At 70.8% G+C, this 56753-nt stretch carries 49 protein-coding genes (1 of these 49 only partly in view); 26 read left to right on the top strand and 23 right to left on the bottom strand.

The features are described from left to right. The first annotated feature begins 150 nt into the window (after nt 1-150). The gene (locus tag ACLQ3F_RS25125) at nt 151-582 is read left to right on the top strand and encodes a hypothetical protein (RefSeq protein ID WP_355008410.1); all 432 of its coding nucleotides are present in this window, start codon (nt 151-153) and stop codon (nt 580-582) included. A 47-nt stretch (nt 583-629) separates the two neighbouring features. After that, on the top strand, nt 630-905 hold the full coding sequence (locus ACLQ3F_RS25120) for a hypothetical protein (RefSeq protein ID WP_210781930.1): 276 nt from the start codon (nt 630-632) through the stop codon (nt 903-905). Nucleotides 906-918: 13 nt separating this feature from the next. Here the strand turns inward: ACLQ3F_RS25120 and ACLQ3F_RS25115 are convergent, their stop codons facing one another. Then, nucleotides 919-1704, bottom strand: coding sequence for a L,D-transpeptidase family protein (locus tag ACLQ3F_RS25115; protein ID WP_425851768.1), 786 nt, complete (start codon nt 1702-1704; stop codon nt 919-921). A 400-nt stretch (nt 1705-2104) separates the two neighbouring features. Next, entirely contained in the window at nt 2105-2815 is a 711-nt protein-coding gene (locus tag ACLQ3F_RS25110) for an HAD family hydrolase (RefSeq protein ID WP_357263123.1), read from the bottom strand. A gap of 171 nt (nt 2816-2986) precedes the next feature. On the opposite strand from ACLQ3F_RS25110, the gene ACLQ3F_RS25105 reads away from it, so the two are divergent. After that, a complete protein-coding gene (locus ACLQ3F_RS25105; RefSeq protein WP_425851766.1) occupies nt 2987-3631 on the top strand; it encodes a hypothetical protein in 645 nt (214 codons plus the stop codon). 28 nt (nt 3632-3659) lie between these two features. Here the strand turns inward: ACLQ3F_RS25105 and ACLQ3F_RS25100 are convergent, their stop codons facing one another. Next, the gene (locus tag ACLQ3F_RS25100; RefSeq protein WP_354944538.1) at nt 3660-4238 is read right to left on the bottom strand and encodes a TetR/AcrR family transcriptional regulator; all 579 of its coding nucleotides are present in this window, start codon (nt 4236-4238) and stop codon (nt 3660-3662) included. A gap of 177 nt (nt 4239-4415) precedes the next feature. On the opposite strand from ACLQ3F_RS25100, the gene ACLQ3F_RS25095 reads away from it, so the two are divergent. Continuing rightward, the gene (locus ACLQ3F_RS25095) at nt 4416-5618 is read left to right on the top strand and encodes a low temperature requirement protein A (protein WP_425851764.1); all 1203 of its coding nucleotides are present in this window, start codon (nt 4416-4418) and stop codon (nt 5616-5618) included. Between the two features lie 6 nt (nt 5619-5624). Here the strand turns inward: ACLQ3F_RS25095 and ACLQ3F_RS25090 are convergent, their stop codons facing one another. After that, nucleotides 5625-6518 (bottom strand): RNA polymerase sigma-70 factor, encoded by an 894-nt coding sequence (locus ACLQ3F_RS25090; protein ID WP_425851763.1) that lies wholly within the window; start codon nt 6516-6518, stop codon nt 5625-5627. A gap of 179 nt (nt 6519-6697) precedes the next feature. Between ACLQ3F_RS25090 and ACLQ3F_RS25085 the strand changes: the two genes are divergently transcribed. Further along, nucleotides 6698-7081 carry a DoxX family protein gene (locus ACLQ3F_RS25085; protein WP_396795328.1) on the top strand — a complete coding sequence of 128 codons (384 nt, stop codon included), beginning with the start codon at nt 6698-6700 and terminating at the stop codon, nt 7079-7081. A gap of 116 nt (nt 7082-7197) precedes the next feature. Here ACLQ3F_RS25085 and ACLQ3F_RS25080 read toward each other — a convergent pair whose 3' ends face one another. Continuing rightward, the gene (locus ACLQ3F_RS25080) at nt 7198-7797 is read right to left on the bottom strand and encodes a TetR/AcrR family transcriptional regulator (protein WP_425851760.1); all 600 of its coding nucleotides are present in this window, start codon (nt 7795-7797) and stop codon (nt 7198-7200) included. A 99-nt stretch (nt 7798-7896) separates the two neighbouring features. On the opposite strand from ACLQ3F_RS25080, the gene ACLQ3F_RS25075 reads away from it, so the two are divergent. Then, nucleotides 7897-9054, top strand: a complete 1158-nt coding sequence (locus tag ACLQ3F_RS25075; protein WP_425851758.1) for an FAD-dependent oxidoreductase — start codon at nt 7897-7899, stop codon at nt 9052-9054. 107 nt (nt 9055-9161) lie between these two features. On the opposite strand, the gene ACLQ3F_RS25070 is transcribed toward ACLQ3F_RS25075, so the two are convergent. Both ACLQ3F_RS25070 and ACLQ3F_RS25065 read right to left on the bottom strand, forming a co-directional pair. Next, nucleotides 9162-9629: a hypothetical protein gene (locus ACLQ3F_RS25070; RefSeq protein WP_425851756.1), complete on the bottom strand. Its 468-nt coding sequence runs from the start codon at nt 9627-9629 to the stop codon at nt 9162-9164. Nucleotides 9630-9768: 139 nt separating this feature from the next. Continuing rightward, on the bottom strand, nt 9769-12474 hold the full coding sequence (locus ACLQ3F_RS25065) for an MGH1-like glycoside hydrolase domain-containing protein (RefSeq protein ID WP_357201597.1): 2706 nt from the start codon (nt 12472-12474) through the stop codon (nt 9769-9771). 42 nt (nt 12475-12516) lie between these two features. Here ACLQ3F_RS25065 and ACLQ3F_RS25060 point away from each other — a divergent pair, with 42 nt between their 5' ends. The 12 genes from ACLQ3F_RS25060 (at nt 12517) to ACLQ3F_RS25005 (ending at nt 29821) form a co-directional block, all read left to right on the top strand. Next, nucleotides 12517-14460: an amylo-alpha-1,6-glucosidase gene (locus ACLQ3F_RS25060; RefSeq protein ID WP_425851753.1), complete on the top strand. Its 1944-nt coding sequence runs from the start codon at nt 12517-12519 to the stop codon at nt 14458-14460. Nucleotides 14461-14596: 136 nt separating this feature from the next. Then, nucleotides 14597-15931, top strand: coding sequence for a glycosyltransferase family 4 protein (locus ACLQ3F_RS25055; RefSeq protein WP_425851751.1), 1335 nt, complete (start codon nt 14597-14599; stop codon nt 15929-15931). An 83-nt stretch (nt 15932-16014) separates the two neighbouring features. Continuing rightward, nucleotides 16015-17751, top strand: coding sequence for a protein kinase domain-containing protein (locus ACLQ3F_RS25050; RefSeq protein ID WP_425851749.1), 1737 nt, complete (start codon nt 16015-16017; stop codon nt 17749-17751). 119 nt (nt 17752-17870) lie between these two features. Next, on the top strand, nt 17871-19487 hold the full coding sequence (locus ACLQ3F_RS25045) for a serine/threonine-protein kinase (RefSeq protein WP_425851748.1): 1617 nt from the start codon (nt 17871-17873) through the stop codon (nt 19485-19487). A gap of 103 nt (nt 19488-19590) precedes the next feature. After that, the gene (locus tag ACLQ3F_RS25040) at nt 19591-20400 is read left to right on the top strand and encodes a metal-dependent hydrolase (protein WP_238672615.1); all 810 of its coding nucleotides are present in this window, start codon (nt 19591-19593) and stop codon (nt 20398-20400) included. A gap of 71 nt (nt 20401-20471) precedes the next feature. Next, a complete protein-coding gene (locus tag ACLQ3F_RS25035; RefSeq protein WP_425851908.1) occupies nt 20472-21365 on the top strand; it encodes an amidohydrolase family protein in 894 nt (297 codons plus the stop codon). A 482-nt stretch (nt 21366-21847) separates the two neighbouring features. Continuing rightward, a complete protein-coding gene (locus tag ACLQ3F_RS25030; RefSeq protein WP_357207158.1) occupies nt 21848-22879 on the top strand; it encodes a LacI family DNA-binding transcriptional regulator in 1032 nt (343 codons plus the stop codon). A gap of 76 nt (nt 22880-22955) precedes the next feature. Continuing rightward, a complete protein-coding gene (locus ACLQ3F_RS25025; protein ID WP_425851746.1) occupies nt 22956-24260 on the top strand; it encodes an ABC transporter substrate-binding protein in 1305 nt (434 codons plus the stop codon). 69 nt (nt 24261-24329) lie between these two features. Then, nucleotides 24330-25298, top strand: a complete 969-nt coding sequence (locus ACLQ3F_RS25020; RefSeq protein ID WP_357260446.1) for a carbohydrate ABC transporter permease — start codon at nt 24330-24332, stop codon at nt 25296-25298. A gap of 1 nt (nt 25299) precedes the next feature. Further along, on the top strand, nt 25300-26187 hold the full coding sequence (locus ACLQ3F_RS25015; protein ID WP_357194323.1) for a carbohydrate ABC transporter permease: 888 nt from the start codon (nt 25300-25302) through the stop codon (nt 26185-26187). Then, the gene (gene yicI, locus ACLQ3F_RS25010; protein WP_425851743.1) at nt 26184-28415 is read left to right on the top strand and encodes an alpha-xylosidase; all 2232 of its coding nucleotides are present in this window, start codon (nt 26184-26186) and stop codon (nt 28413-28415) included. Before ACLQ3F_RS25015 ends, yicI begins: the two co-directional genes overlap by 4 nt. Continuing rightward, nucleotides 28412-29821, top strand: a complete 1410-nt coding sequence (locus tag ACLQ3F_RS25005; protein WP_425851741.1) for a GH1 family beta-glucosidase — start codon at nt 28412-28414, stop codon at nt 29819-29821. The genes yicI and ACLQ3F_RS25005 overlap by 4 nt, the downstream gene beginning before the upstream one ends. A gap of 131 nt (nt 29822-29952) precedes the next feature. Here the strand turns inward: ACLQ3F_RS25005 and ACLQ3F_RS25000 are convergent, their stop codons facing one another. Together ACLQ3F_RS25000 and ACLQ3F_RS24995 are read right to left on the bottom strand one after the other, a co-directional pair. Next, nucleotides 29953-30546: a nucleotidyltransferase family protein gene (locus ACLQ3F_RS25000; protein WP_425851739.1), complete on the bottom strand. Its 594-nt coding sequence runs from the start codon at nt 30544-30546 to the stop codon at nt 29953-29955. 239 nt (nt 30547-30785) lie between these two features. Then, nucleotides 30786-32465 carry a bifunctional 3'-5' exonuclease/DNA polymerase gene (locus ACLQ3F_RS24995; RefSeq protein WP_425851737.1) on the bottom strand — a complete coding sequence of 560 codons (1680 nt, stop codon included), beginning with the start codon at nt 32463-32465 and terminating at the stop codon, nt 30786-30788. A gap of 150 nt (nt 32466-32615) precedes the next feature. Between ACLQ3F_RS24995 and ACLQ3F_RS24990 the strand changes: the two genes are divergently transcribed. Together ACLQ3F_RS24990 and ACLQ3F_RS24985 are read left to right on the top strand one after the other, a co-directional pair. Further along, complete coding sequence (locus ACLQ3F_RS24990) at nt 32616-34322, top strand: ABC transporter ATP-binding protein (RefSeq protein WP_425851906.1); 1707 nt, start codon at nt 32616-32618, stop codon at nt 34320-34322. 50 nt (nt 34323-34372) lie between these two features. Further along, nucleotides 34373-36064 (top strand): ABC transporter ATP-binding protein, encoded by a 1692-nt coding sequence (locus ACLQ3F_RS24985; protein WP_425851905.1) that lies wholly within the window; start codon nt 34373-34375, stop codon nt 36062-36064. A 6-nt stretch (nt 36065-36070) separates the two neighbouring features. Here ACLQ3F_RS24985 and ACLQ3F_RS24980 read toward each other — a convergent pair whose 3' ends face one another. Genes ACLQ3F_RS24980 through ACLQ3F_RS24960 form a run of 5 tightly spaced genes read right to left on the bottom strand, consistent with a single transcriptional unit; the run spans nt 36071 to nt 41098 of the window. Then, nucleotides 36071-37000, bottom strand: a complete 930-nt coding sequence (locus ACLQ3F_RS24980) for a carbohydrate ABC transporter permease (protein WP_354878666.1) — start codon at nt 36998-37000, stop codon at nt 36071-36073. Next, nucleotides 37000-37908: a carbohydrate ABC transporter permease gene (locus ACLQ3F_RS24975; RefSeq protein ID WP_354878663.1), complete on the bottom strand. Its 909-nt coding sequence runs from the start codon at nt 37906-37908 to the stop codon at nt 37000-37002. Before ACLQ3F_RS24975 ends, ACLQ3F_RS24980 begins: the two co-directional genes overlap by 1 nt. Before the next feature lie 18 nt (nt 37909-37926). Then, on the bottom strand, nt 37927-39363 hold the full coding sequence (ngcE, locus tag ACLQ3F_RS24970; RefSeq protein WP_357260452.1) for an N-acetylglucosamine/diacetylchitobiose ABC transporter substrate-binding protein: 1437 nt from the start codon (nt 39361-39363) through the stop codon (nt 37927-37929). A gap of 26 nt (nt 39364-39389) precedes the next feature. Then, on the bottom strand, nt 39390-40139 hold the full coding sequence (locus ACLQ3F_RS24965; protein WP_091403970.1) for a sugar isomerase domain-containing protein: 750 nt from the start codon (nt 40137-40139) through the stop codon (nt 39390-39392). Further along, nucleotides 40136-41098, bottom strand: a complete 963-nt coding sequence (locus tag ACLQ3F_RS24960; RefSeq protein WP_425851734.1) for a MurR/RpiR family transcriptional regulator — start codon at nt 41096-41098, stop codon at nt 40136-40138. The genes ACLQ3F_RS24965 and ACLQ3F_RS24960 overlap by 4 nt, the downstream gene beginning before the upstream one ends. Before the next feature lie 204 nt (nt 41099-41302). Between ACLQ3F_RS24960 and ACLQ3F_RS24955 the strand changes: the two genes are divergently transcribed. Continuing rightward, nucleotides 41303-42289 carry an N-acetylglucosamine kinase gene (locus tag ACLQ3F_RS24955; protein WP_425851732.1) on the top strand — a complete coding sequence of 329 codons (987 nt, stop codon included), beginning with the start codon at nt 41303-41305 and terminating at the stop codon, nt 42287-42289. 543 nt (nt 42290-42832) lie between these two features. Here ACLQ3F_RS24955 and ACLQ3F_RS24950 read toward each other — a convergent pair. The 3 genes from ACLQ3F_RS24950 to ngcE (ACLQ3F_RS24940) all read right to left on the bottom strand — a co-directional run bounded on the left by ACLQ3F_RS24950 (nt 42833) and on the right by ngcE (ACLQ3F_RS24940) (nt 46117). Continuing rightward, the gene (locus ACLQ3F_RS24950; RefSeq protein ID WP_357194346.1) at nt 42833-43732 is read right to left on the bottom strand and encodes a carbohydrate ABC transporter permease; all 900 of its coding nucleotides are present in this window, start codon (nt 43730-43732) and stop codon (nt 42833-42835) included. Continuing rightward, the gene (locus ACLQ3F_RS24945) at nt 43729-44637 is read right to left on the bottom strand and encodes a carbohydrate ABC transporter permease (protein ID WP_425851730.1); all 909 of its coding nucleotides are present in this window, start codon (nt 44635-44637) and stop codon (nt 43729-43731) included. Before ACLQ3F_RS24945 ends, ACLQ3F_RS24950 begins: the two co-directional genes overlap by 4 nt. Nucleotides 44638-44701: 64 nt before the next feature. Continuing rightward, a complete protein-coding gene (ngcE, locus tag ACLQ3F_RS24940) occupies nt 44702-46117 on the bottom strand; it encodes an N-acetylglucosamine/diacetylchitobiose ABC transporter substrate-binding protein (protein WP_357194352.1) in 1416 nt (471 codons plus the stop codon). A gap of 194 nt (nt 46118-46311) precedes the next feature. Between ngcE (ACLQ3F_RS24940) and ACLQ3F_RS24935 the strand changes: the two genes are divergently transcribed. Beyond that, nucleotides 46312-47760 carry an acyltransferase family protein gene (locus tag ACLQ3F_RS24935; protein ID WP_425851729.1) on the top strand — a complete coding sequence of 483 codons (1449 nt, stop codon included), beginning with the start codon at nt 46312-46314 and terminating at the stop codon, nt 47758-47760. Here the strand turns inward: ACLQ3F_RS24935 and ACLQ3F_RS24930 are convergent. The 4 genes from ACLQ3F_RS24930 to ACLQ3F_RS24915 form a co-directional block, all read right to left on the bottom strand. Beyond that, nucleotides 47732-49219: a CoA-acylating methylmalonate-semialdehyde dehydrogenase gene (locus ACLQ3F_RS24930; RefSeq protein ID WP_425851728.1), complete on the bottom strand. Its 1488-nt coding sequence runs from the start codon at nt 49217-49219 to the stop codon at nt 47732-47734. The genes ACLQ3F_RS24935 and ACLQ3F_RS24930 overlap by 29 nt on opposite strands. After that, nucleotides 49216-50514 (bottom strand): aspartate aminotransferase family protein, encoded by a 1299-nt coding sequence (locus ACLQ3F_RS24925; RefSeq protein ID WP_425851727.1) that lies wholly within the window; start codon nt 50512-50514, stop codon nt 49216-49218. The genes ACLQ3F_RS24930 and ACLQ3F_RS24925 overlap by 4 nt, the downstream gene beginning before the upstream one ends. 165 nt (nt 50515-50679) lie before the next feature. Beyond that, entirely contained in the window at nt 50680-51510 is an 831-nt protein-coding gene (locus tag ACLQ3F_RS24920) for a hypothetical protein (protein ID WP_425851726.1), read from the bottom strand. 31 nt (nt 51511-51541) lie between these two features. Then, nucleotides 51542-52414 carry a hypothetical protein gene (locus tag ACLQ3F_RS24915; RefSeq protein WP_425851725.1) on the bottom strand — a complete coding sequence of 291 codons (873 nt, stop codon included), beginning with the start codon at nt 52412-52414 and terminating at the stop codon, nt 51542-51544. Between the two features lie 87 nt (nt 52415-52501). On the opposite strand from ACLQ3F_RS24915, the gene ACLQ3F_RS24910 reads away from it, so the two are divergent. Beyond that, on the top strand, nt 52502-53470 hold the full coding sequence (locus ACLQ3F_RS24910; RefSeq protein ID WP_425851724.1) for a hypothetical protein: 969 nt from the start codon (nt 52502-52504) through the stop codon (nt 53468-53470). A gap of 62 nt (nt 53471-53532) precedes the next feature. On the opposite strand, the gene ACLQ3F_RS24905 is transcribed toward ACLQ3F_RS24910, so the two are convergent. After that, nucleotides 53533-54216: a Tat pathway signal sequence domain protein gene (locus ACLQ3F_RS24905; protein ID WP_425851722.1), complete on the bottom strand. Its 684-nt coding sequence runs from the start codon at nt 54214-54216 to the stop codon at nt 53533-53535. 409 nt (nt 54217-54625) lie between these two features. Here ACLQ3F_RS24905 and ACLQ3F_RS24900 point away from each other — a divergent pair, with 409 nt between their 5' ends. The 3 genes from ACLQ3F_RS24900 to ACLQ3F_RS24890 all read left to right on the top strand — a co-directional run bounded on the left by ACLQ3F_RS24900 (nt 54626) and on the right by ACLQ3F_RS24890 (nt 56687). Further along, nucleotides 54626-55363: a TetR/AcrR family transcriptional regulator gene (locus ACLQ3F_RS24900; RefSeq protein WP_425851721.1), complete on the top strand. Its 738-nt coding sequence runs from the start codon at nt 54626-54628 to the stop codon at nt 55361-55363. A gap of 183 nt (nt 55364-55546) precedes the next feature. Continuing rightward, nucleotides 55547-56176, top strand: coding sequence for a DUF6230 family protein (locus tag ACLQ3F_RS24895; protein ID WP_425851720.1), 630 nt, complete (start codon nt 55547-55549; stop codon nt 56174-56176). Nucleotide 56177: 1 nt separating this feature from the next. Continuing rightward, nucleotides 56178-56687 carry a DUF6114 domain-containing protein gene (locus ACLQ3F_RS24890; RefSeq protein WP_425851719.1) on the top strand — a complete coding sequence of 170 codons (510 nt, stop codon included), beginning with the start codon at nt 56178-56180 and terminating at the stop codon, nt 56685-56687. A 1-nt stretch (nt 56688) separates the two neighbouring features. Here the strand turns inward: ACLQ3F_RS24890 and murD are convergent, their stop codons facing one another. Beyond that, nucleotides 56689-56753 carry the end of a UDP-N-acetylmuramoyl-L-alanine--D-glutamate ligase gene (gene murD / locus ACLQ3F_RS24885; protein WP_357194381.1) on the bottom strand. 1282 nt of this gene lie beyond the right edge of the window, so only the last 65 of its 1347 coding nucleotides appear in the window; its start codon lies off the right edge, out of view; the stop codon is at nt 56689-56691.

The raw sequence follows: 56753 nt of genomic DNA, 5'->3' as shown, positions 1-56753 counted from the left end.
CGTTTTCCTAGCGCCGTAGCTGGCGCGTTCGCCGCCGTCGTCGACACGCCTCCGGCCGACCCATGCCTGCCCGATCGGTTGGTAATCGCGGGAACGTCCCACCGCCGCTCCCCCGTTTCGGCAGGATCGTCCCAACGAGGAGGTGCCGTCGTGCAGGACACCCGCGCTCTCGCCCTGACGTTCGAGGTGAGCGGCCTGCCACCGGTCAAGACCGAAGCGTTGTCCATCTTCGCCGCCGGGCACCGGCAGGCGACGAGGGTCCGCACTCTGCTCCAGGCCGCCCTCGCCGCGGCCCAGCGCACCGGCTGGACGCCGTTGCCCGGGCCGATCGAGGTGGACCTGGTGTTGCGCTGCCCGCCCGGGCACCGTACGTCCGACGCCAGCACCCTTCTCGGCGGCGTCTGCGCGGTGTTGCAGGACAAGAAGCGGGTGTCCAGCATCGGCCTCACCCATCTCGGTGTGCTGGTGGATGTCGCCCTCTACGACGACGACCGGCAGATCCGCCGGCTGTCGTACCACGAGGAACCGGCTGAGGAGTTCTCGTACCAGGTGCGGGTCGCCGCCGTACCGACAGGGGTTTGACCGACGTCCGCGGTGGGGTATCGCGGACGCCGACGAAGGGAGCACCGATGTCGGAGCCACATGTCACGCTCGACCCCCGCGGGCTCGATCCTGTGCAGCAGAAGCTGCGCGGGCCGCTGGAGGAGCAGCTGACCTCGGCGCTTCAGGCGGCCACCGAGCGGGTCCGCTCCGGCTATGCCGGCGAACCGGTCGAGCAGGTCTGCCAGCGGCTGTTGGAGGAGACCCGCTCCGGGTTGCATCCCGACATCGCTGCCGGCTTCAACCCGGACATGGACGAGTTCTGCCGGGTGGCGGTGGCGATCGTCCGGCGCGAGGCGGGCTGAGCCGCAGCGGCTCTCAGTATCGGCTGAGCTGGGCGTACGGGCTGAGCACGATGCGTGGTGACAGCGCCGGGTCCAGCCAGTTGAGCACGTCGACCAGGTGATCGTGGGCGAGGGAGACGCAACCGGCGGTGGCGTTGCCGGCGCTGGTGCTGAACTGGTGCAGGAAGATCCCGCTGCCCGCGTTCGGCACCGGCTTCGGCACGTTCGGCGGCATGTTGTAGGTGATCACCGCGAAGTGCGTGTACGCGGGGACCTCCTTCCACAGTGCCTCGCTGGCCCCACCCGGGTTGGTCGCACTGTGCTGGAAGGTGTTGTAGAGCGCCGACGACGGGTTCTCGTTCCACCAGTCACCGTCGACCAGCCGGTGGTAGGGGAACCGCACGCCCGGGTCGGCGGCGATGCCGTACATGGTGGGGCCGATCGAGTAGACGCCGGTCGGCGTGGTCGGCACACCCTCCACGTGGTTGTCGCTGAAGCCCTTCGAGCCGATCCGGGCGGGCAACGACGCCGAGGCCGGCTGCCAGGTGCTCCGCACCCGCACGAACGCTTCCAGCGTGGCGTAGGTCGTGGTGTAGCTGCTGGCGCCGACGATGATCACCTGCTTCGTCCCCGCCGGCAGCGTGGTCAGTGCGCTCGCCCGGTTCTGGGGCTGCCACTTCGGCAAGGGTCGCTGTGGCGGTGCCGTGGCTGCGCCCGTCCGCAGCGAGCCGCTCGCCGCTAGTGCGGGCGCGGCCGGGGCGAGCACGGCCGGGGTGACCAGACCCGCCGCCGCGCCGAGGAGGAGAGATCTGCGCTTCATGCCGCCATCCTGACAGTCGAACCGGCGCGCGGTCTGCCCCGCTCGCCCGTTTCGCGGGCCGGGTCAGGACCGGGTCCGCAACTACCCGGCCCTGACCCTCGGCCGTCCGGCAGGGAAGCGGACAGCTCCAGCACCCCGCCGCGCGGGCGTGACACGACGCCACGCGCCGGAACGGGGTGAGCCAGCCACTTCGCACTCAGCTCCACGGTGCTCACCCGCCGAACGCCGACGCGCCCCGACACACCCCGAAGGGCCGGGAGCGCCGGACCAGGTTAGGCGCGCTCCGACCGGCCGGACAAGCCGCGTCGGACGACCGGCGGCAGGACTGATCCCACGCTGAAAATCGGGCAGATTCGCGTAACGCGGCCATGATCGCCGACGCTGTTGGGCTTCAGTGCGGTCAGAAGTGGCGCAGCAGATCCCGGAACGCGGCGAGCCGCAGCACCCCGCCGTCGGTCGGATCCAGCTCGTCGTCCTCCAGGACCCAGGTGTTCTCGTTCGGAATGAACACCGCGTTCAACCCGGCGGCCCGTGCCGGCAGGATGTCGGACTTCGGGGAGTTCCCGATCATCCACGCGCCGTCCGGCGCGAAGCCGTGCTCCCGAGTGAGCCACCGGTACGTGTCGACGTTCTTCTCGGCGACGATGTGCGCCGCCCCGAAGTGGTGCAGCAGACCGCAGGCGTCCAGCTTGCGCTGCTGCTCCTCGCGGTCGCCCTTGGTGAGCAGCAGCAACTCGTGCCGGCGGGCCAACTCGTCGAGCGCGTCGGCCACCCCGGGCATCAGTTCCACCTGGTGCTCGACGAGGGCCACCGCCAGCCGGTCGATCTCCTGACGTTCGGAGTCGGTGGCCGGCCGTTCGCGCAGCCGCTCCAGGCACTCCGCCAGGCTGCGCAGGAAGACCTTGCTGCCGTACCCGTGCGCCACCGCGTTGGCCCGCTCGATGTCGTCGAGGACGGCCCGCAGCGCGGCCCGGTCCAGGGTGGGGTGGTCCAGCCAGCCCAGGAAGTCGTCGATCACCCGCTCGAAGACGACGTTGTTCTCCCACAAGGTGTCGTCCGCATCGAAGATCAACACCTGCGCCTGTCGTCGCGCCGCCACGTCGACCGTCATGCCATGCCCTCCCCGTGCCACCGCCCGCAAGGCCGAGAGACAGGATAGGCGGGAGATCGATGTGAGATCTTCCGGATTTTCGTGAACCGTCGCGGCGCTGCCGCCGTCATGCGGACGCGACATCCATGATGATTCCCGCCCAGGTTCGGGACGGCTGTTGAGGAGTACGGCATGGTCACCATGAAGTGGGTCACCGGCGCGGCGATGCTGGCCTGCGCCAGCGCGCTGGTGGCGTGCCAGGGCGGTGCGGACCCGACGCCGGGCGCCACGGCGGGCGCGCCGACGCCGTCGGGTGCCGTGACAGGCACGCCGACGCCCACGGCAGCGACGCCGACCACGTCGTCGGCGGCGGCGACCGACCCGCTGCTGTCCGGCAAGCGGGAGATCACGATCACCCGGGTGCGGGGTTCGGGGGAACCGTTGGAGATCAGCGGGCGGCTCGAGGAGGGCGGCGACACCGGCGGTCGCATCCTGTTCGTACCGACTCCGATCGGCGGCGACCGGTACGTGATCAGGGCATTCGGCACCAGGGACGGCCACCCCGCGAACGACGATCCGTCCTGCTGGCAGGTCAACGGCCTGGACATCGAGCCCGAACTGACCATCGGGGTCGCCGTCTGCGACCAGGACGACCCGATCCAGCGGTTCACCATCATCGCCAAGGGCGACGGCACGTACGCGATCGGCAGCGAGACCCGGTTCCTCCAGCACCTCCCCGGCAACGGCCTCATCCTCAAGGAGTTGGGCAACGCCAAGCTGAACACCACGTTCCGGTTCGCCGACAAGGGCCCGGCCGACCGCGAGCCCCTCAACTGACCACGATCGACTGTGGGCCGTGCCGTGGTCACGGCCACCGCAGCAACCGCTGCGCGATCAGTGCCTCGCGGTCCTCCTGCCCCTCGGGTCGCAGCCGACCGCCGCGGGTGAGCATCACCACGCCGTGCAGCAGGCTCCAACCCACCTCGGCGAGGGTGTCCGGGTCCCGCCCCTCGGCCAGCGGGGTCAGGGCCGCCCGCAGTTCGGCGAAGACCGCCCTCGGCGCGGCCGGCACCCCGTCCACGCCGAGGGCCAGGTCGGGGGTCAGCGCGAGCATCGCGTCATAGACCTCGGGATTCGTGTACGCGAAGTCGAGGTACGCGGTCGCGACCGCCGGCCATACCCCCTCCGGGCTGCCGGTGGTCTCCGCGTGCGCCTCGGCGAGGTCGGCCGCCAGATCGGCGAAGGCGCACACCGCGACCGCGGCGATCAGCGCCTCCAGATCGGCGAAGTGCCGATAGATGTCGCCCATGTCGATCTCGGTTCGTTCGGCGAGCCGCCGGGTGGTCACACCCGCCCAGCCCTCCGTCTCGGCCAGCTCTCGCGCGACAGTGACGATGAGGTCACGCCGGTCCTGTTCAGTGGCCTTCTCGGCAGGTCCGGGCACGCCCACGAGCGTAAGCGCGCACACCTGCCGTAGCGGTCGGGTGACAGATTGGCGACTGTTGTGGTGGGGCGGCACCTTCGCTCCACGTGCCACAGCCGCCCCTGACTCGTTAGGCGAGGAGATCACCGCGACGGGAGGGCACGTGATCGCTCGGCGACATCGGCGCGCGGCGAGCCGATGAGGAACACCCCCGACGGGTTGTTGCGCAGCGAGACCACCCGCCAGCGGGCCACCTTCCTGGAGCTCTTCCTCGACCTGGTCTTCGTCTTCGCCCTGACCAGGATCTCCGCGCGGCTGATCACCGACTTCACCGACGGCCAACGCGGCGTGTACGCGGGCCTCGGCCAGGCTCTGCTGCTGTTCCTGGCGCTGTGGGCGGTCTGGTCGGTGACGGTGTGGTCGACCAGTTGGCTGGACCCGGACGCCCCGATCGTCCAGACCGTCATCATCATGACGTTGGTCGGTTCCATGACGATGGCCGTCGCCGTGCCGGACGGTTTCGGCGCACGGGCCTCCCTCTTCGCCATCACCCTGGTGACCCTCCAGATCGGCCGGGTGGTGTTCTTCCGCGTCGTCGGGCACGGCCGGCCGGACCCGCAACAGTCCATCCGGATCCTGTTCTGGTTCGGCTTGAGCGCACCGTTCTGGGTCGTCGGCGGGCTGGTCGACGACGGCAGGGCTCGCGGGGCGCTCTGGACCCTCGCCGTCCTGATCGACTACACCGGACTGTTCCTCGGCTGGCCGACCCCCCGACTCGGCGCACGACGGCTCGGCGTCCAGACGATCGCGGCCGAGCACCTGGCCGAGCGGTACCAACAGTTCCTCCTCATCGCTCTCGGCGAGGCGATCTTCGTCATCGGCCTCGCCTTCAGCGGCAGCGAGTTCCACACCGACCAGACGGGTGGTTTCGTCCTGGCGCTGGCGAGCACCGTCCTGCTCTGGCGGATCTACTTCCACGTGGCCGGGGGGATGCTGGGCACTGCTGTCGACCGTTCCCGTAACCCGGCCCGGCTCGCGACCGACATGGCGTTCGCTCACATGGCCATGATCGCGGGGATCGTGCTCACCGGCGTCGGCTTCGAACTGTTCATCACCGAGCCGCGCGGTCACCTCCCGGCGACCTGGCTCATCGCCATCTTCGGGGGCCCCGCGCTCTTCCTCGCCGGGCGATCGACGCTCGAATACCAGGTATTCGGCCGGGTCTCCCGAAGCCGGATCGCCGGCCTGCTGACCCTCGGCCTGCTGATCCCGGCGGCACCGCACCTCCGGCCGCTCACCGCCGGCGCGGTTGCCGCCGTGGTGCTGCTCGGCATCGTCGCAGCGGACACGCGACGTTCCCGTCAACGACGACCACCGGAGACACCCACTCCCCCGTACTAGGTGCTCTCATCGGCGCAGGGTGGTCGCCCGCCGCATGTGCGACAGCTTCTCCGGGTTACGCACGGCGTAGACCCCGCTGATCAGACCGTCGTCGATCCGCAGCGCAAGGACCGTGTCGACCGCACCGTCGAGCCGCAGAACCAGCGCCGGGTGACCGTTGACCTGGGTGGGGTGCAGCGACATGGTCGCGGTCCTGGCGTGTGTGCTGCACAGCAGACGGGCCACCTTGTCGGCACCGGCGACAGGCCGCAGCACGGCCTGCTTGATGCCCCCGCCGTCGCCGAGGAGCACGACATCCGGCGCGAGGACGTCGAGCAGGCCCTGCACGTCGCCAGTTTCGACGGCCCGCCGGAACGCGTCCAACGCCCGCCGCGTGTCCGCCGCCGAGACCATCCCCCGGGGCCGGCGCGCGGCCACGTGCGCCCGCGCCCGATGCGCGATCTGGCGAACGGCGGCCGGACTCTTGTCGACCGCCTCGGCGATCTCGTCGTACCCGATGTCGAAGACCTCACGGAGGACGAACACCGCCCGCTCGGTCGGCGCGAGTGTCTCCAGCACCAGCAGCATGGCCATCGAGACGCTCTCGGCGAGTTCGACGTCGTCGGCGACGTCGGGTGCGGTCAGCAGCGGTTCCGGTAACCAGGAGCCGACATAGGACTCTCTGCGCCGACCGACCGCCTGCAGCCGGTTGAGCGACAGTCGGGTGGTGATCCGGACCAGGTAGGCGCGCTGGTCGCGCACCGCCGCGAGATCCGCATCCGCCCACCGCAGCCAGGTCTCCTGGAGTACGTCCTCCGCGTCCGCAGCCGAGCCGAGCATCTCGTACGCGACGGTGAAGAGCAGGTTCCGGTGGGTGACGAACGCGTCGACGGCCCGGTCCCCCCGACCGTCCGCGCTCATGATTCCGCCTCCCGCGTCCATGCGCCCTCCAGTCTCACCGAACTCGACCGCGTCGCCCACCAGACACCGGCCTCGCGACTTCTGTGACATCGAGCGTCCGTGCTCCTCGTCACGTCACGAGCTGTCACAGCGCACCGGCCGGCGGTGTCTCCTGTGCGACTCGTTACGGAAGGAAGCTCATGAACCTGGCACTGTGGATCGCGGCCGGACTGTTGGCCGCAGTCGCCCTGGCCGGCGGCATCACCAAGACGTTCGTACCCAAGCAGAAGTTGGCAGCACACAACGGCGGCGGATGGACCGGCGACGCCAGCGTGGGCTTCGTCAAGACCCTCGGGGTCCTCGAACTCCTGGCCGCGATCGGCCTCATCCTGCCCGCCGTGCTCGACATCGCACCGGTGCTGGTGCCGGTGACCGCCATCTGCTGGGTCCTGCTGATGATCGGCGCGATGATCACCCACCTGCGCTACGGCGAGGCGAGGTTCATCGTGCTGAATCTGGTCTACCTCGCGATCGCCGCGTTCGTGGCCTGGGGCCGCCTCGGACCCGAGCCCTTCAGCGGCTGACCTGAGCCCGCTCCTGCCCCGGCTGGCCGACGGCGCCCCGCTGGCCTCGCGCGATGAGGTCGCGGACCGCGCTGCGGAGACGCACAGGGCGCGGAACTGCCGGGGCGGCGCGGCGCTCAGGAGGGCGCGGCAGCCGGGAAGCCGTCGGTGAGCGCGCCGATCACCCGCTGGATCCGGTGGTCCGCCGCCGGGTCGGTGGGGCCGGTCAACGCGACGTGGTGCAGCACGCCGACCACCGCCAGGGCCAGTGCCTCGGTGTCGGCGTCGGCCGGCACGCGCCCGCGCGTCTGCTCGGCGGCCAGGTAGTCGGCGACAGCGCGTTCGATCCCCCGCAGCCCTGACATCCCACTGCCCAGGACCGCCTCGACGTTCGCCGTCAACTCCGGCCGGAACGCGGTCAGCCGGGTCAACGCCGTCAGCGTGCCCAGCGGTGTCGCCAGGACGGCCTGGCGCAGGTTGTCGGCGACAGTGCCGGACCCGGCGCGCTGCGGCAGGCCGGCCACCTCGCCGGTGATGTGGAAGACGCGGTCGACCGCGAACCCGGTCAGGAAGTCGTCGAAGGTCGCGAAGTGCGCGTAGAGCAGGCCGGTCGCGACGCCGGCCTCGCGCGTCACGGCCCGGCCGGTGAGCCGGCTCGGCCCCTCTTCAACGACCAACCGCTCGACGGCAGCGAAGAGCTGCTGTCTGAGCGCTGGGATGGCGACTCCGCGCGGCATGGCTGAAGTCTAGGCGGTTCCGCCGCCGTCGTTTGCGCCGGTATGAACAGTCGCTCATACTGGTTTGAGCAGATGCTCATTCTAGCGGCGAGGTGCTCGATGCGACGTGCGGTGATCGTGGGTGCGGGGATAGCCGGGCTGGCCACAGCCCTCCGACTCCACCAGGACGGGTGGCAGGTCATCGTGGCCGAGCGAGCCCTGGCCCGTCGCAGCAGCGGGTACATGGTGAATCTGATCGGGCCGGGCTACGACGCCGCCGAGCGCCTCGGCCTGCTCCCCGCGCTCTCCGCCGCCGACCTGGGCCCGTTCACCACAGTGCTGGTCCACGCCGACGGTCGGCCCAAGTTCACAGTGCCGTCCGCCATCGCCGAGGCCGCACTCGGCAAGCGGGCCCTCTCGGTGTTCCGCGGCGACCTGGAAGCCAGCCTCTTCGAAGCGGTGCGGGACCGGGTCGACATCCGCTTCGGCACCACCGTCACGTCCGTCGAACAGGACACCGACCACGTACGCGTGGAGTTGAGCGACGGCACCACCGAGCAGGCAGACCTGCTGGTGGGTGCCGACGGGGTGCACTCCGCCACCCGTACCGCAGTGTTCGGCCCCGACTTCCGGGTGGACCTCCCGTACCTCGTGGCCGCCTTCCCGCTGCCCCACCCGGTGCCCGGCGTGCCCGAGTCGTCCGCTACCACCCACATCGGTCCCGGGCGCACCGCGGCGATGGTCAACCTGGGCCCGCAGCGGTCGTCGGCGTTCTTCACCTATCGCAGCGCGGAGCCCGCCACCGACCTGCGACAAGGTCCGGTCGACGCGCTGCGGGCCGCATTCGGAGATCTGGCGGGTGGCGTGCCCGACGCGATCGACCATCTTGCGCAGGACCCGGCCAGCGCCTACTTCGACGCCGTCAGCCAGGTGGTCATGCCACGCTGGAGCACCGGCCGCGTCGTCCTGCTCGGAGACGCGGCCTGGTGCGTGACGCTCTTCGCCGGACACGGCGCGGCCCTCGCCCTCGCCGGCGCCGACCACCTCGGCGCCGCCCTGCGACGGCACGCCGACGACCTCCCGGCAGCACTAGCCGAGTGGGAGGCCGGACTACGCCCCGAGGTCGGCAAACGACAGGCACTCGCCCGCCGGGGCATGGCCCAGTACGCGCCACCCAGCCGATTCCACGTCTGGATGAGCGACCTGACCATCAGGGCGGTCACCCTGCCCGGCATCAGCAGTCTCGTCCGGCGAGGTATCGAACGGGCGAACCGCTGAGCGGCGCCGCGCGTCACATCGGTTGACGTGAAGCGCCCAGCGTTAGCGACACCACTACAACCTGGATCGAGCACGATCATGCCGGGGCCGGGCGCCTCGTCAGCTACCTACTGATCGAACAATGCCTTGATGCCATGGGTCTTGAGCAGTTCGGGCACGGGGTCCACGGAGCGCCGACGGCCGGGGCGCCAGATATGCCCTACATTGATGGACGCGTTGGGCCCCGGCACGTCGTAGGGACCGCCTCGGGGGTTGATCGCCAGGCTGGCCCCCCACATCCCCAGGTCCACCCAGCCCATGCGCTCGATCTCATCCCAGGCGTACGAACGCCGCAAGCCTTTGCGATCGCGGACCAGCAGCCCCAGGTCGTCAGCGAACACCGCGTTTCGTGAGCGCTGGACGGCGATGATGATCCATCCGGCGCCAAACACCAGGGCGGTCCAGCTGAACAGGTCGAAGAGCGCCCCGACAACGATCATCACGAGCAGGATCACGCCTGGTATCGCAATACCGGGCCAGACCCGCGACTGACCGAGGACCTGCAACTCGCCCACCGGCTTCACCGACTCCCCCATGGCCGATCACGATAGTGAATGGCCCACACACAGGCGCCCTGCGCGAACGACCCGCCGCCCGCCGCCCGCAGCGCGCGGAGCAGCGCGCTCAGGGCAGGGTGGGGGCGAGGGCGGGCACGGCACCCCCCCCCCCCGGGGGTCAGCGGCGGAGGGTGAGGATCAGGTCGGCCACCAGGGCCGTCCAGCCGGTCTGGTGCCAGGCGCCCAGGCCGGCCCCGTTGTCGCCGTGGAAGTACTCGGGGAAGGCGATCAGGTTGCGCCAGTCCGGGTGGGTCTGGAACATCTGAGCGGCACCGTAGATCGGCCGTCGACCCCAGTCGTCCTGGGTGAAGAGTGAGATCAACCGGGCGGAGAGGTCGTCGGCGATCTCGTCCAGGGTGTGCTTCACCCCGGAGCGGGTCGGGTACTCCACCTGGAGGTCGTCGCCGAAGAACGCCGCGTAGTCGCGCAACGCGCTGATCAGCAGGAAGTTCGTCGGCATCCAGATCGGGCCGCGCCAGTTCGAGTTGCCCCCGAACAATCCGCTGGTCGACTCGGCCGGCTCGTAGCCGACGGAGAACTCCTGCCCGCCGAGGTTGACCGAGAACGGCTTGTCCAGGTGCGCGCGGGACAGCGTACGGAGGCCGAAGTCGGAGAGGAACTCGTCCGGGTCGAGCATCCGGGCGAGCAGGCGGACCACCTGCTCCGGGCCGACCATGGACAGCAGTCGCTGCTGCCGGCCGTCGGGGCCCAACCGGCGGGTGCCGATCACCTGCGCGTACTCCGGGCGGTTGGTGAGGAACCAGCGCAGCCGGGCGCCCAGTTCCGGTAGGTGGTGCAGGGTCCGGGCGGTGAGCCGGGTGGTGGCGGCCAACGGCAGCAGCCCGACGACGGAGCGGACCTTCAGCGGCACCTTCGTGCCGTCGGCGAGGCGCAGCACGTCGTAGAAGAAGGCGTCCTCGTCGTCCCACAACCCCTGCTCGTACGCGGCGGCGGCGATGTACGCGAAGTGCTCGAAGAACTTGGTGGCGGTGTCCACCCAGGTCCGGTCGTGTTCGGCGAGCACGATCGCGATGTCCAGCAGGTTGAGCGCGTACATGCCCATCCAGCCGGTGCCGTCGGACTGCTCCAGCACCCCGGCGACCGGCAGCGCCGCCGAGCGGTCGAACGGCCCGACGTTGTCCAGCCCGAGGAAGCCGCCCTCGAAGACGTTGTTGCCGCCGGTGTCCTTGCGGTTGACCCACCAGGTGAAGTTGAGCAGCAGCTTGTGCATCACCCGGGCCAGGAACTCGTAGTCCCGGCCGCCGTCGATCTCGAACACCTTCAGCGCCGCCCACGCGTGCACCGGCGGGTTCACGTCACCGAACGCCCACTCGTACGCCGGGATCTGCCCGTTGGGGTGCAGGTACCACTCGCGGAGCAGGAGCAGGATCTGCTCCTTGGCGAAGCCCGGGTCGACCCGGGCGATGCTCACGCAGTGGAACGCCAGGTCCCAGGCCGCGTACCAGGGGTATTCCCACGGGTCCGGCATGGAGATGACGTCGAAGCTGGTCATGTGCCACCAGGCGCTGTTGCGCCCGTGCCGACGCCCGGCCGGCGGTGTCGAGCCCGGGTCGCCGTCGAGCCACCGTTTGACGTCGAAGTGGTAGAACTGCTTGCCCCACATCAGCCCGGCGATGGCCTGCCGGGCGACCAGCGCCTCGTCGGGGGTGGCGGCCGGCGGGATCACTCCGGCGAAGAACCGGTTCGCCTCGGCCCGCCGCGCCCACACCACGGCCTCGAAGCCGTCGCTGAGGTCGGCCGGGGGCGGCGGCGCGGCGGCCGGCGGCGACGCGGTGCGGGTCAGCCGCAGCCGGATCTGGCGCTGCCCGCCGGCCGGCACGTCGAGCACGTAGTGCAGCGCGCCCTTGGTGCCCTCGCGGGCCGGGTTGACAGTGGCCGCGCCGTTGACGACGTGGTCGTTGATGCCGTCCTTCGGGTACGGGGAGCGGCCGGGCAGGCCCCAGAGCCGTTCGGCGTTGGTGTCGTTGTCGCAGAGCAGCGGCACCGGGCCGCCGTCGCCCTCCAGCAGCAGTTGGCCGAACACCCGGTGTTCGCCGACGAGGCGGGTGCCCTGACCGGTCAGCCGGGGGATCCGGTCGCCGCCGGGCAGACCCCAGGACCAGGTGTTACGGAACCACAGGGTGGGCAGGACGTGCAGGGTGGCCGCCTGGTCGCCCCGGTTGGCGACGGTCACCACCATGCAGAGGTCGGTCGGGGACGCCTTGGCGTAGTCGACCGTCACCGCCCAGTACCTGTCGTCGTCGAAGATCCCGGTGTCGACCAGCTCGTACTCGGTGTCGTCGCGGCCGCGCAACGCGTTCACCGCGACGAGTTCGTCGTACGGGAAGGCGGCCTGCGGGTAGTGGTAGCGCCAGCGCATCCAGGAGTGGGTGGGCGTGGAGTCCTCGTACCACCAGTACTCCTTGGCGTCCTCGCCGTGGTTGCCGCTGTCGCCGCCGAGGCCGAACATCCGCTCCTTGAGGATCGGGTCCTTGCCGTTCCAGAGGGCGAGGGCGAACGCGAAGGTCTGTCGTTCGTCGCAGACGCCGGCCATCCCGTCTTCATTCCACCGGTAGGCTCTGGACCGCGCATGGTCATGCGGGAAGTAGTCCCAGGCCGTACCGTGCTCGCTGTAGTCCTCCCGTACCGTCCCCCACGCCCGCTCGGACAGATAGGGACCCCATGCACGCCAGTCCTGCTCCCCCGAGTCGGCCTGGGCGAGCCGGAGCCGCTCAGCGTCGGGTGGCGAGGCGTCGGAGGACGATCGGTCAGTGATCACGTGCACATCTTTGACGTCGCCGCGGTACTTGACCACAGCGGCCATTCTCGTCGTGGCGTGTTACACGTTGCCGCCGGTGGAGGAAACTTGATCGACATTCGGTTCGGCCCGCAGGTCTGCGGCGATCTGACCAGCGCGGCCAGCCGGGAGTGGCTGGTCCCCGACGGCCTCGGCGGCTACGCGATGGGCACCGTCAGCGGGCTGCGGACACGTCGCTACCACGGCCTGTTGGTGGTTCCCGGCGAAACGCCGGCGTCCCGTCAGGTGGGACTGGTGAGTCTTGATCCGGCGGTCACCCTGCCGTCCGGCGTACGGGTCCGCCTCGGCGCGCACGAGTGGGCCTCCGGCGACGTGGACCCGCGCGGCTTCGAGCTGTTGGAGCGCTTCGACCTGGTCGACGGGCTGCCCCGGTGGCGGTGGCGGATCGGCGCGGTGGTCATCGAACGGGAGCTGGCCATGCTGCCCGGCCGCTCCTGCGTCGCAGTGGTGCACCGACTGGTCGCCGGTGGTCCCGTGCGGCTGGAGCTGTCTGCCGCCTGCACCTGGCGGGACGCGCACGGCGAACGGCGAGCCGACGGCCCGGTCCCGCAGGTCGAGGCGGTGGCCGACGGCGCGGTGGTCGAGGGCGCGTACCGGCTCGCCGGCCCGGGCTGGACGCCCGAGGGGCAGTGGTGGCTGGGCGTGCACCACCGCGAGGAGGCCAACCGTGGTCTGAACGCGGACGAGGATCTCTGGTACGCGGGCCGCTTCTCCGGTGAGCTGGAACGCCCCGGCGACACGGTGTCGGTGCGGGCCTGGGCCGGTCGGCTCGACGAGGAGCCGCCGCCGGCAACGGAGATCGTGGCGACGGCCCGGCGGCGCAACCGGCGGGTGGTGGCGACGGCGAAGCCGGCCGACGACGTGGACGCCACCCTGGCGCTGGCCGCCGACGCGTTCGTGGTGCGCACCGACCAGGCGGCGGTCGACGTGGTGGCCGGGTACCCGTGGTTCGGGGCGTGGTCGCGGGACACGATGATCTCGTACGAGGGGCTGTTCCTCTGCACGGGTCGCGCCGACGAGGGTCGGGAGCTGCTGCGGGCGTACGCGGCGACGCTGTCCGAGGGGATGCTCGCCAACACGGCCGACACCGGTCGGGTGGAGTACAACACCGTCGACGGCACGCTGTGGTTCCTGCACGCGGTGAGCCGGCACGTCACCGTCACCGGCGACACCGACCTCGGCGACGAGCTGCTGCCGGCGCTGCGCACTGTGGTCGACGCGCACACCGCCGGCACCCGGTACGGGATCCGGGTCGACCCGACCGACGGGCTGCTCACCCAGGGCGCCGCCGGCACCGCGCTGACCTGGATGGATGCCCGCGTGTACGGGGTGCCGGTCACCCCGCGGACCGGGAAGCCGGTCGAGGTCAACGCGCTGTGGATCAACGGGTTGGCCGGGCTCGCGGAGCTGGCCGAGCTGGCCGGGCAGGACGCCGACGAGCTGTGGGGACTCCACCGGCAGGCCACCGCCTCGTTCCGGGAGCGGTTCCCGGCACCGACCGGCTGGCTGCACGACGTGCTGGACGCGCCCGCGCCGGCGTACCCGTTGGGTGGTGCCGCGGTGCACGACGACGACGCGTTGCGTCCCAACCAGTTGCTGGCCTGGTCGCTGCCGTACGCGCCGATGGAGCCGGACGAGGCGACGGTGCGGCGGGTCGGGGGCGGTCTGCTCACCCCGCTCGGGCCGCGCAGTCTGGCCCCGGATTCGGCGGAGTTCGTGGGCCGGCACCGTGGCGGCCCGGCCGAGCGGGACGGGGGCTACCACCAGGGCACTGTGTGGCCGTGGTTGCTCGGCCCGTACGTGGACGCGGCCCGCCGGGGGAAGATGTCCGTCGATGACGTTTTCGTCGGCATTGAAGCTCATTTGATGGAATATGGGTTAGGCTCAGTTAGCGAGACGGCAGATGGCCTCGCGCCGCACACCGCTACCGGGTGCCCGTTCCAGGCATGGTCGGTGGCCGAACTGCTGCGGGTGCGACGAAAGAGCCAGTAGCGCTTTACACGACCGCAACGGTGGTGTCGCCGCTGGTTATCGCGATCCCGGCAGGATTGGCCTCGATCCAGACGCGACGGCGACATCAATTCGGTGTCGGTCGGCGCGCGCCCGGGGACAATTCAAAGGGGGCCGCATGTCACTCGATGCCCACGTGATCGACATCAACCCCGCCCGACAGCTGCGGGTGCTGATGCTCTCCTGGGAGTACCCGCCGGTGCTCGTCGGCGGCCTCGGCCGACACGTGCACGCCCTCTCCGTCGCCCTCGCCGCCGCCGGCCACGAAGTCACCGTCGTCACCCGCCACAGCGAAGGCGCACCCCTGGAGGAATACGCCGACGGCGTCCGCATCCTGCGCGCCCCCGAAGACCCCGTCACCTTCCCCCTCGCCACCAGCTCCCTCCTGGCCTGGACCATGGCCTTCAACCACACCCTCACCCGCACCGCCCTGCGCGCCACCCAGGCCGGTGCCTACGACGTCATCCACGCCCACGACTGGCTCGTCGCGCACACCGCCGTCACCCTCGCCGAGCACCTGGACCTCCCGCTGGTCACCACCATCCACGCCACCGAGGCCGGCCGGCACCAGGGCTGGCTGCCCGAGGAGATGAACCGCACCATCCACGGGGTCGAACACTGGCTCAGCAATTCCTCCATCCGGGTGATCACCTGCTCGGGTTACATGCGCGACCAGGTGACCGCGCTGTTCGACGTACCTGCCGGCCAGGTCGACGTGGTGCCCAACGGGGTCGACGACCGGGCCTGGCGGGCCCGCCCCCGAGCGGTCGCGTCGGCCCGGGCACGGTTCGCCGGGGACGGCCCGCTGGTCGGGTACGCCGGCCGGCTGGTCTACGAGAAGGGCGTCCAGCACCTGGTGCACGCCATACCCCGACTACGCGAACGACACCCGGGGCTGCGCGTGGTGATCGCCGGCGACGGCCCGTACCGCACCGAGTTGGAGGCGGAGGCCCGGCGACTGGCGCTCAGCTCGACCGTCCGGTTCACCGGGTTCCTCGACTCCACCCAACTACCGGCGATGCTCGGCGCCACCGACGCGACGGTGGTCCCCAGCCTCTACGAGCCGTTCGGCATGGTGGCGCTGGAGGCGGCAGCCGCCGGAGCGCCCCTCGCCGTGGCCCGTACCGGCGGCCTCGCCGAGATCGTCGAACCCGGCGTGACCGGGGTGACGTTCCCGCACAGCGACCCGGACGCGCTCGCCGGCGCGGTCGGCCAACTGCTCGGCGACGAGGTCTTCGCCCGGCGGCTGGCCCGCCGGGCCCGCACGATGGTCGGCGAGCGGTACGGCTGGGCCACCATCGCGGCCCGCACCGCCGCCAGCTACGCCACCGCCCGCCGCGAACACGGCCCCGTGCAGGCCCGCCGCGCCGCCGCCCGACTGAGCGCCGGACGGACCCGCATCGCCATCCCGGAAGGGAACCTGCTCGCTGCCGCCGACCACGCCGCCTGCTGAGCCAAGTCGGTCGACCGATAGGTGACTTCCGATCCGCTGGTTAGGGTGTAGCCCGGACAGCGGCTGAGGAGGAGCGTGCACAGGTGCTGATCGCTGGTCGGTACCGGCTGCTCGACCTGGTGGGTCGCGGGGGCATGGGTCGGGTGTGGCGTGCCCGCGACGAGATGCTGCACCGCGAGGTGGCGGTCAAGGAGATCGTCCCACCGAGTTGGTTGGCCGATCATGAACGGGACGAGGTGCGCTCACGCACCATGCGGGAGGCGCGCGCCGCGGCCCGACTCAACCACCCCGCAGTGGTCCGGCTCTACGACGTCGTCGCGGTCGACGGCAGCCCGTGGATCATCATGGAGTACGTCCCGTCCCGCACCCTTCAGGACGTCGTCGACGCCGAGGGGCCGCTCGAGCCGGCCCGCGCAGCCCGGATCGGGCTGGCCGTGCTCGACGCGCTCCAGGCCGCGCACACCGTCGGAGTGCTGCACCGCGACATCAAACCGCAGAACGTGCTCGTGGCGCACGACGGGCGGGTGATGCTCACCGACTTCGGGCTGGCCACCTTCGACGGTGGCGACGGCGCGATGACCCGCCCCGGCATGGTCTTCGGCTCCCCGCAGTACGTGGCCCCCGAGCGGGCCGCCGAGGGGGTGTCCACGGTGGCCGCCGATCTGTGGTCACTCGGGGCGACCCTGCACGCCGCCGTGGAGGGCAAGTCCCCGTACGCCCGCAGCACCGCGATGGCCACCCTGAGCGCGCTGGCCGCCGGCCCGCCCGACCCCGCCCCCCACGCCGGGGCGCTCGCGCCGGTGCTGGAGGGGTTGCTGCGCCGCGACCCGCGCGAGCGCCTCGACCACGACGCGGCCCGTCGGTTGCTCACGATGGCCGCGACCGGCCGCGCCGACCTGCCGCCGGCGACCGACCGGCCCTCTGGTGACGGACCGGTGCCCGGGCTGATCGCCCACCCCGCCGCCGTCGACGGCGACCAGGACCCCACCATCCCGTTGCCCGATCCGTCCGACGAACCGAACCCCGCCCCGACCGCAACCGGAGGGGCCTCCCCCGCGCCGGGCGCGGACCGGGCGGCCCGGGGACCGGCCACCCGCCGACTGGCACTCATCGGTGTGGCGCTGCTGGTGGCCGTCGCGGCCGGTGTCGGTGCCGCGCTGACCTTCGCCGACGACAAGCCCGGCGACACGGTCGCCTCGTCCTCCCCGCAGCCACCGAACCGTCCAGCCGACAACAGGCCGGACGGACCAGGCGGACCGGGCGGACCGGGCCCCGACCGGCCTGGGCCGCCGCCCAACGGACGGGACGTCCCCCCGCCGCCGTTCGCGTGTGTCCGCCCGCATGTCGCCGGCACGCCGGTGCTGGCCGGCGACCCGGCCTCCGGCGAACAGTTCCGGCCACCGCCGGGCTGGGTCTGGCACGCCGACACCACAGGCTTCCGGGTCTCCGTGCCGGCCAGCTGGTACTACTCCCGCGACGACGGGGTGGCCTGCTTCCAGGACCCGGCGACCGGCCGGGCCTTCAGCGTCGCACCCGGCAACAGCGCCGACCCTCTGGTCCGGCTCCGCGCGGCCCGGGACGCTGCCGCCGGGGCCGGGGCGTTGCCGGGGTACGACGAGATCCGGCTCGCCGCCAGCGACGGCGGGGCGGAGTGGGAACTCCGGTGGCAGGCCCCCTACGGCGACCTGTGGCTGCACGCCCGGCAACAAACTGTCGCTGCCGGCCGCTGGACGCTGGCCTGGATCACCCACGACGAGGACTGGGCCGGGGCCGCAGCCGACTGGAAAAAGGTGCGAGAGAGTTTCCGACCACCCCGCTGACCTGCACCGTATGGCCATGATCGAGACCACCGTCCGTCGTGGATCGAGGCCGCTCAGTGGATGAATTAGCCGCCATTGGTGGCTATCGTGGATCCCGGGGTGACCGAGGGGGAGCGACCGTGCATCAGTTGCTGATCGCGGGTCGGTACCGGCTGCTCGACCTGGTCGGCACCGGCGGAATGGGCCGGGTGTGGCTTGCTCGCGACGAGATGTTGCATCGCGACGTAGCAGTGAAGGAGGTCGTGCCGCCGTCCTGGCTGGCCGAGACCGAACGCGAGGAGTTGCGGCTACGGACCCTGCGAGAGGCACGCACCGCCGCTCGCCTCAACCATCCCAACGTGGTCCGCCTCTACGACGTGGTGCACGACCGGGAGAGCCCCTGGATCGTGATGGAGTACGTGCCGTCGCGATCGGTGCAGCAGATCATCAGCGCCGAGGGGCCGCTGAGTCCGCAGCGCACCGCCCGGATCGGGCTGGCGGTGCTCGCCGCGTTACGCGCCGCCCACGCCGCCGGGGTGCTGCACCGCGATGTGAAGCCGCACAACGTGCTGGTCGCCGACGACGGGCGGGTGGTGCTCACCGACTTCGGGCTGGCCACCTTCGACGGCGGCGAGGGTGTGATGACCGGGCCCGGCACCGTGCTCGGCTCGCCGCAGTTCGTCGCCCCCGAACGGGCCCGCGAAGGGGTGTCCGACGCGCGCACCGACCTGTGGTCGCTGGGCGCGACGCTCTACGCCACTGTCGAAGGGCAGTCACCGTACGCGCGGTCGAGCGCGATGGCGACGCTCAGCGCGCTGGCCACCGAACCACCGGACCCGATGCGTCGGGCCGGCCCGTTGCGTCCCGTCCTCACCGGCCTGTTGCAGCGCGACCCCTGGCGGCGGTTGACCGCCGCCGAGGCGGAGGCGCTGCTGCGCACCGCCGAGGCGAGCCACGACGAGCCCGCCGCGTCGACCCGCTCCACGGCGGTCGCGGCGGTCCGTGACGCCGGACGGACCAGGACGACCCAACCGGTCGCCCCGTCGGGCGAGCCGGCCACACCGACCCCGAGCCCGCGGCGCCGACCCGGCCGACGACGGCGCCTGATCGCCCTGGGTGGTGCTGCTGCCGCTGTGCTCGTCGCGGGAGGCGTCACGCTCGCGCTGGTCAACCGGCACGACGACCAGACCCCCCCGTCCGGCTCGGGCGGTGGCGCGCCGACCTCCCGGCCGGCCGCGTTCGCCTGCACGTCTCCCCCGCCACCGTCGGCGACCCCGGTCGTGGCGGTGTCACCGCCACCCGGCGTGAAGTACGGGCTACGCGAGGGTTGGACCTGGTACGACGACCCGAGCGGGTTCCGGATCGCCGCGCCGGTGGGGTGGGCACGCTGGACCGAGGGCTCGGTGACCTGCTTCCGGAGATCCGGCGGGACCCGGGTGCTCAGCGTCGAGGCGGGGCCGGCCCGCCCCGATCCGGTGGCCCACTGGGAGGCCGAGGAGGATCGGCTGACCGCCAACGCGGCGCTGCCGGACTATCGCAAGGTGGACATCTCCGCGATGGACATCTTCGAGGGCGGCGCGGTGTGGGAGTGCGGCTGGCAGAACGCCCTCGGCGTTGCGGTGCACAGCTTCCGCTTGCTCGCCAACACCTCGGCCGACCGCTCCTACACCGTCTCGTGGTTGACAGAAGAGTTCGACTGGCAGGTCAACGCGGCATACTTGCCGATGATCCGGCAGAGCTTCACCCCCACCCTGTAACGCGGTCCGATGTGGACCGTCCGGGTGATGCCCCTGCGACGCCGACGCTTACTACAGTGGCGTAGTTTTGGGCGCTCAAGATCCCTGGGGAGGGTGAGCCGAGATGATGGGACCGCAACACGCGCTGTCCGGCGCGGCGGTGTGGCTGGCTGGCTCCTGGGCACTGGAGCAGTTCGCCGACTACCACCAGTCGCCGCTCGCGTTGGCGGTGGGCACCGCGGTGTGCGCCGGCGGCGCGCTCTTTCCCGACCTCGACATGTCGGGCAAGGTGACCAAGAACCAGGGTGGGGCCACCGTGGCCCGTACCTTCGGAGTCTTCTCGCTCTTCGCCGCCGAGGTGATGGAGAAGATCTCCCTCGGGGTCTACTACGCCACGAAGCTCAGCAAGGACCCACGCCGCAACAACGGGCACCGGACGCTCACCCACACGCTGCCGTTCACCGTGCTGGTCGGCTGGGGCACCACCGCCCTCTGCGCCGCGTACGGCAAGTGGGCTGTCATCACCATCCTGTTCTTCATGTTCGGCCTGGCGCTGCGCGGGCTGTTCGACGAGTGGGCCGAACGGGCCGGCTGGGTGATCATCACTCTCGCGTCGGCCGGGGCCGCCTGGTTCACCTTCGCCAACCTGCCGGGCGGACGCGGCTATCCACTGATCGGCACCGCGCTCGGCGTGGGCTGCTTCGTGCACATCCTCGGCGACATGATCACCAGAGCCGGCGTGCCGATCCTCTGGCCGATCCCCATCAAGCGCCGCATGTGGATGATGATCGGCCTGCCGAACAGCATCGCCCTGCGCGTCGGCAGCAAGGCCGAAGTGGTCGGAATGCGCATCGCACTGACCGTCGTCTCCGCGCTCGCCACCGTCGGCCTGATCGCGCCCTCGGTGCTGAGCCGATTCGACATCGACATATGACCGATCCGGTGCCTGTGCCGGCGCCGGTGCCGGTGCCGGTGACTGTGCCGGCTGGCACGGCCGGCGACCATCTGCCGGTCCCACCCGACGCGGACGACGGCGTACCGGAGTTCTGCCGCGCCCTCGGGCTGCCCGGCCTCGCCGACGTGCACGTGCACTTCCTGCCACCACGCCTGCTGCGTCGGGTGTGGGCCTACTTCGACGCCGCCGGACCTCTGGTCGGCACCGAATGGCCGATCCTCTACCGCTGGAGCGACGCCGACCGGGTCGCGCACCTGCGCCGGCTCGGAGTGCGGGCGTTCAGCGCCCTGGCGTACGCACACCGACCGGGCATGGCGGCGGAACTCAACCGCTGGACGCTGGACTTTGCCCGCGACACCCCCGGATGCCTGGCCTCGGCCACCTTCTACCCCGAGCCGGACGCCCCCGAATACGTCGAGGCAGCCCTCGCCGAAGGCGCCCAGGTGTTCAAGCTGCACCTACAGGTCGGTGGCTTCGCGCCAACCGATCCGGCGCTGGACCCGGTGTGGGGGATGTTGTCCGACGCGGGTGTGCCGGTGGTGGTGCACGCCGGGCACGCCCCGGTGGGGACCTCCCACACCGGCCCTGAACCGTTCGCCGCCCTCCTCGCCCGCCACCCTCGACTGACCGCCGTGGTGGCGCACATGGGAGCACCGGACTACCAGGCATTCCTGGACCTCGCCGAGACGTACGAGCGGGTTCGACTGGACACCACAATGGTGTTCACGCCCTACTTCGACCAGTTCGTTCCCTACCCCGCCGAGGAGTTGCCCCGGTTACGCGAGTTGGGGCTGGCCGGCAAGGTGCTGCTGGGTAGCGACTTTCCGAACATCCCGTACCCGTACGCCGACCAGGTGACCGGGCTCGCCCGACTGGACCTGGGCGACGACTGGCTACGCGCCGTCTGCTGGAACAGCGCCGCCACCCTGTTCAACCTGCCCTGACCCTCGCCCGCCGCGCCCCGCACCCCGCACCCCGCACCCCGCACCCCGCACCCCGCACCCCGCACCCCGCACCCCGCACCCAAGATCGTGCTCGATCCTTGATGTAGTGGCCTCCACGACAATCCAAGGGACTACATCCAGGATCGAGCACGATCTTGCCGCCGCACCGCCCGCCCACCCCCTTGACCGGTGGCCAAGATCCGCGCAACTACCCGGAAGTTGCCGCCTCCGGCGAATGTGAGGCAGCAACATCCCCGATGTTGCGCGGATCTTGGCCGCGACCGCCCTGCGCGACTTACCGATCGACAGCGGCACGGCGCGGACCGGCGGGGCTCCGCGCGTCCCTGAATTCTTTTCGACATCGGCTATTGACGTCGCCGTAACAGGTGGCCTAGCGTCCTGTCGAACCGCTTCGTCGAAACGCTTCGACGAAGTTCGGGAGCGGTCCCACCCCAGGCCGGAGGAGGTGCGCGGTGGCCACCATGCACGACGTCGCCCGCCTCGCACAGGTCTCGGTGAGCACCGTCTCGTACGTGCTCACCGGCACCCGGCCGATCTCGCAGGCCACCCGTAACAAGGTGCTCGCCGCGATGGCGCAGCTCGACTACCAGCCCAACGCGATGGCCCGCGGGTTGGCCAGTCGCCGCAGCCGGATCCTCGGCCTGCTGATGCCGATGGACGAGCGTGGCCTGGGCGCCACCGAGACCGCGTTCGTCACCGGTGCCGCCGCCGCGGCCAGCGTCGCCGGCTACCACCTGGTGCTCTCGCCGGTCGGTGGGGGCAACCTCGACGACCTGCGTCGGCTGGCCAGTCAGCGGATGCTCGACGGGGTCGTGCTGATGGAGGTTCAGCTGGCTGACGAGCGGGTCACTGTGCTCCAGGAGGCGGGGGTGCCGCTGGTGCTGATCGGCCGCACGGGCGACACCAGCACGCTCTCCTACGTCGACATCGACTTCGACCAGACCGTCCGGGAGGCCGTCGCGCACCTGGTCGGGCTCGGGCATCGGCGCATCGTCTACGTCAACCACTCGGCCGCGACGTTGGCCAGCGGTTACGGGCCGGCGTTGCGTACCCGTGACGCCTTCACCGCGGCGATGACCGGGCACGGCCTGGAGCCGGTGATGATCGCGGCCGAGGACAGCGCCGCCGGCGGGCGGGCCGCCCTGGCCGCCGCGTTCGCGCAGGCCCCGGAGCTGACGGCGGTGTTGGCGATGAACGAGACGGCGATCTTCGGCATTCTCGGCGAGCTGACCGGCCGCGGGTTGTCAGTGCCCGACGACGTCTCTGTCGTCTCGATGGTCACCTCGCCGCAGGTCGCCGAGCTGGCCACCCCGGCGTTGACCGCTATGACGTCACCCGGTTCGGCGCTCGGCCGGATCGCGATCGAGGCGCTGACGCGCCAGCTGGATGGCCCCGCTGACCTTCGTCACCAGCAACTGCTGCCGTGCGCGTTGGAGGTCCGTGGGTCGACCGCCGTGCCCCGAAGCCACCAGCTGATGGGGGCCGATCAGTAAATGGCCCGCCGCCGCGCTGCAACGCGACGACGGGCCCCGTGAAGTACCGGCTAGATACTCAACGAGGAGGATGCTAATGCAGCGATTCCACCGGCTCGTCGCCGCGATCGCCCTGGCGGCGATGGCGACGACCACCGTGGCCGCGTGCGGCGGTGGTGACAGCGGGGACGACAGTGACGCCAAGACCCTCAAGCTCTGGCACTACGAGAGCGAGAACAGCGCCATGGGGGTCGGCTGGGACCGGGCGATCGAGATCTTCAAGTCCGAGCACCCGGGCGTGGAGGTGCGCTTCGAGCGCAAGGCGTTCGAGCAGATCCAGCAGAACGCCGGCATGATCATCAACTCGTCCGAGGGCCCGGACATCATGGAGTACAACAAGGGCAACGCGACCGCCGGGCTGCTCTCCTCCCAGGGCCTGCTTGCCGACCTGAGCAGCGAGGCCGACAAGCGCGGCTGGGCCGGCAAGCTCAGCCCCAGCCTGCAGACCACCGCCCGGTACAGCGACAAGGGCGTGATGGGCTCCGGCAAGTGGTTCGGTGTGCCGAACTACGGCGAGTACGTCACCGTCTACTACAACAAGGACCTGTTCGAGAGCAACGGCGTCAAGGTTCCGACCTCGATGGCGGAGATGACCGCCGCGATGGACACCTTCGTCGGCAAGGGCATCACCCCGCTGGGCATGGCGGGCGCCGAGTACCCGGCCGGGCAGCTCTTCTACCAGCTCGCCCTCTCCAAGGGCGACCGGCAGTTCGTCGACAACTACCAGCTTTACAAGAACCCGGTCGACTTCAAGGCCGACCCGCTCAAGTACGGCGCGGACACCTTCGCCCAGTGGGTGCAGAAGGGCTACGTCGCGAAGAACTCGGCAAGCCTCAAGGCCGAGGACATGGGCACCGCCTTCATCGGCGGCAAGGTTCCGATGATCGTCTCGGGTAGCTGGTGGTACGGCCGGTTCAAGACCGAGATGAAGGCCAACTGGGACACCTTCCTCTTCCCCGGCAACACCCTGCAGGCCGGCTCCTCCGGCAACCTCTGGGTCGTCCCGGAGAACAGCAAGGCCAAGAGCCTGGCGTACGACTTCATCGACATCACCCTGCGTCCGGAGATCCAGGACCTGATCGGCAACAACGGTGGTGTTCCGGTCGCCGCTGACGCGTCGAAGATCAGCGACCCGAAGGACCGCAAGCTGATCGAGGACTTCAACACGGTCAGCAAGTCCGACGGGCTCGCCTTCTACCCGGACTGGCCGGTCCCCGGCTACTACGACGTGCTGGTCTCCGGCTTCCAGGGTCTGATCAACGGCTCGAAGTCGCCCGACCAGGTTCTCGACACGATCGCCAAGCCGTACGCCGATGGCGTCAAGGAGATCACCGGCAAGTGACACGGCGAGCGGCGGGCGCGACCGGCACGACCGGTGCGCGCCCGCCCGCCCCGCCGGGAAGGATCTTCCATGGCAGTCTCCGAGACGGTCGCCGCCACACCGCCGGCCGCGACCCCCACCCCGCCCGCGCCCAGCCGCAGACGCCGCGGCCGCAACGCGGCGTACTGGCTCTACCTGCTCCCCGGAGCGGTGCTCTTTCTCCTGGTCATCGGCGCGCCGCTGGTCGGCACCCTCTACCTGTCGCTGACCAAGTGGTCCGGCATCGGCGACCCCCGGTGGGTCGGCCTGGACAACTACCGGCAGTTGCTCCAGGACGACGTGTTCTGGGCGTCGTTCCGCAACACCGTCTGGATGCTCGTCGCGATGGTGGTGGTGCCCACGGTGCTGGGGCTGCTGCTCGCCGCGGTGCTCTTCGACGTCGTCGGCCGCCGGTTCAAGCCCCGCACCGCCGCCGCGCTACGGGCCGCGTTCTACCTCCCGCAGGTGCTGCCCGTCGTGGTGGCCGGCATCGTCTGGGGCTGGATCCTGCGCCCCGACGGCGCGTTCAACAGCCTTCTCGACGTGGTCGGTCTCGGCGCGTTACGCCATGACTGGCTCGGGGACCCGGGCACCGCCCTGCCGGCCGTGATGGCCGTGATGATCTGGGTGCAGATCGGCTACCCGGTGGTCGTCTTCATGGCGGCGTTGCAGCGGGTCGACCCCGAGCTGTACGAGGCGGCCGAGGTCGACGGCGCGAACTGGCTGCACCGGTTCCGGGCGATCACCCTTCCGCAGATCCGGCCGGAGACCTTCGTGGTGGCCCTGACCTGCACCATCGCCGCGTTGAAGGTGTTCGGGCCGATCTTCGCGCTGACCCGGGGTGGTCCGGACAACGCGACGAACGTGCCGAGCTACTTCGCCTATTACACGTTCTTCAAGAAGCTGCAGGTTGGCTACGGCTCCGCGATCTCCACGGTGCTGACACTGATCATCGTGGTGGTGGCCGGGGTCTTCATCTGGATGCAGGCCCGCAGCGAGCGCCGGGACCGGGGGTTCTGACATGGCCGTCACGCTCACACCGAGCCCGGCGGCGGTGACGCCGGCCCGGCCCGTACGCGATCGACACCACCGTGGCGTCAGCCGCTGGGTGGTGCTCGCCCTGGTCACCCTCGGCGCGCTCGTGATGCTGGTGCCGTTCGCGTTCATGCTGCTCAACGCGTTCAAGTCGCCCGGCGACTACTCGTCGGGCGGCCCGCTGAGCTGGCCGACGGAGTTCTACACCAAGGGTCTGCGCACGTACTGGACCGCTGTCAACTTCCCGCTGAAGTTCTGGAACTCGGCGGTCATCGCCGGCTCGGTGGCAGTGCTCGGCGTCGCCGTGTCACTGCTCAACGCGTACGCGCTGGGCATCGGCCGGGTCCGGGGCCGGCTGTGGATCGTGGGTCTCTTCCTGCTGGCCAACATGCTGCCGCAGGAGGCGCTGATCTACCCGCTGTACTACGCGGCGAAGCAGGTCGGCCTCTACAACACCCAGCTCTCGGTGATCATCATCTTCACCGTGATCCAGAGCGCGTTCGGCACGTACCTGCTCGCCTCGGTGATGGGCACGTTCCCGCGCTCGCTGCTGGAGGCCGCCGCGCTGGACGGCGCCGGCAAGTGGACGGTGCTGTGGCGGGTGGTCTTCCCCAACCTGCGGCCCACCCTCGCGGTGCTGCTCATCTTCTTCTTCATCTGGACGTGGAACGAGTTCCTCATCCCGCTGGTCATGCTGATCGACAACCAGACGCAGACCATTCCGGTCGCGCTCGCGTCGTTGCAGGGCGACCGGCTGATGGACGCTCCGACCACCAACGCCGGCGCGCTGATCAGCCTGGTGCCGGCCATCCTCTTCTTCCTCATCTTCCAGCGCACTCTGGCGCGCGGCATCACGGCAGGAGCCGAGAAGTGAAGTTCACCGACGGGTACTGGCAGCTGCGCCCCGGCGTCAGCGTCCTGCGCCCCGGCATCGTGGAGTCGGTCGAGCCGGACGAGCGCGGCTTCACCGTCTTCGCACCGACCGGTCAGATCACCGGCCGCGGCGACACCCTCAACCGCCCCCTGGTCACCGTCCGGTTCTTCTCCCCCGCCCCCGGTGTCATCGGCGTGACCATCGCCCACCACACCGGAGGGTTGCCCCGCGAGCCGCACTTCGGGCTGAGCACCGACGACACGCACCCGGTCACCGTCGACGTCACCGGGCTCAGCGCGACACTGACGACCGGCGAGCTGACCGCGCGGGTCGCGCTCATCGACGGGTGGCGGGTCGACTTCCTGCACGGCGACCGGTTGGTCACCGCGTCCACCGCACGCAGCATCGGCGTCGTCACCGACGCCGAGGGCCGCCGGCACGTACACGAACGGCTCGCCCTCGGTGTCGGCGAGACGGTGTACGGGTTGGGCGAGCGCTTCGGCCCGTTCGTGAAGAACGGGCAGACCGTCGACATCTGGAACGCCGACGGAGGCACCGCCAGCGAGCAGGCGTACAAGAACGTGCCGTTCTACCTGAGCAGCGCCGGCTACGGGGTCTTCGTCGACCACCCGGAGCACGTGTCGTTCGAGGTCGGCTCCGAGGTCGTCGCTCAGACCCAGTTCAGCGTCGAGGGCCAGTCGCTCACCTACTACGTCATCGACGGACCCCACCCGAAGGACGTGCTGCGCCGCTACACCGCCCTCACCGGCCGTCCGGCCCGGATCCCCGCCTGGTCGTACGGCCTCTGGTTGTCGACCTCGTTCACCACCTCGTACGACGAGAAGACGGTGACCGAGTTCGTCGACGGGATGGCCGAGCGGGGTCTGCCGCTGTCGGTGTTCCACTTCGACTGTTTCTGGATGCGTCAGTTCCACTGGGTCGACTTCATCTGGGACCCGGCGACCTTCCCCGACCCGGAGGGGATGCTGCGCCGGCTGCACGAGCGCGACCTGAAGGTGTGCGTCTGGATCAACCCGTACATCGCGCAGCGCTCGTACCTCTTCGAGGAGGGCCGCGAGGCCGGTTACCTGGTCCGCAACCCGGACGGTTCGGTCTGGCAGTGGGACAAGTGGCAGGCCGGTATGGCGCTCGTCGACTTCACCAACCCGGACGCGGTCCGCTGGTTCACCGGCAAACTCAAGGCCCTGCTGGACATGGGCGTCGACTGCTTCAAGACCGACTTCGGTGAGCGCATCCCGACCGACGTGGTGTGGCACGACGGCTCGGACCCGCAGCGGATGCACAACTACTACTCGTACCTCTACAACAAGGCCGTCTTCGAGCTGCTGGAGACCGAGCGCGGCGAGGGCGAGGCGGTGCTGTTCGCCCGCTCGGCCACCGCCGGCGGGCAGCAGTTTCCCGTGCACTGGGGCGGCGACTGCGAGTCGACGTTCGGCGCGATGGCCGAGTCGCTGCGCGGCGGGTTGTCCCTGGCGGCCTCCGGCTTCGGCTACTGGAGCCACGACATCGGCGGCTTCGAGGGCACTCCCGACCCGGCGGTGTTCAAGCGGTGGGTCGCCTTCGGGCTGCTCTCCTCTCATTCCCGGCTGCACGGGTCCGGCTCGTACCGGGTGCCGTGGGCGTACGACGAGGAGTCCGTGGACGTGCTACGGCACTTCACCCACCTCAAGCTCGGCCTGATGCCGTACCTGGCAGCCGCCGCCCAGGAGGCGCACCGCGACGGGACGCCGGTGATGCGCCCGATGTTCCTGGAGTTCCCGGACGACCCGGCGACGACACACCTGGACCGGCAGTACATGCTCGGCCCGGACGTGCTGGTCGCCCCGGTGCTCAGCGCCGACGGCGACGTCACGTACTACGTACCCGCCGGCACCTGGACGCACCTGGTCACCGGCGCGCAGGTCACCGGCCCGGCCTGGCTGACCGAGAAGCACTGCTTCGACAGCCTGCCGGTGCTGGCCCGACCGGGCGCGGTCATCCCGTTCGGCTCGCGCACCGACCGACCGGACTACGAGTGGGCCGACGATGTGCGGCTGCGGGTGTACGCACCGGCCGAGGGGCAGCGGACCCGGGTACGGGTACCGTCACCCGGCAACGGGCCGGGCGCCGAGTTCGACGTGCGCTACGAGGGTGGGACGGTCAGCGCCGAACTGGTGGCCGGCACCTCGACGGGCTACATCTGCGAGATCCAGGGGACGGAACGATGACGCAACACCACTTCCCGGAGAGCTTCGTCTGGGGCTCGGCGACGGCCGCGTACCAGATCGAGGGCGCGGCGACCGAGGACGGGCGCGGACCGTCCATCTGGGACACCTACAGCCACACACCGGGTCGAACCCTCAACGGTGACACCGGTGACGTGGCCGCCGACCACTACCACCGGTGGGCCGACGACCTCGGGCACATCGCCGACCTGGGGCTCGGTGCGTACCGGTTCTCCATCTCCTGGCCCCGGGTGCAGCCGGGCGGCTCGGGCCGGTTCAACCAGGCCGGCATCGACTTCTACTCGCGGCTGGTGGACGGGCTGCTGGAGCGGGGCGTCCGCCCGGTCGCCACCATGTACCACTGGGACCTGCCGCAGGAGTTGGAGGACGCCGGTGGGTGGGCGGCGCGGGAGACCGCGTTGCGCTTCCAGGAGTACGCGGCGGGCATCGTCGGTGCGCTGGGCGACCGGGTGCACACCTGGACGACGCTCAACGAGCCGTGGTGCTCCGCGTACCTGGGCTACGCCTCCGGCGTACACGCGCCGGGTCGGACCGAGCCGGCGGCGGCGCTGGCCGCGGTGCACCACCTCAACCTCGCGCACGGGCTGGCCGGTCGGGTGGTCCGCGAGCTGGCCCCCTCCGCCGAGCTGTCGGTGACCCTGAACCTGCACGTCATCCGGGGTGCGTCAGACTCGGCCGCCGACCAGGACGCGGTCCGGCGGATCGACGCGTTGGCGAACCGGGCGTTCCTCGGCCCGATGCTGGACGGGGAGTACCCGGCCGACCTGCTGGCCGACACCGCTTCCGTCACCGACTGGTCGTTCGTGCGCGAGGGCGACGAGAAGCTGATCGCGGTGCCGCTGGACGTGCTCGGGGTCAACTACTACTCCAGCACCCTGGTCCGGGCGTGGGACGGGGTGTCGGCCCGCTCCGACGCCGACGGGCACGGCGCGTCGACCTCGACGCCGTGGGTCGCCGCGGAAAACGTCGACTTCCTGCCGCAGCCCGGCCCGTACACGGCGATGGGTTGGAACATCGACCCGCCGGCGCTGACCGAGCTGCTGCTGCGCCTCCAGCGCGAGTACCCCCACCAGCCCATGATGATCACCGAGAACGGCGCGGCGTTCGACGATGTGGTGTCGGCCGACGGCCGGATCCACGACGACCGGCGGATCGACTACCTGCGTCGGCACATCGGCGCGATGGCCGACGCCCGCGCGCAGGGCGCGGATGTGCGCGGCTACTTCGTCTGGTCGTTGCTGGACAACTTCGAGTGGGGCTACGGCTACGACCGTCGCTTCGGCATCATCCGGGTCGACTACGACACCCAGGTACGCACCTGGAAGGACAGCGCCCACTGGTACCAGCGTCTCGCCGCCACCGGCGAGCTGGACCAGGCGGCGGAGTAGGCACCGCCGGGCAGCTCCGCAAGGAGGCTGCCCGGCAACCCGCCCACCCTCACGCGATCTTGCACTTTCTGCACCGACATGCGGGGCATCCCACGCGTATCGGCGACAGAAACTGCAAGATCGGCGCGGTCCTAGACCCCGACGCGCTGCGGCGGGACGGTGAGCCCGTATATCTCCATCAGCTCCGGAGTGTCGACCCGGCTGCCGTCGGCCACCGAGTCGCAGGCGATGTCGACGATCTGGTCCTTGTGCGCCAACAGGTACGGCCGAGCACCGACGTCGGCGCTGGCCAGGGTCGCGATGCCGGGCCAGTGCCGGCGGCCGAACAGCATCGGGTAGCCGCGCAGACCGTCGTAGGTGGCGCAGACCAGCACGTCCGGGTACGGCAGCGCGGCCACCCGGCTGACCGCCTCGGCGGTCAGGCCCGGCATGTCGACCGGCACCACCACCACCGCTTCGATCCCCTCGTCGTCCATGGCGGCCAGGCCGGCCCGGATGGACGAGCCGACCCCGGTGCCCCACGCCTTGTTGATCACAACGGTCGCCTTGCCCAGGTCGGCGGTTTCCTGGACCTGCTCGGCGGCAGCGCCCAGGACGACCACGATCTGCTCGCAGCCCGCCTCGGTCATCGTGTCGATCATCTGATTCACCAGCGGCTTGTCGCCCTGGTGCAGCAGCGCCTCGGGACCACCGATCCGTCGTCCCCCGCCTGCGGCGATGATCATTCCTGCGATCCCGTTCAGCTGCGCCCCCTCAAGCATGGGAGCGACCGCGACCGATCCGCCCCCTCCTACGGACACTGCAACGAGGAGCGCCAGCCAGGGGTGGCGGGGCGAAAAGGAGAAATAGCACAACCGTTATACACCGGACCGCAGCCGCTCCGCCCCGCTGCCACCCCTGACGCGTAGGTCGGGAGGGCTCCTGGAACCTACTCCCCGTCACTTGATCATGGCGCGAGCACGGGTCAGGCCGCGTCGGCGTAGCAGTCGACGATGGACAGGTCCAGTGGGAACCGGACCGGCGTCGCACCGAAGAGCAGCGCGGAGGCTCGCTCGCCCGACCGGTTGACAGCCTCGGCGACCGCGTCCGCCTGATCGGCCGGCGCGTGCACGACCACCTCGTCGTGCTGGAAGAAGACCAGCTCGGCGTCGGTGCCGGACAGCTCCGTCCGCAGCGTGGCCAGCAACGTGGAGGCCCACTCCGCCGCCGTGGCCTGGATGACGAAGTTGCGGGTGAAACGGCCCCGGGACCGGGCGGCACGCGCCCGCGGACTGTGCGGATCACCCGCCCGCTCCGGGTCGGCGGGCTCCTCGTCGAGATCACCGAACCCGACCGAGCCGGGCGGACACGTCCGCCCCAGCCACGACCGCACCAGCCCACCCGTCTCACCGGTACGCGCCGCCGCCTCGACGTAGCCGAACGCCGTCGGGTAACTGCGCTTCAGCACCGCCAACGCGGGCACCGCGGCCCCGCCGGTCTGCCCGTACATCGCGCCGAGCAGGGCCACCTTGGCCTTGGCCCGGTCACCGCCGAACGAGTCCCGGGCCAGGGCCGCGTAGAGGTCGCCGGCACCACCCGCCGCCGCCAACCGCGCGTCGCCGGAGACCGCGGCCAGCACCCGGGGCTCCAACTGGCCGGCGTCGGCGACCACCAGCCGCCAGCCCGGATCGGCCACCACCGCCCGTCGGATCACCTTGGGAATCTGCAACGCGCCACCGCCCCGGGTGGCCCACCGGCCGGAGACGACCCCGGCCGGCACGTACTCCGGTTGGAACCGGCCTCCACGGGCCCACTGATCGAGCCAGGACCAGCCGTGCGCCGTCCAGATCCGGTACAGCTCCTTGTATTCCAGCACCAGCGGCACCGCCGGATGGTCCACCCCGCGCAGCACCCAGGCCCGGGTGTTGGGCAGCTCCACCCCGGCCCGAGCGAACGCCTTCAGCAGCTCCGCCGGGGAGTCGGTGTGCAGGCCGCGTACGCCGAGCGCGTCGGCGATCCGGGCGGCCAGCTCGGCGAGTCGGCGTGGCGGACCACCGACCGGGGACGCCTCCCCGAGCAGCTCGTGCAGGATCTCGTTGTGCACGTCGGCCCGCCAGGGCAGCCCGACGACACCCATCTCCGCCGCGATCAGCGCGCCGGCCGACTCCGCGGCCACCAGCAACCGGAACCGGCCGGGGTGCTCCGTCGCGGCGACGCGGGTGAGCTGGTCGGCGTACACCTGGGTCAGTGCCTCGATGCCCGGGCCCGGCGGACCGGGCAGGGTGTCGAAGAGCGCGCCCTGCCCGTGCCCGGGTGGCGCTGCGGCGCGCGGCGGCGGGTCGGGCGGCACCGCCGCGCCGGTCAGCCGGGCCCAGGCGGCGGCCAGCGAGCGGGGCTCACCCCAACGGCCCACGTGCCCGAGCAGCAACGCCTCGGTCAACTCCACGTCGTGACACCGATCGACCCGGACGCCGGCGCGCAGCAGCGTCGGGTAGAGCGCCGTGGCGGTCGACCAGACCCAGCGCGGGTGCTCGGCGGCCTCGCGGGCGGCGACCGCGGCGACCAGATCGGTGACGACCTCGGGTCGGCCGGTCGGCCGGCCGGTGGCGTCCAGCGGGCACAGCACTCCCCCACCCCGCTCGTCGGACACCACCGCCACCAGCACGAACGTGATTCTGCCTCTCCCGTCCGACAGGAACGGAGGCGCACCTCACCGTCGTCGGGCCGGTGGGCTGTCGGGGCCGGTCGGTAGCGTGATCAGGTGCCTCCGCAGATCCCGCATCCCGATCCCGGCACCCCCGACGCCCGCGGTCCGATGCGCTACCTCTGGTGGCTCGTCCGCTGCCAACCCTGGCGAGTGCTGCGCGGCAGCCTGATCGGCACGGCCTGGATGATCGGGCTCTCGGCCCGGCCCTACCTGATCGCCCGCGCCGTCGACGACGGGCTGCGCGAACGCGACACCCAGGCCCTGGCGCTCTGGGTAGCGGCGATCGTCGTCGCGGGCGTGGCCCTGTCCTACCTGGGCATCATGCGGCACCGCACGATGACCTTCATCCGGGAGGACGCCAAGGCCCGCTCGGCGGAGGTTCTGCTGCGCCACCTGTCCCGCATCGGCGCGGTGCTGCCCCGCCGGGTCGGGGCCGGCGAGGTGTCCACCATCGGCGGCTCCGACATCGACTGGACGGCGCAGGTGCTGACGCTGACCGGGCCCGGCGTCGGCGCTGTCATCGCCTACGGGGTGATCGCCGTGGTGCTCTGGTCGGTCTCCCCGATGCTCGCGCTCTGCGTGCTGGTGGGGGTGCCGGTGGTCGGTCTGATCGTGGGGCCGCTGCTGCGCCGCCTGGAGCAGGTCGAATCGGTCTACCGCCGGCAACAGGGCGCGCTCACCGCCCGATCCGGTGACATCGTCGCCGGGCTGCGGGTGCTCGCCGGGGTGGGCGGCCGGGACCTGTTCGCCCGGCGGTACGCGGCCCGGTCCCAGGAGCTACGCGCCGAGGGCTACCGGGTCGGCGCGGTCAACAGCTGGATCGACGCGGCGACGGTTGCCATCCCCGGGTTGTTCCTGGCGGCGGTGGTGTGGCTGACGGCCCGGATGGCGGTGACCGGCGACGTCACGATCGGCGAGTTGGTCGCCGTCTACGGCTACGTGGCGACCCTGATCGTGCCGGTCTGGTTTCTGCTGGAGGGCAGTTACCAGCTCATTCGCGGCCGGGTCGCCGCCCGACGGATCGCCGACCTGCTCAACGTGACACCGGACGACGTCGGTGGCCCGGGCCGCCGGTGGCCGGGCGCCGTGCCCGAGGCACGCCGGCCGGACGACCTGGCCGGGCCGGACGACCCGGCCGACCTGCACGACCCGGTGACCGGCCTGACCGTGCGCGCCGGCCACCTGACCGGGGTGGCGGCGGACGACCCGGCGGCGGCCGTGGCGTTGGCCGACCGGCTCGGCCGGTACGTGGCCAGCGACGTCACCTGGGGCGGCGTGCCGCTGCGCGAGGTCGCCCTGGACGAGGTCCGCGCGCGGATCCTCGTCGCCGACCACGACTCCTACCTCTTCGCCGGCACCCTGCGCGACATCCTGCGAGCCGGGGCCGACGACGATGACGAACGGATCGGCGCGGCCCTGCGGACCGCATCGGCGCAGGATGTCGTCGACGCCCTGCCCGCCGGGCTGGACACCCCGATCGACGCCCGAGGCCGGACGCTCTCCGGCGGTCAACGCCAACGCCTGCGCCTGGCCCGGGCGTTGAGCAGCGAACCGGAGGTGCTGATCCTCGTCGACCCGACGTCGGCGGTGGACGCGCACACCGAGGCGCGGATCGCCGAGCGGCTGCGGGTCGCGCGGGCCGGGCGGACCACAGTGGTGATCGCCACGTCGCCGCTGCTGCTCGGCCGGGCCGACGTGGTCGCGCTTCTGAGCGCCGGCCGGGTCACCGCCACCGGCAGCCACGCCGACCTGCTCGACGACGACCCGGCCTACCGGCACCTGGTGGCCCGCGGCAGCGAGGAGGCGTACCGGTGAGCCGGCTGCCGGTCGCCGACCGTGGCACCGTACGCCGCGCCCTGTGGGACATGATCAGCCGACACCGGCGCGCCGTCGGGGTCGTGCTGGCGCTGCACAGCGCCGCCGCGGTCGCCGGGCTCGCCCCGCCGTGGCTGTTGGGCACCATCGTCGACCGGGTCACCGCGGGCGCGGGCGTGGCGACAGTGGACCGGCTGGCACTGGCCATCGCCGGCTGTGTCGTGGTCAGCGCCCTGCTCTCCCGGTACGCCCAGTACGCCGGCCACCGCTTCGGCGAACGGGCCGTCGCCGAGCTGCGCGAGGAGTTCGTCTCCCGGACTCTCGGGCTGCCCGTCTCGGTCGTCGAGCGTGCCGGCTCCGGGGACCTGGCCACCCGCAGCTCGGTCGACGTGTCGACGGTCGGCACCACCGTCCGGGACGTGGTGCCCACGATGGTCATCGCCACTGTGCAGTTGACGTTGCTGTTCGGGGCCGTCTTCCTGCTGCATCCGCTGCTCGGGTTGGCCGCGCTGGCCGGGCTCCCGTCGATCGTGGCGGTGACCCGCTGGTACCTGCGCCGGGCCAGCTCCGCGTACCTCACCGAGGGCGCTGCGGCAGCCGAGCTGACCGAGACGCTGACCACCACCGCCGAGGGCGCGCGCACAGTGGAGGCGCTGCGGCTGGCCGACGACCGGATCCGGCACGGCACCACCCGCGTCACAGCGGTGTGGCGGGCCCGTCGGGCGACCCTCGCGCTGCGTACCGTGTTCTTCTCGGTCGTCGAGGCCAGCTATCCGCTGCCGGTCGCCATGGTCCTGCTCGTCGGGGGCTACCTGCTCTCCCGGGACATGGTGTCGCTCGGCGCGGTGGTCGCCGCCGCGCTCTACCTGCAACAGGCGATCGACCCGTTGGACCGGCTGTTGCAGTGGACCGAGCAGGCACAGCGCGGCTTCGCGTCGTACGCGCGACTGCTCGGCGTGGGCATGGTCCCGCCGGAAGCACCCGGCACGAACGCCTCGTCACGGGGTGAGCGGCTGGTCGTCAGTGGCGCCCGGTTCTCCTACTCCGACGGGCCGGACGTGCTGCACGGCATCGACCTGGAGGTGCAGCCCGGTGAACGGCTGGCCGTCGTCGGCCCGTCCGGCGCCGGCAAGTCCACCCTGGCCCGGCTGCTGGCCGGGATCGACGCGCCACGCCACGGCGTCGTCACCATCGGCGGCTGCCCGATCACCGACCTCGACCCGGCCGAGCGACGCCGCCGGATCGCCCTGGTCACCCAGGAGCACCACGTCTTCATCGGCTCAGTACGCGACAACCTCTCCTTCGCCGCGCCCGACGCCACCGACGAGGAGATGCGCGCCGCGCTGCTCACGGTGGGCGCCGAGTGGTTCGCCGAGCTCCCCGACGACCTGGACACCCAGCTCGGCGACGGGGCCCGTCAACTCGGTGCGGCCGAGGCCCAACAGCTCGCGCTGGCCCGGTTGGTGCTCGCCGACCCGCACACGCTGATCCTGGACGAGGCGACCGCCGCGCTCGACCCGTCCACCGCCCGCCGGACCGAACGCGCTCTGGCCGCCGTGCTGGTCGGGCGGACCGTCATCGCGATCGCGCACCGACTCAACACCGCGCACGACGCCGACCGGGTCGCCGTGCTCGCCGACGGTCGGATCACCGAGATCGGCAGCCACGACGAACTGGTCGCGGCCGGCGGGGCATACGCGGCGCTGTGGCGCTCCTGGCATACCCCCGTCGACGAGCGGTGAGGCGTCCTACTTCACCGCTCCGGAGGTGAGGCCGGCCTGGATCTGACGCTGGAAGACCGCGTACACGATGATCATCGGGAGGATGGCGATGGTCAGCGCGGCGAACAGCCCGGACCAGTCCGCCTCGTAGCCGGCGTTCACCGAGATGTCGGCGATGCCCTGGGTGAGCACCCACTTGTCCTTGGCGTTGGAGAGCAGCACCAACGGGAGCTGGTACTGCGCCCACTGGCCGATGATGTTGAAGATCGCCACGCTGATCAGGCCCGGCTTCGCCATCGGCATCATCACCTGGAAGAACAGCCGGGTGTGCGAGCAGCCGTCGATCATCCCCGCCTCGGCCACCGACGACGGTAGCGTCTTGAAGAACGCGGCCAGGAAGAACACGGTGAACGGCAACGAGTACGCCGAGTAGACCAGGATCACGCCGGTGTGGGTGTCGAGCAGCCCGAGGTTCTTCACGACGAAGAAGAGCGGCACCAGGGCCAGGAAGACCGGGAAGGCCAACCCGGAGACGAACAGGTAGTAGACCGCCCGGTTGCCCCAGAACTTGTAACGGGCCAGCACGTACGCGGCCATCGAGCCGAGCAGCATGGTGAGGAACGTGCTGCACGACACCACGATCACGCTGTTGATGAAGTAACGGCCGACGTGTGCCTTGGTCCAGGCCCGCCCGAAGTTCTCCCACCGCAGCTCGGCCGGGAGCGTCCACGGGCTGCTGAAGATCTCGCTGGTGTTCTTGAACGCGGCCAGGAAGGTCCAGAGGATCGGCACGATGACGATCACCGCCCACACGGCGAGCGCGACGTGCCCCAGGCCGGCGAAGAGCCGTACCTCCGAGCGAGGGTCCTTGCGGCCCGGCCCGGCGGGGGCGGACGGGTCCCCGGTCTTCGGCGGCAGCGCGGCCGGGGTCGGCGGCAGCGTCGACTGCGGATTCATCAGTACTCCACGCTTTCCCGCTTGGTGAGCCGCAGCGTCAGCGCCGCGAACGTGAGGGTGAGGAAGAACAACGCCACGCCCATCGCCGAGGCGTAGCCGTACTTCGAGTAGACGAACGCGTTGCGGTAGATCTCCATGGCCAGCACGGTGGTGGCGCCGTCCGGGCCGCCACCGTCCACCGAGAGCACCGCCACGATGGCGAACGCGTCGAACGCCGCGATCCCGAGGTACACCCAGGCCACCTGGAGCGTGTCCCACAGCAGCGGCAGGGTGACCCGGAAGAACAGCGTCACCCTCGTCGCCCCGTCCATCTCGGCGGCCTCGTAGATCTCACCGGGGATGGAGGCCATCCCGGCCGAGAAGAGCACCACGTAGAAGCCGACCGCCTGCCAGACCAGCACCGCGAGGATCGACCAGAGGGCCAGGCTCGGCTTGACCAGGAAGAGGATCGGCTCGATGCCGAACTTCATCAACACGCCGTTGATCAGGCCGGACTCGTTCGGCCGGTACACCATCTGGAACAACACCGCGATGATGGCCACCGCCAGGACCTGGGGGAAGAAGAACACCACCCGGTAGAACTTCGCCCCCCAGACCCCCTGGCGTTGACCACCGCTGCTCTTGCCGCCCACGTTGAGCAGGAAGGAGAAGAACAACGCGATGGCAATGGTGATCAGCGGCAGGGCAAGCAGCAGTACGCCGTGGTGCTGGACCGCCTTCCAGAAGGCCCCGTCGTCGAGCAACCTCTGGTAGTTGTCGAAGCCCACCCACTGCGGGGCGGACAGCCCCCGCCAGTTGGTCATCGAGATCTGGAACGCCTGCGCGTACGGCCAGATCACGAATGTCACGTACAGCGCGACCGGGGCGAACAGGAACCCGATCACGAATGGATACTTGCCGTGCCGCATGACCCTAGCTCCGATCGATCAGCGCTTGAACTTGGTGACGGAGCTGTCCTTCTTGATGGCGTCGGCGCGCTTCTGGATCCGCTCCACGAAGGCGTCGGCGTTGATCCGGCCGAACATCAGCTCATTGGTGGCGGTACGCGCCTCCGTGTCGAGCTCCTTGTACCAGCCGTCGAAGTACAGGTTGAACACGTCCTGACCGGCTGCCTTGAGCGCGGCCTGCGAGCTGGCCACACCGGGCGGGAAGGAGAAGCCCTCCGAGCCGGCGGTGACCACGGTCGGGGCCTTGACCACCTCGGTGAAGCCCTTCGCGCCCGCCTTCGACAGCATCTGACGCATGTACTCCAGGCCACCCTTGGGGTTCTTGCTCTTGGCCGAGACGAAGTAGCCCTCACCGGCGGTGGCGCGCAGCGCGGTGGCTGGCAGCTTGTCCGATGCGGTCAGGCTCGGCACCGGCATGAGCTGGTAGTCGAAGCCGGCCGGGGTGTCCTTCTTCTGCTCGCCCTCCAGCCAGTCACCGCTGGGGTACAGGGCCACCTTGTACTGGTTCTGCCGCAGCTGCACGTCGGTGTGCTTGAGGCCTTCGAAGCTCTTGTCGCTGAACTTCGCCCCGACCTCGGCCCACGCCGCGGCCGCCTGCTTCACGGCGTCCTGCTTCCAGGCGCCGTCCTCCAGGTTGTCGATGTTCTTCAGCACGTCCGTGCCGCCGATCTTGGCGGCCTGGGTGAGGATCACGTTCCACTGGTAGTAGGCCGCGTTCGCACCGGCGTAGCCGTACGGGGTGATGCCCTTGGCCTTGATGTTCGTGAGCAGAGTCATGAACTCTTCCCAGGTCTTCGCCGGCGCCCAGCCATTGTCCTTGAACAGCTTGGCCGAGTACCAGATGCCGAAGACCGTGGAGACGTAGTACAGGACGAACGGCTTGCCGTTGAACGAACCGGCCTCGATGGTGCCCGGCACCACCGTGTCGCGGACCTTCTTGGTCGGGTCGTCGACCGACGGCGCGTCCCACAGCTCGGTGAGGTCCTGGAGCTGACCGTCGGCCACGAGCGCGCCGAAGTCCATCAGCTTCTCGCCCGAGTTGTTCACGAACTCCGGCGGGTTGCCGGAGGCGAAGCGCGGCTGGAGCACAGTGGAGACGGCCTGGGTGGCCTGGTGCTTGACCTCGGCCTTGGGGAACGCCTTCTTGTACAGCGGCTCGTGCACGTCGGTGGCGTACTTCTCGCCGTAGCCACCGTTGAAGATGACCACCTCGATCGCGGCGTCCTCCTTGACGCCCAGCGGGTTCGCCTCGCTCTTGGTTCCGCCGGCGACCTGCTCGTTGTCGCCGTCACTGCCGCTGGTGGCGCAGGCGCCGAGCAGGCCGATGGCCGGAGTGGCGAGCATGCCCACGGCGGCGGCGCGACGCAGCACCGTGCGACGGTCGAGTGCGGCCGGGTGTTCGGGGGTAATCGACATCGTCGTATCTCCTTGTGAAATTCGGGTCATGCGGTACGCCGGAGACGTCCGGCGTACCGCGACTCGAGGGCGAGGTTGTGCTCGTCCCCGCCGGGGACGTTGGCGGAGAGGTAGATAGGGGGTACCTCCCCGGCCTGGTGGAACCGTCGTACGACCTCCGCGGTCAGCAACTGCGCCAGCAGCGCCGTGGTGACCGAGGAGACCGCACAGACCGCGCCGCCGCCCTCGAGCGGCAGCAGTGCATCGCCGTACGGCGCGCCGTTGTCCAGCACGACGTCGGCGAGGTCGGCGAGCCGGTGCCCGGACGGGTGCCGTGGCGCCACCCGCGCGGTGTGCTCGACCGAGGTGACCGCGATCAACGGGTGACCGCGCTCGGTGACCAGCGCCGCCAGCTCGACCACCGAGCCGTTGATGCCGGATTGGGACGCCACCACGAACACGTCGCGCGGCTGGGGCGCCGCGAGCGCGTAGATCTGGTGGGCGATGGAGGGATCACGTTCCAGCTTGGGGTCGGCGAGCACGTCACGCGGGGCGTCACCGTGCATCACCAGGTCCCGTACCGAGAGCCGGTTGGTGGGGACCAACCCGCCGGCCCGGGCGACCAGCTCGGCGGCGAACGCCTCCGAGTGCCCGGCGCCGAACGCCTGGAGCACGCCGCCGTCGCGCAGGCTGTCGGCGATCAGGTCGGCGGCCCGGGTGATCCCGTCGGCCTCCGAGTCGAGCAGCCGGTCGAGCACCGGGCGGACGGCGTCCGCGTACCCCTGGGCGCTGATCATGAGTGGGCTCCCTTCGCTGCCTTGTGCCCGTCGACGGCCTGCGCTGTCCGCCGGAAGGCCGCGTGCGCGCGGTCGTGCGTGCGTTGGGCGACGGCGATGTAGAGCAGGTCGAGCACCACCAGTTGGGGGTGCCGGGCGGAGAGCGCGTCCGGCCGGAAGGTGGTCGCCTGGCTGGCGGTGAGCAGGACGATGTCGGCAAGCTCGGCCAACGGGGAGCGGGGAAAGCCGGTGAGCGCGAGCGTGGTGGCGCCCCGGCTGCCCGCCTCGGCGAGCATCTCGATCGTCTCCCGGGTCTGCCCGGTGTGCGAGATGCCGAGCGCCACGTCCCCCGATCGCAGCAACGCGGCGCTGGCCAGCCCCTCGTGCACGTCGTTCCAGGCCCACGCGGCCACACCGATGCGGTGCAGGCTGAACTGCATCTCCTCACCGACCAGGGCGCTGCCGCTGGCACCGAAGATGTTCACCCTGCTGGCGCCGGCGATCGCCACCGCGGCCCGCTCGACCTCGGCGAGATCGAGAAGGGTGGCCGTGTCATGCATGGCCCGGGTGTCGGCCGCCATGATCTGGTCGAGCACGCGGGCGAGCGGGTCGCTCGGTTGGATCTCGCGTCCAATGTCGACTGTCCAACCGGCAGAGCGGGCCCGACCGGTCTCGGAGGCGATGCCCAGTCGCAGGTCGGCGTACCCCTCGAAGCCCATCGCCCGGCAGAACCGGGTGATGGTCGCCGGTGAGGTGCCGCTGCGCTCGGCCAGTTCGACGATCGTCGAGCGGGCGGCGGCCTCCGGGTCGCTGAGCACGTGCTCGGCGACGCGGTGCAAAGCACCGGTCAACTCGCCGAGCCCGTTGCGGACCCTGGCCAGCACCCCGTCGGACGTTGATCCGAGGGCGTTCCGCCGGTCGATCGCATCGGCGTCGACCACCGCGGTCCCCGCAGCGGTGTCCACCTCATGATCAACCATCGACGCCTCGCATTTTCAAAGGACTCTTAACTGTTAGTGGTAAAATTTCTTACTGAACGACCGTCTATGTCAAGACCGTGGGCGAAGTTTTCAAACTGTTACCTGCTGCGCAGCCCTCAGCGCTCACCGCAACTTGCCCCGCACGACCCCGCCGACCAGCATGAACAAGCCAGATCGCCGTTCCGCGCAAGGAGAGTCGTGCCGATGTCCGACAGCGTCGTGGTGGGTCTCGACATCGGCGGTACGTCCACCCGGGCGACCGTCCTCACCCTCACCGGGCGACGCCTCGGCACCGGTCGCGCCGGCGGCGGCAACCCCACCAGTCACGGCGCCGAGCGCGCCGCCGCCGAACTGCTGACCGCGCTCCGCGAAGCGCTCGCCGACGTCGACCCGACGCGGGCCGCCGCCGGCACCATCGGGCTCGCCGGAGCCGGCCGACTGCTCGCCGACCCGGCCGGGCGGGCCGCCTTCGACCAGGCCTGGCACGACGCTGGCCTGCGCTGCCCGTACGAGGTCCACGGCGATGCCCTGGTCGCGTACGCCTCCGGCAGCGCCGCCCCGGACGGAACCATCCTCATCGCCGGCACCGGCGCGATCACCGCCCACGTCCACGAGCTGCGGCTCGACCGGATCGCCGACGGCCACGGCTGGCTGCTCGGCGACGCCGGGTCGGGCTTCTGGCTCGGTCGGGAAGCCGTACGCCGACTGCTCGCCGACCTCGACGCCGGCAGTGCGCTGGGCGCGCTGACCACCACCGTGCTCACCGAGATTCTGGGCAGCGCCGACATCGCCGCCCGCCCCCGGGACACCGTCGACGCCACCATCCAGACGGTGACCCGTCGACCCCCCGTCGAACTGGCCCGGCTCGCGCCGCTGGTCGTCGACGCCGCCACCCACGGCGACCCGGTCGCCACCGAACTGATCACCGACGCCGCCGCGCACCTCACCGAGAGCGTGAGCCGCATCCGCCCCGCCGGGGCTGCCACACCGATCGTGCTCGGTGGCGGCCTGCTCACCGCGGACACCCCGCTCGCCGCAGCCGTCCGGGCCGAGATCGCGCGACACTGGCCGGACGCGCCACTGCGCACCGCCGGAGACGGGGCCGCCGCCGCAGCCTGGCTCGCCGCCCGTGGCCTACCCGAGGTGACCGACCCGGGCGCGCTGCACGCCCGCCTCTTCCCCACCCCCTGAAGCCAACGGCGCGCAGCGCGCCGCCCGCATCGGCACGGCACCTCGCACCCCCGCACCGCGGTGCCCCGCGCCTGACCTGCCCGCGGCGCACCCCGCGCCGCACTGCGCCCCGCACCCCGGCCGCCTCGCACCCCCGCCCGGCCGCGCGGAGCGCCCGGCCCAAGATCGTGCTCGAACCAGGATGTAGTGGCCTCACGCCGCCAGGAGGGGACTACATCCTGGATCGAGCACGATCAAGGGGTCCGCTGTGGCTCCACACATGCGCGGCGCGCCCCAACGCACGTGAACAGCCCTGGCCCGTCGCGACAAGGCCAAGATCCGCGCACTTTCGGTGAAACTGCTGCCTCGACACGGCGTGAGGCAGCAATTTCACCGGAGTTGCGCGGATCTTGGGGGCGGGCCGGCACCGAGGGGCGGCCCGGGGTGGAGCCGGCCCGGGGTGGAGCCGGTCGGTGAGCGAGTCGGGGTGAACGAGTCGCGTGGAAGGTCGTATCGGCCTGCGGGTGGGGTGATCGGGATCGGTCAGCGGTGGCTAGGTTGGTTCTACTTGAGCTGCCCTGCGGTGAGGCCCGCCTGCACCTGCCGCTGGAAGGCCACGTAGACCGCGAGCACCGGGAGCACCGCGATACTCAGTCCGGCGAAGAGCCGGGCGTAGTCGCCGGCGTACCCCTGGCTGACCGACAGCGCGAAGAGCCCCTGCGCCAGCATCCACTTGGACTCGTCGCCCTGCAACAGCACCTGCGGTAGCAGGAACTGGTTCCAGTGGCTGAGGAAGTTGAAGATCGCCACACTGATCAGTCCCGGACGTGCCATGGGGAGCATCACCCGGAAAAAGAGCCGGAAGTGACCGCAGCCGTCGACCAGTGCGGCCTCCGCCACCGAGTTCGGCAGGGTCCGGAAGAACGCGGTCAGGAAAAACACTGTGAACGGCAGCGAGTAGGCCGCGTACACGAGGATCAGCCCGAGCCAGGTGTTGAAGAGGCCGGCGTTGCGGACCACGAAGAAGAGCGGTACCAGGGCGAGGAACACCGGGAACATCAGGCCGCCGACGAACAGGTAGTAGACGACCTGGCGACCGCGGAACTCGTACCGGGCGAAGACGTACGCGGCGGTGGCGCCCATCAGCATGGTGAGGCTGACCGAGCCGGCCACCACCACCAGGCTGTTGAGGAAGTACCGGCCGATGTGCGCGCCGGTCCAGGCCCGCACCCAGTTGTCCAGGTGCAGCGCGCCGGGCAGCCCCCACGGGTCGGCGAGGATCTCACCGTTGGTCTTGAAGGAGCTGATGAACATCCACAGCAGTGGCAGCACGGTGAGCAGGCCCCAGAGCAGCAGGAAGCCGTGCGAGAGGGCGTTGGCCACACCGAGTTCCCGGCGTACCGGGCGGTCCCCGCTGGTGACCGGGGTCGGGGCGGTCGCGGTGGGCTGATCCAGAGTGGTCACGAGTACTCGATCCGTTCGCGCCGGCCGACCCGCAGCGACAGCACCGCCACCGAGAGGGTCAGGAAGAACATCACCACGCCGATCGCCGAGGCGTAGCCGAACTTGGTCTCGCTGCCGAAGGCGGTGTCGTACATGCGTACGCCGATCACGTCGGTGGAGAAGTTCGGCCCGCCGTTGGTCATCAGCTGGACGAGGATGAACCCGTCCAGGGCGAAGATGGCCAGGTAGACCCAGGCGACCTGGACGGTGTCCCAGAGCAGCGGCAGGGTGACCCGGCGCAGGGTGGTGAACCGGGACGCGCCGTCGAGCAGGACGGCCTCGTAGATCTCCTTCGGCACTGCCGACATCGCCGCGCCGAACAGCACGACGTAGAAGCCGACGTTGCTCCAGACCATCACCGCCAGCACGCACCAGAAGGCGGTCGCCGGATCGCCGAGCCAGGTCGGCGCGGGCAGGCCGAGGCCGTGCAGAGCTGTGGTGAGCAGACCCTTGTTGGGGTGGTACACCTCCTTCCACAGCAACGCGATGATCACCACGGAGAGCACCTGCGGGAAGAAGTAGACGGTGCGGTAGAGCGCGCCGCCGCGTACGCCGGTGACGCCGGCACTGCCCTTGCGCCCACCCATGGCGAGCATGGTGGCGAAGAACAGCCCGAGCGCGATGGTGAGCACCGGCACCAGCCCCAGCAGGATCGCGTTGTTCTTCAGCGCGTTCCACACGTAGTCGTCGTGCCAGAGGGCCTTGAAGTTGGCCAGACCGACCGGGTTGGCGTCGGCCGAGTAGCCGAGCCAGTCGGTGGTGGAGATCTGGAACGCCTGGAGGTACGGCGAGACGACGAAGAACACGTACAGCAGCACCGGTGGCACCAGGAACGTGACGATCAGCGGCCACTTGCCATGTTTCACGAGAGGGACCTCTCCGTTGGGGTACGGCCGGTGGGGGCGGACCTCTCCCCCACCGGCCGGGCGGTCAGGCCGCTCGCTTGTACTTCTTGATCGAGCTGTCCTGGGCGATCGAGTCGGCGCCCTTCTGGCACTGTTCGAGGAACTCGGCGGGGCCGATCCGGCCGCTGAAGAACTCGCCGCACGCGGCGTCGACGAGGTTGCGTTCCAACTTGCGGTAGAAGCTGTTGTAGACCCAGTTGAAGCCGTTGGCGCCGGACGCGTCGAGGGCCTTCACGACGGTGCTCAGCCCGTACGGCAGCTCGACGCCCTCGGTGGCACCGGCGACCACGGTGAGGCTGGCGACCTTCTTCGTGAAGTCCTGGGCGCCCTTCTTGGAGAGCATGGTCCGGAAGTACTCCAGGCCGCCGGCGACGTTGCGGGCCTTGGCGGGCACCATGAACGGTTCCCCGGCGGTTCCCCGGATCGCCTCGAACGGCAGCTTGTCGCCGCTGCCGAGGCTCGGCGTCGGCGCGATGGTCATGTTGAAACCGGCCGGGGTGACGTCCTTCTGCTCGCTCTCCAGCCAGGATCCGCAGGAGATGAAGGCGGCCTTGCCCTGACACCAGGCGGTCTGCGACTGCTTGTGGTCCAGGCCGGGCGAGCCGTCCAGGATGTACTTGTCCTTGACGATCTGATGCCAGGCGTCGGCGGCGGCGCGCATCGAGTCGGACTTCCAGGCGTTCGGCTCCAGGTTGTCGATGGCGGTCGCCACCGACGGGCCGCCGAACTTGATCGCCGTGGAGATCAGCGGCCAGCTCATGTAGCGCGGGTGCAGGCCGGCGTACGTCCAGGGGGCGATGCCGGCGGCCTTGATCTGCTTGCAGAGCGCGATGTGCTCGTCCCAGTTCTTCGCGTACGACCAGCCGCGGTCGGCGAAGAGCTTGGCGGAGTGCCAGATGCCGTAGGCGGTGTAGGTGTAGTTGAGCACCAGGAACTTGCCGTCGTAGGAGCCGACCTCGACCGCGCCGGGCAGCAGGGTGTCCTTGACCGTCTTGCCGGGGATGTCGAGGCTCGGGGCGGCCAGCAGTTCGTCGAGGCCGGCGAGGGCGTTCTGGCTGACCAGGCCGTTGAAGTCGATCTGGCTGGAGCCGGAGTTGTTGACCACGTCGGGCGGGGTGCCGTCGACGAAGCGCGGCTGGAGGGTCTTGCTGATCTCCTGGGTGGAGGAGTGCTTGATCTTCGCCTTCGGGTACTTCTCGGTGTACATGGCCTCGTGGGCCTTTGCGTACTCCTCACCGAACCCGCCGCCGAAGATCACCACCTCGAGTGGGGCGTCCTCCTTCACGCCGAGCGGGTTCTCGGCGCTCTTGGTGCCCCGGTAGGTCTCGGCATCGTTCTTGTCACCGCCACCGCTGGTGGCGCAGCCGGACAGCAGACCGGCGGCGGGGGTGGCCAGGAGGCCGGCGGCGGCGCTGCGCCGCAGGATGTCACGCCTGTTCATGGGTTCTCCTCGGGTCGGGTCGGGCGGATCGCCGGTCTTGTGGGGGGAGGCGTCCACCGCGCGAGGGGCGGTAGTTCTCTTCAGTTAATGCTCCGTTGCTGAAGAATTTCTACGACAGCCGGGCTCGGACTTCAAGTCCTGACTGTCGAACCGTTATCACCACCAGCCGTCATCAGGTCGCCTAGCCTGAGGCGATGCGCCGCCTGCGCCAGCTGGCCGAGCACACCCCGGCTGGGCGGGAGCGATATGTCGACCTGCTCCGCGCACTCGCCATCACCATGGTCGTTTTCGGACATTGGGGCGTCACGGCGATCGGGCGCGACTCCTCCGGGCAGGTCACCGGGCACTCCGCGCTCGGCGACCTGCGCTGGGCGTACCCGCTGACCTGGCTGGCCCAGGTGATGCCCGTCTTCTTCCTGGTCGGGGGCTACGCCAACGCCGCCTCGTTGACCCGCCTGCGGGCCCGCGGCGGCGACGCCGCCGGGTGGCTGATCGACCGCAGTGCCCGCCTGGTCCGCCCCACCAGCACGCTGCTGCTCGTACTCACCGCCGGGGCGGCGGTCGCCTGGCTGCGCGGCACCGACCCCACCAGGATCCGCGAGGTGTTCTGGTTCGCGACCATTCCGCTGTGGTTCCTGGTCGCCTACCTGGCTGCGGTCGCGCTCACCCCACCGATGTACGCGCTGCACCGTCGCTTCGGTCTGACCATCCCGCTGACACTTGTCGCCCTGGTCGGCCTCGGCGACCTCGGCCGGCTCACCGGGCCGGAGGCGCTGAGCTACGGCAACTACCTCTTCGGTTGGCTGGCCGTCCACCAGATCGGCTTCGCCTGGCACGACACCCGGCAGACGCCGCCGCCCGCCGCCGGGCCGCCGGGCGACACCGCCGCGACCGCCTCGGAAGCCGGCCCGACGCCCGCCGCCGGGCCGTCGGCCCACGACCGTCCGGGGGTACGCCGCTGGCGACGACTGCCCACCTCGCGGCGGGCCGGACTGGTGTTCCTGGCGGGCGGCCTGGCCACGGTGCTGCTGCTCACCGGGCCCGGCCCGTGGCCGGTGGCCATGCTGCACGTGCCCGGCGAGCGCCTGGACAACGCCGCGCCGCCCAGCCTCGCGCTGCTGGCCGTCGCCGCCGGCCAGCTCGGTCTGATCCTGCTGCTGTCCGGCCCGGCGGAGCGCCTGCTGCGCCGCACCGGCCCCTGGTCGCTGGTGATCGGCGTCAACCTCGTGGTGCTCACCGTCTTCCTCTGGCACCTGACCGCCGCGATCCTGCTGATCGGAGTGCTCGACGCGATCGGGGCGCTGCCCACCCCCGCGGTCGACAGCGCCGCCTGGTGGGCCTGGCGGGTGCCGTGGTTGCTGCTGCTCAGCGCCGTTCTGGCGGTGCTCGTCGCCATCTTCGGCCGGGTGGAGGCGCGCAGCGGCCGGCATCGCACCGGGCGTCGGACCGGTCGAGGCACGCCAGCCCGAACGGCCTCGACGGTGGCCGCCTACGCCGCCGTGGTGGCGGCGCTGCTGCTCAACAGTGCGACGGCCTCCCGCGCCCCGGAGCCGCTCGGCACACCCGTCCCGGCACTGGTGGCGTACCTGGCCGGGGCGGGCGTGCTGCGACTGCTCAGGTCTGGGTGGGGAACCCGAGGTTGACCCCGCCGTGCCGCGGATCCAACCAGCGGCTGGTGACGACCTTGCCCCGGGTGAAGAACCGCACCCCGTCCTCGCCGTGCGCGTGCAGGTCACCGAAGAGCGACGACTTCCAGCCGCCGAACGAGTGGTACGCCATCGGCACCGGAATGGGCACGTTGATCCCGACCATGCCCACCTCCACCTCGTGCTGGTAGCACCGGGCCGCCCCGCCGTCGTTGGTGAAGATCGCCGTGCCGTTGCCGTACGGGCTGGCGTTGACCAGGTCCACCGCCTCGTCGTACGAGTCGACCCGGACCACGCTCAGCACCGGCCCGAAGATCTCGTCGGTGTAGATCGACATGTCCGGGGTCACCCGGTCGAACAACGTTGGGCCGAGCCAGAAACCGTCCGGGTCGCCGTCCGGCGTCACGTCCCGCCCGTCCACCACCGGCACCGCGCCGGCGGCGACACCGGCGTCCACGTAGGAGCGCACCTTCGCCGCGTGCGCGGCGGTCACCAGTGGGCCCATGTCGCAGCCCCGTCGGCCGTCGCCGGTGCGCAGACCGGTCACCCGCGCGGCGATCCGCTCGACCAGCGCGTCCGCCACCGGCTCCACCGCCACCAGCACCGAGATGGCCATGCACCGCTCCCCCGCCGAGCCGAACCCGGCATTGACCGCCGCGTCGGCCGCCAGGTCCAGATCGGCGTCCGGGAGCACCACCATGTGGTTCTTCGCCCCACCGAGCGCCTGCACCCGCTTGCCGGCGGCCGTGCCACGTTGGTAGACGTACCGGGCGATCGGCGTGGAGCCGACGAACGACACCGCCCGCACCTCCGGGTGCTCCAGCAACGCGTCGACCGCCTCCTTGTCACCGTTGACCACGTTGAGCACCCCGTCGGGCAGGCCCGCCTCAGCGAACCAGTCGGCCAGCAGCAGCGCCGCGCTCGGGTCCTTCTCGCTCGGCTTGAGCACCACCGCGTTGCCGCAGGCCACAGCCACCGGCACGAACCACAGCGGCACCATCACCGGGAAGTTGAACGGCGAGATCACCGCGACCACGCCGAGCGGCTGCCGGATGGTGTACGAGTCGACCTCGGTGGACACGTTCTCGCTGAACGCGCCGCGCAACGCCGACGGCAGGCCGCACGCGTACTCGATGACCTCCAGGCCGCGCTGCACCTCGCCGGCGGCGTCGGCGAGCACCTTGCCGTGCTCGGCGGTGATCACCTCGGCGAGCCGGTCCCGCCGGGCGTGCACCAACTCGCGGAAGGCGAACAGCACCGCCGACCGCCGGGCCAGCGACGCGTCCCGCCAGGCCCGCGCCGCGCGGGCGGCGGCCTGCACCGCCACGTCGACGTCAGAGGTCGAGGCCAGCTCGACCTCGGCGGTACGCCGACCGGTCGCCGGGTCGAACACGTCGCCACGCCGCTGCGACGTGCCGTCGACCCGCTTGCCGTCGATGAAGTGACCGATGCTCATGCCGCCACCCCCGCGGCCGAACGGATCGCGTCGACGAGGATCGCCAGGCCCTCACGGGCCTCCTCCTCGGTCAGCGTCAACGGTGGGCCCATCCGCAGCACGTTGCCGTGGAGGCCGCCCTTGCCGGTCAGCAGGCCACCGTCCCGGGCGGCTTCGAAGACCCGGTTGGTCAGCGCCGGATCCGGCTCACTGCCGCCCGGCCGGACGAACTCGACGCCGAGCATCAGCCCCTTTCCGCGTACCTCGGCGACGCAGTCGAGCCCGCCCACGGCGGACCGCAGGCCGTCGGCGAGGATCGCGCCGACGCGGGCCGCGTTCGCCTGGAGGTCGTGCGCGATCAGGTAGTCGAGCACCGCGTTGCCGGCCGCCGTGGAGATCGGGTTGCCGCCGAAGGTGGAGAAGCTGATGGCCGGAACCGCCTGGAGCACGTCGGCCCGACCGACCACCCCGGCCAGGGCGAACCCGTTGCCGATACCCTTGGCGAAGGTGAGCAGGTCGGGAGTGACGCCGTGCGCCTGGTAACCCCAGAAGTGCTCCCCGGTACGCCCCCAGCCGGTCTGCACCTCGTCGGCGATGAACAGGATGCCGTGCTCGTCGAGGACCTTCTTCCAGCCGGCGAAGAGCCCGTCCGGCGGGTGCACGAAACCGCCCACGCCCTGGATCGGCTCGGCGATGAGCGCGGCCACGTCGCCAGCGGTCTGGGTTGCCAACACCTCGCGCAGGTCCTCCACCGCCGCGTCGACCTGCTCGTCGGCGCTGAGCCGGGCCAGCAGACCCCGCACCCGGTCACCGGAGTGCAGCCAGGCCACCTGGAGGGGGTTGAGGCCGCTGGCCGACCAGGTGCGGTTGCCGGTGACGCCCATCGCGGCGAACGATCGGCCGTGGTAACTGTTGCGCACGGCCAGGATCTGGTGCGAGCGGCGGTGGTTGGTGGCCACCAGCAGCGCCGCCTCGTTCGCCTCGGTGCCGGAGTTCGTGAAGAACACCCGGGCGTCCGGGATGCCGGAGCGCTGGGCGATCTTCTCGGCCAGCTCCACCTGTTGACGGATCAGGTAGAGCGTCGAGGTGTGCACGATGCCGGTGGCGAGCTGCCGCTCGACGGCCTCCCGGATCTCCGGGATGTCGTACCCGATCATGTTGGTCAACACGCCGCCGAAGAAGTCCAGGTAGCTGCGCCCCTGCGCGTCGGTGACCCGGCGGCCCGAGCCGGAGACCAACTCGATCGGCTCGGCGTAGTACAACGGCATCCAGGACGGGAGCACTGCCCGGTGCCGGGCCAGCAGGTCGTCGGTCATCGTGGCAACCCTTCAGCGGCGTTCGTGGATACCGCACGCTCCCACCGCCGGCCGATGCGAACAACTGTCAGCCTGTAGCGCATGGACGTCCCGACCTGACAGCACGTCAACGCTTTCCACGGCACCGGGCAGCTTTCACTGCTGTTCTGCGCATCAATCGCGGCATCACTCCACTCGATCCGCACCTTGGCCGGCCGGTAGGTGTGGTGGCTCGGTCGCCGGCCGCAACGCCGTCGGCGGGCAGCTCGCCGCTCCCCCGTGCGCAACCTGGCGAGGGCGCAACGGCAGGTGCAGGGCGGCGGCGACCACCGCGAAGGCCGCCCAGCCGACGCCCAGCGCCGCGGCTGACGAGACGTCCTGAAAGTAGTGGTACGCGGTGAGGAAGCCGACCAGCGCGAGGCTGTTGCGGGCGAAGTGCCGGCTGAACTCGGCCAACTGCCGGCGGGCCTCGACGGCGACCAGCACCCCCGAGTACGGGAACGTCACCACCATGCCGCGCAGCACCGCGCCGAGCAGTGCGGTCAGGACCGCCCCCACGAAGATGACCACCAGCTTGAGCAGCACCGGCAGCCCGTCCGGCCGGGTCTCCGCGACGGTGACCGTCTCCTGCGCGCAAGCCCCACGTCGGCGGGCGCGGCGGCGCAACCACAGGATGGCCGCCAGCCAGAGCACGAGCGTGCTGGCGAGGGCCACCTCGAACGGGATGTCGACGGCCAACAGGCCGGCGCTCAGCGCCACGTAGGCGGCGATTCCCGCGACGTCGGCGAGCAGGATCGGCCACCGCCACCGCTGGTGGGTGACGGCCACTGTGACGAAGAAGAGGTTGAGCCCGAGCACGCCGAGCACCTGCGCGCCGTCCACCCGGTACCCGGTGGTGACCAGGGCGAGCGTCATCGGCAGCGGCAGGCTGTAGACCAGCGCGCGGAGCCGGACGGAGCGGATCACGCTGACCGCCCAGACCACGGCCGTCACCAGCAGGACCGCGCTCCACGTCATGGCGCACCCGCTCCCGCCCCGGTGAGGGCCGTCAGTCCTGGAAGGTCGCGGCGTTCGCGCAGAGGTCGAACACGCGGGTGAGTCGAGCGACGTCCGTCCGGTTGACCGAGAACTGGTTCTCGCCGATCTCGCCGTGCGCGGTCATGTGGGCCTCCCAACAGCTCGACCCGTCCCAGAGCGTCAAGTTCACATGCAGGTGCGGACTCACCACCCCGAGAGGCAGCAGACCCACCCGCGCCCCGGCCGCGCGCTGCATCTGCACCAGGGCGGACAGGTCATCGGTCAGCGTGGCGTAGACGAACACCCGCGTGATCTGGACGCCCCGTTGCAGAGCGTCCAGGTTGGCCTCCCAGTAGCGCCGGCCGATCTCACTGCGCCACCAGCTCAACTCCCCGCTCACCCGGGGCATCACGTTGGTCAACCCGTCCAGCCGGCGTACGCAGGCCCGGGTCGCGCCGACCAGATCCTCGTCCTCGTCACCGCGCCGGATGATCCGACCGTCCGCGAGCTGCTCGGCCTCCAGCCGGAACTGCTCGTAGCGCCGCTGCGCCTCCACCGCGACCCGGGTGCCCGCGTGCTGTTCGGCCGCCTCCCGCATGGCCCCGGCCAGCTCCGTTGTGGTGCGGACCAGCCAGGGCGGCCCGTCCAACAGGGTGCGCAGGTGGAAGCGGCGCTCCGCGCGGGCCAGTGAGTCGACGAGCAGCGAGATGGTGATGCCCATCAGGCCGGCCAACAGCGACTCCACCCCGGAGGCGGCGTTGCTGAGGTCGAGCACGACGCTGAGGAAGATCGACAGCGTGATGCCTACCAACGCCACCGGGTCGGTGTGCGCCACCAGACGAACGAAGCCCGCGCCGGAGCCGCCACCCTTCCGTAACCGCTGACGGGCCACGTCACGAGACATCGAGATCCCCCCATCAGCGGCTCCCGCCAGCGTAGACAGCAACCACAACCAGCTGCCCTGACGCGGCTGGCCGGTAGCATCCGGCAGGTGCACAGAGCGGACGGGCCACCGTCGACCGGAACGGACGACGAGCGGATCACGGCGGACATCCGGGCCTGGGTCTGCTCCACCCCGATCCGCGGCCTGGTCGCCCACTTCGGCGGCACCTGGCCCGACGGCGACCTCACCGACGTGCTCCGCTACCTCGACGACTTCTCCGCCCGTCACTGGGACTTCCGCGGCGGCCGGGAACGGCCCGACGCCCGGGAGCCCGACCTCGACCCGGCCACCGCGACCCTCGTGCTGGACGCGGCTGCCGCGCTCCGGCTGATCCATCCGGTGCCACCGGCCCGGTCGGCGTACGCCCACCTGGTGGTGCTCGGCGGCCTGGCGCACGCCTGCGTACGCCGCGTCGGCTACGCCGCGCACCTGCTGCGCGCGGGCCTACCGGTGAGCGGCGAGGTCGCCGTCCTGGGCAGCTTCCGACCGCTGTCCGAGTGGGAACGCGCGACGCTCGCCGACGCTGGCCTGCCGGCCGAGGACACCGAGGTGGACGTGCTGGACTCGGCGGTCCGGGGGGTGTTCGGGGTGGCCGCGCCGGCGGAGCAGGACGGGGTCGACGCCGGCCATCCGCACCATTCCTGGTCGTCGCGGACCTACCGACCGGACGGGCTGCCGCCGATCCGGGTACTGGCCGCGCCGTCCAGCGAACCGGACCAGCGGCGTGCCCACACCGCCGACACCCAGCGGTTCTGGGCCGGCCACGTCCGGCTCGCGCCGGGCGACGAGGTCATGATGGTCACCGCACCGATCTACGTGCCGTTCCAACACTGCGACGCGCTGCGCACCCTGGCCGTGCCGTACGGGTGCGAGATCGAGACCGTCGGGGTGGACCCCACCCTGGCCGACCTGGCCAGGCTGCCGGAGCAGACGCTCACCCCGGGGCGCTACCTGCAGGAGATCCGGTCGGCGATCCGCTCGATGCGCGCCCTGCACGCGGCGCTGGCCGCCGGCTGACCCGCGCACGGTCGAGGGCCGGCGCACGGTCTGTCGCCGCGCACCGGCCCGGTGGAACGTGGTCAGTTCACGTAGACGGCGGCGTTGCCCTTGCTGCTGTCGCGCACCGGCGAGTACGTCGCCGAGAAGTACGCGGTGCCGAAGCAGAGGGACGGGCCGGAGAACTTGGTGAACGGCTGGTTGGCGAAGGTGATGGAATTGGTGGCGTTGGCCGCCGCACCGGTGAGGCTGTTGGTGCTGGTCCGGTAGACGCAGGTGATCGCGCCGAGCAGCGAGTTCAGCACGACGGTGCTCTGGACCGGCGCCGCCGTGGTGCCGGAGATCTTGACGACGCCGGCGCTGGTGACGGAGGTGGCGTACGGCAGGTTGTTGAGGGCGATGCTCTGCACTCCGGTGGTGCCGAACACGTTTGTGGTGCAGGTGCCGAAGCTCTGGGCGGTGAGGCTCTCGGTGGCGGTGCCCGGGGCGGTCGGGTTGGTGAGCACCTTGGCGCTGAAGGCGGATGCGGCGCACTTGATGCCGGTGGTGCCCGAGGTGGAGTTGTAGAAGGTGGCGTTGGTGCCGGTCTTGAGGCTGGCCTGGATGACGTCGTTGACGGCCACGGCGGTGCCGCCGGCCGTTGGATAGGTCAGGACGTTGCCGGCGAGCGCGGCCGACGGGTCTGCGGAGGCTGGCGGGGCGGCTACGAGACCGGTCAGCAGCGCGAGGGCGACGAGGCTCCCGCCGATCTTTCCGTACCTGGGCATGGTGCTTCCTTTCGGTGGTGGGACGGGAACGAGCGGACCGCGCAGGCGGTCACCGCCGGGCGGGCACGCCGGGCGGCGATTGTGGCCGTCCGACGTGGACGGTGGTGGTGGAGGCGCCGGGTGAGGGCGCGGGTGAGGGGGGTGCCGCGGGTCAGCGGGCGGGTCGGCGTGGTGCACTGCGGCGTAGCCGCGTCACCTGTGCCTTTCCGGCATTGGGAGAGCGTTCGTGTTCGGCGATAATGACAGCCATCGAGCCCTCCTTCGACGAGTCGGGGTGACCAGCCGGGGTGATCACCAAAGGTGACGGGGAGCGAACTGAGCGTGAGGAAAGTTATAAACCCCGGAGGATCGCAAAGTCAACGAATCAAAGGGGGTCAATGAGTTGACCACGCAGAGCCACCCTCAGTCGGTGCCGGCGCCCTTGCCGGGCGCACGCCCGGGCCGTGACCCGGACCGCGCGATCAAGCGCGGCCCGCGACGGGTCTCCGCAGAGGTCGTGGCCGCCACCCAGCGCGACCGCCTCTTCGACGGGCTCGTGCACGAGGTGGCGACGAAGGGCTACGACAACGCCCGGGTCAGCGACATCTGCCACGCCGCCGGCGTGACCCGGCCAGCCTTCTACGCCCTGTTCACCGGCAAGGAGGATGCCTTTCTCGCCGCGTACCGGCACGGGATCGCCGTGGTGTCACAGCTGATGGAGAGCGCCTACCGCGAGGCCGGCCCGACCTGGCCGGACGCGGCACGCGCCGCGCTGCGCACCCTGCTGGAGGTGCTGGCGAGCGTGCCGGCGTTCGCCCGGATGGCGCTCGTCGAGGTGGACGCGGCCGGCCCGGACGCCCGCCGCGAGCGCGACGCGCTGCTCAACAGCTTCCGCCGGTTCTTCGCCGACGCCGGCCCGGGGCCGACGCTCGCCGAGGTGGGCCGCGAAGAGCTGGTGTCCACTGTGGTCGGCGGAATCTACGCCACCGTCCGGCAACGTGTGGCGCAGGGGCGGGCGGCGGAGTTGCCGCAACTGCTGCCCGTGCTCACCTACGCGGCCGTGGCGCCGTTCCTGGGCACCGAGGGCGCGGCTCAGGCGACCCGGCCGATAAGGCCGGACGACGGCCCGAGCACGACCGCGCCGTGCGCACCGGCCCACCACTCCTGATCGCGCGGTCGGAAACCGCAGCGGTTTTTCACTTTGGCCGCATTTAACAAATACCGCCCAAATGACTGCCACACTCCGTTGACCTGCCCTTTACTCGGCGGTAACTTCGGCTTTGCGCCCACCAGGCGCAGACCAGAGTCGCAATTCCCATTGTCGCCGATGAATGATCACGAGGGAGTCGCCATGTCGGAGGAGACCGCACCAATCGCACCCGACCCGCCGCGCGCCGGCGTGCGCTGGCGCCGGTTCGCCGCCACGTTCGGCGTCGTCATGGCGGGCGCCGCCGGCATGATCATGCTCACCGCCCAGGGCGTGCTGGGCGCGCAGTTCGCCATCTCCGGCATGCCGTTCACCGTCACCGCCGACAAGCTCACCGGCACCGGTTTCGAGCAGTTCGCCACCCTCGACCAGATGATCCCGGACAGCCCCAACCAGGGCGACACCGGCGGGCAGGTCCTGGTGATGGTCTCGGCAATCGACAAGGCGGAGCTGGCCAACCTCTGCCAGAGCATCAACCTCGGCGGCGTCTTCCTGAAGATCACCGCCGGCGGCGGCGACAAACCGGTCACCGCCCGGACCCTGGTGGTCGACGGCGACGAGATCGCCGGCAACGCCGCTTTCAAGAACATCGACATCGGGCAGGACGCCAGCACGCTCGACAAGGTGCCCGGCGTGAAGGGTAACCCCGGTGTCTTCTCCCAGCAGGCGGACTCGATCGTCATCGAGAATCTGCGGCAGAACAACTACGCCACCACCGCTGCCGTCTTCAACCTGCCCAACCTGCGCATGGCGTTCACCTCCGACGGGTGCTGACGTGAGCGCCGAACAACACCAGACGACGCCGGCCGTCCGCGGATCCCGCGGGCGGTGGCGCCGCTGGCGGCGGGCCCGCCCGTTCACCGCCGCCGTGCTGATCGCCCTCGGGGGCGCGGAGATGCTGGCGACCCTCCGCGCGCCGCTCGGGGTGCTGCTGCACATCGGGCCGCAGGGGCTCGCCGCGTACCTGGTACCCACCATCCTGGTGATCTGCGGGGTGCTGCTGATCACCACTCCGCAACAGCGGGTCTTCTACGCGGTGGTCACGCTGGTGCTCGGGCTGGTCTCCTGGCTGACCTCGAACCTGGGCGGCTTCGTGGTCGGGATGCTGCTGGCCCTGACCGGCGGGGCACTCGCCTTCGCGTGGACCCCGGACAAGGACCACCCTCCCACCCGGGCCCCAATGGAACCCGCGGCACCCGCTCCGCCCGAGGACGAGGACGCCGCCGACACCATGCTGCTGCCAGGGATGCAGTCACCGGACCCCAGCCCGGCCGACCGGGGGTGATTCAGCGGGCGGTGTCGGCGACCGCCTGCGCGAACACCTCGGAGCGGTGCTCGAAGTTGCGGAACC

This window comes from Micromonospora sp. DT15 (genome assembly GCF_049841475.1).
Taxonomy (GTDB): Bacteria; Actinomycetota; Actinomycetes; order Mycobacteriales; family Micromonosporaceae; genus Micromonospora.
Note: the sequence above shows the minus strand (reverse complement) of the source record. Positions and strands in the feature narration are given on the sequence as shown.

Bases quoted from the DNA above. Each gene is read 5' to 3' on its own strand.
- ACLQ3F_RS25120 (WP_210781930.1), top strand. From the start codon at position 630: ATGTCGGAGCCACATGTCACGCTCGACCCCCGCGGGCTCGATCCTGTG.
- ACLQ3F_RS25115 (WP_425851768.1), bottom strand. From the start codon at position 1,704: ATGAAGCGCAGATCTCTCCTCCTCGGCGCGGCGGCGGGTCTGGTCACC.
- ACLQ3F_RS25110 (WP_357263123.1), bottom strand. From the start codon at position 2,815: ATGACGGTCGACGTGGCGGCGCGACGACAGGCGCAGGTGTTGATCTTC.
- ACLQ3F_RS25105 (WP_425851766.1), top strand. From the start codon at position 2,987: ATGGTCACCATGAAGTGGGTCACCGGCGCGGCGATGCTGGCCTGCGCC.
- ACLQ3F_RS25095 (WP_425851764.1), top strand. From the start codon at position 4,416: ATGAGGAACACCCCCGACGGGTTGTTGCGCAGCGAGACCACCCGCCAG.
- ACLQ3F_RS25090 (WP_425851763.1), bottom strand. From the start codon at position 6,518: ATGAGCGCGGACGGTCGGGGGGACCGGGCCGTCGACGCGTTCGTCACC.
- ACLQ3F_RS25085 (WP_396795328.1), top strand. From the start codon at position 6,698: ATGAACCTGGCACTGTGGATCGCGGCCGGACTGTTGGCCGCAGTCGCC.
- ACLQ3F_RS25080 (WP_425851760.1), bottom strand. From the start codon at position 7,797: ATGCCGCGCGGAGTCGCCATCCCAGCGCTCAGACAGCAGCTCTTCGCT.
- ACLQ3F_RS25075 (WP_425851758.1), top strand. From the start codon at position 7,897: ATGCGACGTGCGGTGATCGTGGGTGCGGGGATAGCCGGGCTGGCCACA.
- ACLQ3F_RS25070 (WP_425851756.1), bottom strand. From the start codon at position 9,629: ATGGGGGAGTCGGTGAAGCCGGTGGGCGAGTTGCAGGTCCTCGGTCAG.
- ACLQ3F_RS25065 (WP_357201597.1), bottom strand. From the start codon at position 12,474: ATGGCCGCTGTGGTCAAGTACCGCGGCGACGTCAAAGATGTGCACGTG.
- ACLQ3F_RS25055 (WP_425851751.1), top strand. From the start codon at position 14,597: ATGTCACTCGATGCCCACGTGATCGACATCAACCCCGCCCGACAGCTG.
- ACLQ3F_RS25040 (WP_238672615.1), top strand. From the start codon at position 19,591: ATGATGGGACCGCAACACGCGCTGTCCGGCGCGGCGGTGTGGCTGGCT.
- ACLQ3F_RS25030 (WP_357207158.1), top strand. From the start codon at position 21,848: ATGCACGACGTCGCCCGCCTCGCACAGGTCTCGGTGAGCACCGTCTCG.
- ACLQ3F_RS25025 (WP_425851746.1), top strand. From the start codon at position 22,956: ATGCAGCGATTCCACCGGCTCGTCGCCGCGATCGCCCTGGCGGCGATG.
- ACLQ3F_RS25020 (WP_357260446.1), top strand. From the start codon at position 24,330: ATGGCAGTCTCCGAGACGGTCGCCGCCACACCGCCGGCCGCGACCCCC.
- ACLQ3F_RS25015 (WP_357194323.1), top strand. From the start codon at position 25,300: ATGGCCGTCACGCTCACACCGAGCCCGGCGGCGGTGACGCCGGCCCGG.
- ACLQ3F_RS25005 (WP_425851741.1), top strand. From the start codon at position 28,412: ATGACGCAACACCACTTCCCGGAGAGCTTCGTCTGGGGCTCGGCGACG.
- ACLQ3F_RS25000 (WP_425851739.1), bottom strand. From the start codon at position 30,546: ATGATCATCGCCGCAGGCGGGGGACGACGGATCGGTGGTCCCGAGGCG.
- ACLQ3F_RS24990 (WP_425851906.1), top strand. From the start codon at position 32,616: ATGCGCTACCTCTGGTGGCTCGTCCGCTGCCAACCCTGGCGAGTGCTG.
- ACLQ3F_RS24985 (WP_425851905.1), top strand. From the start codon at position 34,373: ATGATCAGCCGACACCGGCGCGCCGTCGGGGTCGTGCTGGCGCTGCAC.
- ACLQ3F_RS24980 (WP_354878666.1), bottom strand. From the start codon at position 37,000: ATGAATCCGCAGTCGACGCTGCCGCCGACCCCGGCCGCGCTGCCGCCG.
- ACLQ3F_RS24975 (WP_354878663.1), bottom strand. From the start codon at position 37,908: ATGCGGCACGGCAAGTATCCATTCGTGATCGGGTTCCTGTTCGCCCCG.
- ngcE (WP_357260452.1), bottom strand. From the start codon at position 39,363: ATGTCGATTACCCCCGAACACCCGGCCGCACTCGACCGTCGCACGGTG.
- ACLQ3F_RS24965 (WP_091403970.1), bottom strand. From the start codon at position 40,139: ATGATCAGCGCCCAGGGGTACGCGGACGCCGTCCGCCCGGTGCTCGAC.
- ACLQ3F_RS24960 (WP_425851734.1), bottom strand. From the start codon at position 41,098: ATGGTTGATCATGAGGTGGACACCGCTGCGGGGACCGCGGTGGTCGAC.
- ACLQ3F_RS24955 (WP_425851732.1), top strand. From the start codon at position 41,303: ATGTCCGACAGCGTCGTGGTGGGTCTCGACATCGGCGGTACGTCCACC.
- ngcE (WP_357194352.1), bottom strand. From the start codon at position 46,117: ATGAACAGGCGTGACATCCTGCGGCGCAGCGCCGCCGCCGGCCTCCTG.
- ACLQ3F_RS24935 (WP_425851729.1), top strand. From the start codon at position 46,312: ATGCGCCGCCTGCGCCAGCTGGCCGAGCACACCCCGGCTGGGCGGGAG.
- ACLQ3F_RS24930 (WP_425851728.1), bottom strand. From the start codon at position 49,219: ATGAGCATCGGTCACTTCATCGACGGCAAGCGGGTCGACGGCACGTCG.
- ACLQ3F_RS24925 (WP_425851727.1), bottom strand. From the start codon at position 50,514: ATGACCGACGACCTGCTGGCCCGGCACCGGGCAGTGCTCCCGTCCTGG.
- ACLQ3F_RS24920 (WP_425851726.1), bottom strand. From the start codon at position 51,510: ATGACGTGGAGCGCGGTCCTGCTGGTGACGGCCGTGGTCTGGGCGGTC.
- ACLQ3F_RS24915 (WP_425851725.1), bottom strand. From the start codon at position 52,414: ATGTCTCGTGACGTGGCCCGTCAGCGGTTACGGAAGGGTGGCGGCTCC.
- ACLQ3F_RS24905 (WP_425851722.1), bottom strand. From the start codon at position 54,216: ATGCCCAGGTACGGAAAGATCGGCGGGAGCCTCGTCGCCCTCGCGCTG.
- ACLQ3F_RS24895 (WP_425851720.1), top strand. From the start codon at position 55,547: ATGTCGGAGGAGACCGCACCAATCGCACCCGACCCGCCGCGCGCCGGC.